This is a genomic window from Campylobacter sp. RM16704 (genome assembly GCF_000816245.1).
Lineage (GTDB): Bacteria > Campylobacterota > Campylobacteria > Campylobacterales > Campylobacteraceae > Campylobacter_D.
The window spans coordinates 341,171-398,841 of the sequence record NZ_CP007769.1; the positions used below are offsets into that span (position 1 = coordinate 341,171).

The following is a 57,671-nucleotide window of genomic DNA, read 5'->3' on the forward strand; positions in this document are numbered from 1 at the left end:
TCAAAATGAAAGAGCTTATTTGGAAGTACAAGCACCTGCTAAAAGAGAAGGTAAAAGCATTGCAGATGAAGCTTTACAAAGACTTCCTTATCAGCCAAGACTTCCTACTAAATTTAGCAAAATAAATATAGAAGAGTTAAGTAAATTATAAAATAATATGTATTTTGTTACAAAAATACATATTATCAAAATCAACTTTTTATGAAAATAAAAATTAAATAAAATATTAAGTGAAAATATGCGAAATTTATTTTGTTTAGTATGCAAAAGTTTAGAAAAATAAACTTTTGTGAATTATTCTTTACTTTATTTCAAAGGAGAGAGCATGGAGGCTAACCAAAGAAGGGATTTTTTAAAAAAATCTTTAAAAATTGGTGCTTTAGGTGTGGTAGCTGGTGCGAGTGTTAGTGCTTTAGCTAAAGAAGACTACCAAGGACAAAATAGTGTGGTTTTGGGTAAAAGTACAAAAAAAGAGATACTTTATAAAAAAACTATGCACTGGGAAAAATATTACAAAATAGCTTATTAATAAAGAAAGGAAAGTCATGGCATTAGCAAGAAGAAATTTTCTTAAGCTTGCTGGTATTGCTAGTCTTGGAAGTGTGGCATTTGGTAGTGAAAATAAAACTATTAGAAATGCTAACACTGAAGAAATAGCAAATCCTTATCCAGATTCTAAGATTGTAAGAACAATTTGTAGTATCTGTAGTGCAGGCTGTGGAATTAAAGCAGAAGTTCAAGATGGAGTTTGGGTGCGTCAAGAAAACGCTATAGAACATCCTATTTCTCAAGGCTCACATTGCTGTAAAGGGATAGATCAAATTGATCTTACTAAATCAAAACAACGCATTAAATATCCTATGAAAAAAGAAAACGGCAAATGGGTGCGTTTAACTTGGGAACAAGCAATCAACGAAATTGGCGATAAAATGCTTGAAATTCGTAAGGAAAATGGACCAGATAGCGTAATGTTTTTAGGTTCAGCCAAATTCAATAACCAACAGGCGTATTATTTTAGAAAATTTGCAGCGTTTTGGGGTACAAATAATATAGATCACGTTGCTAGAATTTGACACAGCGCAACAGTCGCCGGTGTGGCGAATACATGGGGTTATGGCGCTATGACAAATCATTTTGGTGATGTAACTAAACATTCAAAAATGATGATTATTTTTGGTGCAAATACCGCAGTGGCAAATCCTATTGGATTTAAACATTTATTGCAAGCAAAAGATCGTAATAATGCTAAATTAGTAGTTGTAGATCCTATATTTACAAAAACTGCAGTACATGCTGATGAATATGTAAGAATTCGTCCAGGAACTGATATAGCTTTAGTTTATGGTATGCTTCATTTAATTTTTAAAAATGGATGGGAAGATAAAAAACTTATTAAAGCTAGAACTTATGGAGTTGAAGATATTAAAGCTGAAGCTGCAAAATGGACTCCAGAGATTGTAGAAGATGTTACAGGTGTTCCAGCTACTCAACTTGAAAAAATCACAAGAATGTTGGCTACTATCAAACCTGCTACACTATTTTGGTCTTTAGGTATTACTCAACATTCAGTAGGTAGTTCTAATACAAGAATTTTAGCAATCTTACAGCTTGTTCTTGGAAATATAGGCAAACCAGGAGCGGGAACAAATATCATTAGAGGTCATGATAATGTTCAAGGTGCTACTGATATGGGATGTTTAGCAGATACTTTACCAGCTTATTATGGGCTTGATGATAATGCATGGAATCATTTTGCTAATTTTTGGAATGTAGATAGAGAATATCTAAATTCAAGATTTTATTCTAAAGAATGGATGCATGAAAAAGGCTTTTCATTAGCAAAATGGTGGCAAGGTGTTTTACATGAGGAAAAAACTTATTCAAACTCACCTATCCGCGTACTTTGGGTACAAGGAACAGGTATCACTTCTATGGCACATACAGTAAAAATTCAAGAAGCACTTAAAAAACTTGATATGATCGTAATTGCCGAACCTTTTGTAAATGAAGTAGCTGTTTTAGCAGATCGTCCAGATGGAATTTATATTATTCCTGCTTCAACTCAGTTTGAAACTGAAGGTTATGTAACTGCGACTAATCGTGCTATGCAGTGGCGTTCTCAAGTAGTAAAACCAATTTATGAAAGCAAAGAAGATCATGAAATTATGTTTGCATTTGCTAAAAAATTTGGCTTTTACAAGGAATACACTCGTGGTATGAAAATGGAATTAAAAGATCATAAACTTGTACAAACAAGAGATGATAATGACGATAATTTCTTATGGCCTGATGATGCTACAAGAGAAATGAGTAATGGTCTTTTAAGTATAGGATTAAGAGGAATTTCTGCAGAGCGTTTAAGAAAACATCAGCAAAATTGGGAACATTTTGATCCTGATACTCAAAGAGGTATGGGTGGAGAAGTTAAAGGTGAATATTATGGTTTACCTTGGCCTTGCTGGGATAAACAACATCCTGGAACTTCTATTCTATGGAATGCCGATGTGCCTTATGAAGAAGGTGGTATGGGTTTTAGAAACCGCTTTGGTTTAGAACATGAAGGTCATTCCCAATTAGCTGATGATGCATTCACTCCAAAAGGATGTAAGATTAAAGGTGGATATCCACAAATTACTAAAGACAATATTGAAAAAGTATTTAACATTAGGTTAAGTGATAATGAAAAAAAATTAATGGGTTCTAGTTGGAGTACAGATATTTCAGGTATTATTTTGGAAAAATGTAGGGAAAAAAGTGCTTGTTGTTTAGGAAATGCTAGAGCTAGAATGAAAGTTTGGGAATTTGCTGATCCTATTCCATTGCATAGAGAACCTATTCACTCACCACGCTGGGATTTGGTTAAAAAATATCCTACTTGGGATGATCAAGAGAAAAACTTTAGAGTCGAGAGTAAATTTATTAGTGAGCAACAAAAAACAGATTGGAGTAAAGAGTTTCCAACGATTATTTCAAGTATGCGTTTAGTAAATTTAAGTGGTGCAGGTATGCTTGAAAGAACTAGCAAATATCTTGCAGCTATTACACCTGAAATGTTTGCTAATGTACACCCTGAACTTGCTTTAAAATATGGCATTAATGATGGTGATATGATGTGGATTCACTCTCCACAAGGGACTAAGATTAAAGTAAAATGTGTACATAATCATTCTGTAACACCTGATAGAATTTGCTTGCCTTATAACTTTGCGGGTATTATGCAAGGTGTGGATTTAAGTTATAACTATCCAGAAGGAACTAAACCTTATACTATAGGTGAAAGTTCTAACACGGTTACTAACTATGGTTTTGATATAAATACGCAAATTTCTGAGTTTAATGCAGGACTTTGCAGACTTGAAAAGGCTTAAGGGGTAAGTTATGGCTAGAATGAAATTTTATGTAGATAATAATCGTTGTATTTCTTGCTTTGCTTGTCAAGTAGCTTGTTCAAGTGCTCATGAAGTACCAGTTGGTATTAATAGAAGAAAAGTAATTACTTTAAATGATGGTATAGAAGGTAAAGAATTCTCAACAACTATAGCATGTCAGCACTGCACTGATGCACCATGTGAGCAAGTTTGCCCTGTTAAGTGTTTTTATATTAGAGCAGATGGTATTGTTTTACACGATAAAAAAACTTGTATAGGTTGTGGATATTGTCTTTATGCATGTCCATTTGGTGCTCCACAATTTCCAAGAGATGGAGCCTTTGGTATTAAAGGAGAAATGGATAAATGTACTATGTGTGCAGGTGGTCCAGAGCCTACAAATTCTCATGAAGAAAGAGAACTTTATGGACAAAATCGTATTGCAGAAGGTAAAGTACCTATGTGTGCTGCGGTTTGCTCTACAAATGCACTTTTGGTTGGTGATGCAGCCGAAGTTAGTGCGATGTATAGAAAAAGAGTTTTACTTAAAGGTCAAAATTTAGGACTTGATGTAAAATAAAACTCAAAGGGTGCTTGTAGCACCCTTTTATTATATAATTATTCAAGGTTAATTTATGGAAGAGCTAGTTTTACAAATTCAAAAAAATCTTGATGAAAATAATAAACTTCCTTGTAAAAAAGCATTGGAAATTTTAAAACAATATCCTAAAGATAAATTTCTAAAGGCTATAAAAGAACTTGAAATAAAAATTTCAGATTGTGAATTAGGTCAGTTTGGTAAGTTAAGTAAAAATATAGCAAAAAGTGAAATTTTAGAAAATTTAGAAACAAAATTAGATCAAAAACGCCGAATAAATTGTAAAGATGCTTTAAAATGTTCCAAAGATTTTAATATGGCTGATATTAGGGCTACACTTAAAACTTATAAAATTGATGTAAAGTACTGTGAACTTGGATGTTTTGAAGAAAAAAAAGGAAAAAAATTTAACATAAAAAGTAAGATTTGGATTGAAAATCCTGACGGAGAATTACTTTTTGGTAAAGGAAAAACAGATATTTTAGAATTAGTTGGAGAATGTGGAAGTATTTCTCAAGCAGCTAAACAACTAGGAATTAATTATAAAAAAGCATGGCTTTATGTACAAGATTTAGAAACTAACATGAAAGAAGAATTACTTATTGCTAAAAAAGGTAGAGGAAGTGATTCTGGTAGTAAGCTTACTCCAAGAGCTTATGAATTAATTAAAAATTTTAAAATTTTACAAGAAGATGTAGAAGAATACACTAATAAACGTTTTAAAGAATTATTTTTTAAGAAAAACCAAAAAAAAGATAAAACTTAATTTTCTTACAAGTTATAACAATATATTATTAATTTAAAAAAGGTAAAAAATGAAAATTGATTGTAGAGATTTAGCTTGTCCACGTCCTGTGATAGAAACAAAAAAGGCTTTGGAAAATTTAAAAGGAAATGAAAAATTAGAAATTCTTTTAAATTCTCAAGCTTCTAAAGAAAATGTAATAAGATTTTTAAAATCTTTAAATTTAGAATTTTATGTTAATGATTTAGATGATGAAAGTGTTGTTAGTATTGTAAAATATGGCAATATGGATCAAATTCAAGAGCAAAATTTACAAGACTATAATGTTTTATTTTTAAAAAGTGATAAGGTTGGTGAGGGTGAACTTGGAAAAAATTTAATGTTAGGTTTTTTAAAAACCTTAAAAGATTTACCCAGTAAACCTAAAAAAATTCTTTGCGTTAATGATAGTGTTTTGATTAATACTGATTGTTCTCATATGGCTTTTGAAGCTATGAAAGAGCTTGAAAATTTAGGGATTGAGATATATAGTTGCGGAGCTTGTTTAGAATTTTTTGGCAAAAGTGCAGATTTAAAAATAGGTAAAATAGGTAATGCTTATGAAATTTTAAATGAACTTTTTGGAAAGGCTAAGATTATCTCTTTATGATATATAAAGATCAAAAACTAACTCAATATGTTAAAGCTGCGGGTTGAGCTGCCAAATTAGACTCGGTGGGTCTTGACAAAATACTTGGTATTCTAAAACCGCATAAAAATATTTTAAGTAGTATTGGCAATAATGAAGATGCTAGTGTTTATAAGCTAAATGAAAATTTGGCTTTGGTGCAAACGCTTGATTTTATTACCCCAGTGGTCGATAGTGCATATCATTTTGGTGCTATAGCTGCTGCTAATGCTTTAAGTGATGTATTTGCAATGGGTGCTGAAGTGATTAATGCTTTAAATATCGTAGGTTTTGATACTTGTCATTTTGGAAATGAAATTTTACTTGAAGTTTTAGAGGGTGCTAGAGCTAAGGTTGAAGAAGCAGGAGCTGTTCTAGTGGGTGGACATACTATAGAAAATGATGAATTTATTTTTGGACTCAGTGTTACAGGTATGGTTCACCCTAATAAATTTATAACCAATAATAATGCAAAAGATGGTGATGTGATTTTACTTACTAAACCTATAGGTAGTGGTATTATTAGTACTGCTATAAAAGCAAAATTAATGGATAAAGAAAAAATTATTAAAGCATGTGAACAAATGAGCTTTTTAAATGTATATGCAAGTCGTGTATTAAGAGAATTTAAAAGCCTTAATGCATTGAGCGATGTTACAGGTTTTGGTCTTTTGGGGCATTTAAAAGAAATGCTAAATAAAAATATTATGATTGAAGTATATAAAAATGAAATTCCTTTAATGGATGGAGTCTTGTCAATGGCTAATATGGGAATTATTCCTGTAGGGGCTTATAAAAATAAAGATAGTTTAAAATCTTGGGTTGAAAATTTAAATGAAAATGATAAAGATATAGTTTTTTTTGATCCTCAAACTTCAGGAGGACTTTTAGCTGCTATGAGTGAAAAGGAAGCTAATGAAGCTATAAAAATTCTAAAAGATAAAAACATAGAAGCAAAAATTATTGCACGATGTGTAAAAAATACTCATAATTATTTATTATTACGCTAATATTTTATTCTATAATAAATAATTTTTCTTTTTATTTGTTACTTTTTTACATATATACATAAATTATAAATAAATATTATGTTCATTTTCGTAATGTTTTTTGTATCATAAAATATATTAACCATAAAATGGAGGAAAAAATGATACAAAAAGCTTTACAGTTAGCAGAAGAGCTACAAAAAAAAATAGAAAGTAATATTTCTCAAAGTGAAAAAGAATTTCACGCCAAAATGCAAAAACTTTTAAATAATCCTAAAAATAAAGTAATGTTGATTGAGTTATTAGACCGATCCTTTAGATGTAAGGATAAAAGTGCAAGTTTTGAACTCATAGAGCATACTTTAAATAAATATGGTATAGCAGATTTTTTTAGTGCTTTTGAAAAATTTTTACTTTTTTCATTTTTAAATTTTGGAAAATTTGCACCAACTCTTAGTGTGCCATTTTTCATTAAGCATTTAAGAGAAGATACAAAAGCTATGGTTTTAGATGCAAATCCTAGCGTTTTAGAGCCTCATATGCGTAAAAGAAAAGATGAAGATAAAATCACTTTAAATGTAAATTTAATTGGCGAAGAGGTTTTGGGTGAAGCTGAGAGTGCTTACAGGATGAAAAAATACGAAGAAGCATTAAAAACAAGCTATATTACTTATATTTCTATTAAGATTACTACCATTTTTTCCCAAATCAATATCATTGATTTTGAATACTCTAAAGATGAGGTGGTAAAAAGATTGGATAAATTATATGCTCTTGCACTAGAAGAAGAAAAAAAGCAAGGTGTGTCTAAATTTATCAATCTTGACATGGAAGAATTTAGAGATTTAGAATTAACCGTTGAAGCTTTTATGGAAAGTGTTGCAAAATACGATATTAAAGCAGGTATTGTTTTGCAAGCTTATTTACCTGATTCTTATGAGTATTTGAAAAAACTTTTTGCCTTTTCTAAAGAAAGAGTTTTAAAAGGTATGAAGCCTATAAAAATTCGCTTTGTTAAAGGTGCAAATATGGAAAGTGAAGAAACTATAGCTTCGCAAAGAGGTTGGGCTCTACCTACTTTTTATAAAAAAATTGACACTGATAGTAATTATAAAAAAATGCTTGATTTTGTCTTAGAAGGAGACAATTATAAGTATATTAATATAGGTATTGCAAGTCACAATTTATTTGAAATAGCTTATGCTTATACTAGAATTTCACAAGCGGGAGCTTTATCGTCTTTTACTTTTGAAATGCTTGAAGGTATGAGTTTGCAATGCTCTTATGAGCTTTCTAAAATGCATGATCTTATACTTTATGCACCAGTTTGTGATGAAGCACATTTTAACAACGCTATTGCATATTTGGTAAGAAGACTTGATGAAAATACTAGTGAAGATAATTTTATGAGATATTTTTTCAATCTTAAAATTAATGATAAAAACTGGCAGACACAAAAAGAATTATTTATAAAATCTTTAGAAGGTGTTGCTAGTTTGGATAATTCTACTCACAGAACTCAAGATAGAAATAATGAAGCAAAAGCTATAAGTTCTTATGAGAGCAAAGAATTTAAAAACGAACCTGATACTGATTTTATCTTAAAGGCAAATAGAGAGTGGGCTAAAGATATAAGAACTAAATATGAAAATTTAGAAAATTATGATGTATATCCAGTTGCAAAAGAGCAAATTAAAAATGAAAATTTACAAGTAGTGGAAGTAAAAGATAAAATCAATAATCGCACCATAGGAAAAGCATACTTAGCTGGCGAAACAGAGATTAAGTATGCTTTAGATGTGGCTAAAAATTCAAATTTTAGTGAGTTAAGTCATGATGAAATTTATAAAATTTTAGCAAAAACTGCCCAACTTGTTAGAGAACGCAGAGGTGATTTAATAGGTATAGCGGCATTAGAAGTAGGAAAAACTTTCTTAGAAATTGACCCTGAAGTTAGTGAAGCGATAGACTTTTTAGAATTTTATCCACATTCTTTAGAAAAATTAAAAGAACAAAATCCAAATACTACTTTTAAAGCAAAAGGTATAGGTGTGGTGATTGCTCCGTGGAATTTTCCAGTAGGTATTTCAGTAGGAACTATAGCAGCTCCACTTGCTGCAGGAAATAGAGTGATTTATAAACCATCATCTTTGTCTATGCTAACAGGTTATATGCTTTGTAAGTGCTTTTGGGATGCAGGAATTCCTAAAGATGCTTTGATTTTCTTACCTGCTAAAGGTAGTGATATATCAAAATATTTGCTTATTGATCAAAGCGTGAAATTTTCAGTATTAACCGGTGGAGAAGAAACAGCTTATGCAATGCTTAAAGCTAATCCAACCTTGCTTTTAAGTGCTGAAACAGGCGGTAAAAATGCAACTATTGTTTCTAAATTTGCAGATCGTGATAGTGCGATTAAAAATATCATTCATTCAGCATTTTCAAATTCAGGTCAGAAATGCTCAGCTACTTCCTTGCTTGTCTTAGAAGAAGAAGTTTATGAAGACGAAGAATTTAAAAAGACTTTAGTAGATGCTGCAAGTTCTATGGCTGTTGGAAATCCTTTTGTATTTAAAAATAAACTTGGTGCTTTAGCAGATAAACCAGATGCAAAATTACAAAAAGCTTTAGATGAGCTAGCTCCTTATGAAAGTTGGGCTTTAAAACCTAAATTTATAGATGACAATCCTTATCTTTTAACTCCAGGGATTAAATATGGTACAAAAAAAGGTGATTTTACACATATGAATGAGCTTTTTGCTCCAATTTTAACTGTAATGAAAGCAAAAGATTTAAAAGAAGCTATTGATATAGTAAATTCCACAGGTTATGGTCTGACAGCTGGATTTGAAAGTTTAGATGAGAGAGAATGGGAATATTTTCACACTCACATAGAAGCAGGAAATATCTACATAAATAAACCAACAACTGGTGCTATAGTTCTTAGACAACCTTTTGGTGGTATTAAAAAATCTGCAATCGGTTTTGGTAGAAAGGTGGGAATTTATAATTATATCACCCAATTTATGGATATAGAACAAAGTCAAGCTGATCAAAATCTTTTAGATAATGAATTAGTGTCAAATTTGAATGCTTTAAGCCTTGATTTAAATGAAAAAGATAAAGCAGATTTTGAAGTTATTAAAGCTATGGCTAGAAGTTATGCTTATCATGCAAAGCATGAATTTGCGAGTGCGAAAGATTATGTCAATATTAGAGGTGAGGATAATCTTTTCTCTTATACAAAGGTTAAAAATATTGCTTATAGAGTGCATAAAGATGATAGCTTAAAAGATATTTTAGGGGTTATTTTGGCAGCTAGCGTACTAAATATTGATCTTATTTTAAGTTATGATGAGCATGAAAAAATGGATTTAGTGCAAAAGATTAATCAAAAAATTAGCTCAAAAACTTTATTCCTTAAAGAAAATGAAGAAAATTTCCTTAGAAAAATAGCTGATTATGAAAGAATTCGTTATTTTGCTCCATTAAATGTAAACGATGAAGTTTTCAAAAAAGCAGCAAGTTGTGCAAAAATCATTGCTAATACTAAACCTTTAATGAATGGTCGCTTTGAATTACTTTTATATCATAATGAAAAAGCTTTGAGTATATCTTTCCATCGTTATGGAAATTTAGGTATTCGTGCTTTAAAATGAAAGGAGAATAAATGGAAGTAGTTCAAATTAATACACAAATTGCGATAATGTTTGTCGCATATTCAGCTTTAATGCTTTTTATAGGTTTTTATTTTTATAAGCAAAACAAAGACTCAGAAGATTATTTTTTAGGTGGTCGTTCTATGGGTCCAGTAGTTTCTGCACTCAGTGCAGGAGCTTCTGATATGAGTGGTTGGCTTTTAATGGGCTTACCGGGAGCTTTGTATGTAAGTGGTTTGGCTGAAAGTTATATTGCAATAGGTCTTAGCATAGGTGCGTTTTTAAACTGGACTTTTGTAGCAAAAAGACTTAGAATTTACACTAGTGTGATTGCAGATTCTATTACAATTCCAGATTATTTTGAAACAAGATTTGATGATGATAAGCATATTTTAAGAGTAGTTTGTGCTATTGTTATCTTGATATTTTTTACTTTTTATGTTTCTTCTGGACTTGTAGGTGGGGCAAAGCTTTTTGAAGCAACTTTTGGAATTCAATATGACTATGCACTTACTACAGGAACTGTGATTATAGTTGCATATACATTTTTAGGTGGATATAAGGCTGTTTGTTGGACGGACTTGATTCAAGGTTTATTGATGATGAGTGCTTTGATTATCGTGCCTATAGTAATGATTTATCATTTGGGTGGTTTCGATGAGGCTATGAATATAGTTAAAGAAATTAAACCAAATACTTTTTCTATGGGAGAAGGATTAAGTTTTTTGGGCATAGTTTCAGCACTTTCATGGGGACTTGGGTATTTTGGACAGCCACATATTTTGGTGCGTTTTATGTCTATAAGATCAACTAAAGACATTCCAACTGCTACTTTTGTAGGAATTTCTTGGATGATTATATCTTTAATTGGTGCTTGTTTTATAGGTATTTTAGGTATAGCTTATGTAAGTAAATTTGAACTTAGTTTACAAGATCCTGAAAAGATTTTTATCGTAATGTCTCAACTTCTTTTTAATCCTTGGATAGCAGGTATTTTATTAAGTGCGATTTTGGCTGCTATTATGAGTACAGCAAGTTCGCAACTACTTGTTTCAAGTTCAACTATAGCAGAAGATTTTTATAAAAGAATTTTCAATAAAGAAGCATCTAATAAGATGGTTATGACTCTGGGTAGATTTGGAGTTTTAGCTGTGGCTGTAATAGCTTTCATCATTTCAACTGATAAAAACTCAAGTGTTTTAAGCATAGTAGCTTATGCTTGGGCAGGATTTGGTGCAAGTTTTGGTTCAGTGATGCTTTTTTCGTTGTTTTGGTCAAAAATGACTAGATATGCTGCTATTGCAGGTATGATTACAGGTGCAGTTGTGGTAGTAGCATATAAAAATTTCTTAGCTGAGTGGCTTAATTTCCCAATTTATGAAATTATCCCTGGATTTTTAGCTGCTTCTATTGTAATTATTTTAGTAAGTTTAGTAACAAAAGTGCGTCCAGGAACTAAAGCAGCTTATGAAACTATGTTAAAACATTTGTAGTTGGATAAACTAATCTTTTTTAGATTAGTTTATCTATAATATTACTTGCCGTATTTTCTACAAAAAATTTAAGCTCTACATCTTGAATCCATGGTGTAAAAATTTTTAAAAGTTTTTCAAAAAGAGTATCGAATGAGTTTTCAATATCAAAATTATCATTAAATAGCTTTTGTAAAAAAATCAACAATTTTTCGTTTTGTAAATGTTGTTCAATTTCTTGTGGAAATATTATTTTCTCATAAAAATTGTTTAAAAACATTTTTATGGAGAAACATTCTATTATGTTATATATATTATAATCATATGATTGCATATTTATATTTATTAAATTGATCATTTTTCGATCTTGCATTAATTTATATAAACCTTGGTTTATTATATTTTTTAAATTATTTTCTTGTATATTGAAATTTGTTGCAATTTCTCTTTCCAGTAGAATGGTTAACATTGTTATTATTTCAAAATATGCAAAATCATTTTTAAAATATTCTTTTGTTTGATTGTTTATGTATTTTTTTTGTATATATGTAAAGCTATTAATATAATACTTAGATATTAAATCACTAATATTATTTGATTCATCATATGTAAAATATTTTAATCCTTTAACTAAAAGGCTATTATGTATTTTAAAAATATTTTCTAAATTATTTTGCGATATATTTTTAAATATACATAGATTTTGATTCGATTTTGTTGATATATCAATAAAATCTTTTTGATTTAAGTATAGTTTTATGTTTTTAAAAATATTTTCTAGTTCATTAAAACTAGCTTGTGTGAATGTCATAATATATTTTTCATTAATATATAATTTATTACCTGTCAGTCCTTTTTTTATTTTAAAAGATTGTAGATTTTGAAGCTCTATAGAGTATATATCTTCAAAATCTTCTTTACAAATAAAATATACTTGTGTAATAATTGCTCCATTTTTAGAACTTCCAAATAGTGTTTCATCGATTAAAATTTCTACTTCATTAGGATCTATTCCTGGGGCATAAGAATTTATTGCATTAAAAAGTTTAGGCTTTGGTATATTTGGCTTTATGTAAATTTTATCAGAGTTATTTGTAGATATAAATGTGCTTAAATTTTTCATTTTAATTAAAAAACCATGATAATAATTGTATAGGCCATCCCAAACCAACACCTATTACATAACCTATTCCATAACTACTCGTATCTGTATTTGTTGTAAGTTGGTAGTACATACCTCTAATAATTGCTATTATAAAATATATAATAATTATTTTTACTTTTAATGACATTATTTTCCTTAATTACTTAATACATTTTTCAATTAGACTTTGATCATTCATTAAATACATTATTTTTTCCTGAATATGATTAAATTCTTGAGGATGTTTTTGTAGTTCTATAGAATTCATGCCTATTATTTTTAATTCATCTTCTGTAAATTTTTTTACAATTTCTTTAGATAAACAAGAACATATTTTTCTATCCATACTTACATATTCGCATGCATTGGTTATTTGTTTTGTTATTTTTTCTTCTGTAGAAGATGAACAAGCACAAAAAACTAATACGCTAGATAGTAAAGATATTTTTTTTAACATAATCTTTCCTTTATTTGTAAAATAAAAACTTGTTATAACAAGTTGAAAACATATTTTATTAAAAATAAAATTAAAAAAAACTTACTATAACAAGTTGTAATGAAAAATATAGATAAAGATTATATTGAGAATGCTTATAAAACAATAGGTTTAAATGTTAAAAAAATTAGAGAAACAAAACACATTACTCAATTAGAATTATCATTAGCTATGGGTCATAAGTCAGTGAGTCTTGTATCTTGTGCTGAAATTTATCATAAAAAACAACATTTTAATATAGAACATCTGTTGAAAATTTCACAAATTTTAGAAGTAGATTTGATGGAATTTTTTAAAGGGATATAAAAATAAACCACATTAATTTAGACATTTCATTGATTTAATTTTTGTTTTAATTAAAAAATGTTAAGGTATAATAATTCTTTTGGAAGGTTAGCTTATCTGGTGATGGCCACTGACTTCAAATCAGATGAAAGGGTAGTTGACTATTCTTTGGGGAGTTCGATTCTCTCACCTTCTCGCCAAATTTAAGTCAAAATGGAGTTTTTATGAGTAAAGCAGATATTGTCGTTGGAATCCAATGGGGTGATGAAGGTAAGGGCAAAATAGTAGATAAATTATGCGAAAATTATGATTATGTATGCAGAAGTGCAGGCGGACATAATGCGGGTCATACTATATGGGTCGATGGTATAAGATATGCTTTACATTTAGTTCCTTCTGGTGTTTTAAATAAACAATGTATTAATGTTATTGGAAATGGAGTTGTGGTTAATCCTGATGTATTAATTAGCGAAATGGCTCAATTTGAAAATTTAGAAGGAAGATTGTTTATAAGTGATAGAGCACATTTAAATTTAAATCATCATGCTTTAATTGATCAAGCAAGAGAAAGACTTAAGGGTGATAAGGCTATAGGTACAACTGGTAAAGGTATAGGGCCAAGTTATGAAGATAAAATTAGCCGTAATGGGCATAGAGTAGGTGAGCTTTTAGAGCCTGAAAAATTATGTGAGAATTTAATGAAAGATTTCGAACTTAAAAAGACTTATTTTGCTACACTTGGTGTTGATATGCCAAGTTATGAAGTGGTTTTAAAAGATTTAAAACGCTTTAAAGAAGTTTTAGCACCATATATTACAGATACTACAAGAATGCTTTGGAAGGCTTTAGATGAAGATAAAAAGGTGCTTTTAGAAGGTGCACAAGGTTCTATGCTTGATATTGATCATGGAACTTATCCTTATGTAACTAGTTCAACAACTATTTCAGCTGGAGCTTTAAGTGGTTTGGGATTAAATCCAAAGGAAATTGGAAAAGTTATAGGTATAGTAAAAGCTTATACAACAAGAGTAGGAAACGGAGCGTTTCCAAGTGAAGATTTAGGTGAAGATGGTGAAAAAATAGGACTTATTGGAAAAGAAATTGGTGTAAGTACTGGTAGAAAAAGAAGGTGTGGCTGGTTTGATGCGGTTGCTGTAAGATATACGGCAAGATTAAATGGTTTGGATACTTTGTCTTTAATGAAACTTGATGTTTTAGATGGATTTGAAAGCGTTAAGATTTGTAAAGCTTATGAGTATAAAGGACAAGAAATAGATTATGTGCCTTGTGACTTAGAAAACGCTAAACCTATTTATGAAGTAATGGAAGGCTGGGATAAAGTTGCAGGAATTAGAGATTATGATTTACTGCCTGAAAATGCAAAAAAATATATTAAACGCTTAGAAGAGTTAAGTGGAATAAAAGTAGGTTATATTTCTACAAGTCCTGAAAGAGAAGATACAATTATTTTATGAAAAGCAAATATTCTTCTGTGATTAAGCTTAGAAAACAACAGCTTGATAAGGCAGAAGCAAATTTAACAAAAACAAGACAAAAGCTTTTGCAGTGTGAAGAGGAACTCAAAGAAGCTTCTAAAACCTGTGAAAGTTTATCTTTAGCCAATAAAGGTTCAGTGATACTTTTAAAATCTTCTTTAAAAATGCAAGAAATAGCAAGAGAAGGTAAGCAAAGAATCAAACAAAAGTTAGATTTAACTCAAAAAGAACTCATGCATTATCAGCATTTGTATAAAAAAGCCCACTTAGAATTTGAAAAAATAAAAGTATTAGAAAATGAAGAATTAAAAAAAATTCAAAAGGCTTTACAAAAAGAAGAAGAAAAATTTATAGATGAGCTTGCCATAACAAGACATTTTAATAAGGATAAATAATGAAAAAAATAATATATCTATTAGTTTTTTTAAGTATTTTAAATGCACAGCAAAATTGCGAGAAATATTTTGAGGCAAGAAAAGAGCAAATGCAAGATCAAATAAGAGAATATGATGAAGCTAAACAAAATTTAGAAGCATATAAAGCGTCTTTTGAAGCTTTACAAAAAGAAAAAATGCAAGCTTTAGTTCAAAAAGAAGCTGATATTAATGCAAGTTTAGAGCAAATTAAAACTTTAAAAGAACAAAATGAGCGAATTTTAGAAGCAACTAAGCAAAATTTACAAACAATTAATGAGAAAACAATGGGACGCATTACAGAAATTTATGCCAAAATGAAGGATGTTGCAGTTGCTGGTATACTTAGTGAAATGGATAGCGAAGAAGCATCCAAAATTTTACTTTCACTTGATCCTAGAAAGATTTCTTCTATTATGGCTAAAATGGATCCTAAAAAAGCTTCAGATTTGACATTACTTTTAAAAAATTTAGATCAAAATGCAAGTTCGCAATAACTTTTAAGCAGTTTTTACCTTTTTTTTAGTATTATTTCAATAAAAATAAAAAGGTGAAAAAATGCGTATTAAACCAGCTCATATACCTTACATAGCAAATAAAATAATACTAGATTTAATGCATTCTTCTTTTGTTAAAATCAAAGATGACAACCAAAAACTTATAAAAATCACAAAAGAAATTTTAGAAATTGATGTGTTAAACGAACGTAAGCTTGATGAAAAAGCAAAAGAGCTTTTAGAAAGCCAAGAAGATGAAATTGAATTTATGCAAATAGACAGAAAAAATATGTTTTGGATGATCAAGAAAAAATTAGCAAGTGAATTTAAATTTATACTTGATAGTGAAGATAGATATAACAATATTTCACATAAAATTTTAAAAAATTTGATAGATGAAGATTTAATCAATTTCAATGTTTCTGAAAATCGTGTAAAAAATTTAATATTTTCAAGTATTATGGCTTACTTAAAAGAATATGAAAAATTAGAAGATGTAGTATATGAAAAAATTTCAAACTATAAAAGAAAACTTATTCCAGGCTCTGAAGAATATGAGTTGGTATTTGAAAAATTATATCAAGAAGAACTTAGAAAAAAAGGACTTTTATGAAAGCTTATATTTATATAGAAAACGATGTTTTTTTAAGTGCTAAGGCTTTTGGAGAAAGTGGAACTTTTTTTGGAGAACTTGTTTTTAATACTTCTTTAACAGGTTATCAAGAAATCATTTCAGATCCTTCTTACGCAGGACAATTTGTAGTATTTTCAATGCCTGAAATTGGTGTAGTTGGTGTAAATGATGAAGATAATGAAAGCAAAGAAGTATTTGCAAGTGGAATAATTGTGAGAGAATTAAATAAAGAGTATTCTAATTTTAGAGCAAATAATTCTTTAGATGCTTATATGAAAAAACATAAAAAAATAGGACTTTGCGAAATTGATACTAGATTTTTGGTAAAAATGATTAGAGATCAAGGTAATTTAAGAGCAGTTATATCTACTGAAATTAAAGACAAAGAAGAGCTTAAGAAAATACTTCTTTCTAGTGCTAAAATTGATGAGGTAAATTATGTAGCACAAGTTAGTACTAAAAACTCTTATATGCATAGTAAGGGTGCTTGGAATCATAGTAAAAAAGTTTATGAGAGCGTAAAAACAAGTGGCAAAAAAGTAGCTGTGATTGATTATGGTGTTAAAGAAAATATTTTAAATGAACTTGTAAATGTTGGGCTTGAAGTAGAAGTTTTTCCTTATAATACTAAGGCAAAAGATTTGATTGATTTATATCAAAAAGGTGTAATTCATGGTATATTTTTATCAAATGGACCAGGTGAGCCAAAAATTTTAAAAGATGAAATTACAGAGATTAAAAAACTAGCAGAGGCTAAAATTCCTATGCTAGGTATTTGTTTAGGACATCAACTTTTAAGCAATGCTTTTGGTTATGAAACTTATAAAATGAAATTTGGTCAACATGGTGCAAATCATCCAGTAATCAATCTTACAAATAATATAGTAGAAATTACAGCACAAAATCACAACTACAATGTCCCTGAAGAAATAGCAGAGGTTGCAACAATTACTCATAGAAATTTATTTGGTGATAATGTAGAGGGTGTAAGATATAAAAATTATCCTATTATATCAGTACAACACCATCCAGAAAGCTCATCAGGACCACATGAGAGTAAGTATATTTTTAAAGAATTTTTAGAGCTTTTGTGAATTTAGATTTTATTGCTTTAGCAAGTATAGCTTTTCTTTCAAGTTTTGGTCATTGTTATGGAATGTGTGGAGGTTTTGTTTTAGCCTACACTCAACTTGCAAAACAAATTAAACTTCCTTTTTTTATTTTGATTTTATCTTACCATTTTTCACGAATTTTTGCTTATATATGCCTAGGTGTTTTTTTTGGAATTTTTGGAAATTTGTTTAATTTTAATGAATTTGCAAAAGGGTTATTGTTTTTTAGCATTGGAATTTTTATGATGTTTTTGGCTATTGGTTTAATTTTTAAAGGAAAATTACTAGCTTTTTTTGAAAATTCTATATTTTTTGATTGTATTATAAGAAATAATATTCTTAAATTGATAAAACAAAAATCTCTAAAAAGCACTATTTTACTTGGTTTTTTAAATGGTTTTATTCCATGCGGTTTAGTTTATTTTTATATTGCATTTAGTATGAGTGTGCAAGATGTATATTTATCTATTTTGATTATGTTGATATTTGGACTTTCTACTCTACCTGCTCTTGTATTTTTTGCATATTTTTCTAAAACACTAAATGATAAATTTCAAAAAATATCAAGTTTCATTTCTTATGTTTTAATTTTTGCTTATGGTTTATATTTTTCCTATATTGGTTTTACTTTTACAAGATAGTTTATTAATAAATGATAAATACTTAAAATAGTTTAAGCAAAAAAAGATATTAATTGTCGTATAATACACAGATTGCTTATGCATAAAAAAAAATAAGGAGAGGAAATGCACCCAGGAAATGCATTGAACTATGACTATACGGTTGCTAAATATTTTATGTTTGCTACCTTATTGTTTGGTGTTATTGGTATGGCTATTGGAACATTTATTGCCTTTCAAATGGCATATCCAGATTTAAATTACTTAGCTGGTGAATATGGTACTTTTTCAAGACTTAGACCACTACATACTTCTGGTGTGATTTTTGGTTTTATGCTTTCAGGAATATGGGCTACTTGGTATTATATTGGTCAGCGCGTATTGAAAGTTAGCATGGCAGAATCAAGCTTTTTGATGTTTATTGGTAAATTACACTTTTGGCTTTATATGATTACTATGATTATAGCTGTGATTACTTTGTTTGCAGGTATTAGTACATCAAAAGAATATGCTGAACTTGAATGGCCACTTGATATATTAGTAGTTTTAATATGGGTTTTATGGGGTGTAAGTATTTTTGGACTTATTGGAATTCGCCGTGAAAAAACATTATATGTTTCGCTTTGGTATTATATAGCTACATTTTTAGGTATAGCAATGCTTTATTTATTTAATAATATGTCTGTACCTACTTATTTTGTAAGTGGAATGGGTGATTGGTGGCACAGTGTTTCTATGTATGCAGGAACAAATGATGCATTGGTTCAATGGTGGTATGGACATAATGCTGTCGCATTTGTATTTACTGTTGGTATTATTGCTCAAATTTATTATTTCCTACCAAAAGAAAGCGGACAGCCAATTTTTTCTTATAAATTATCATTATTTGCATTTTGGGGTTTAATGTTTGTTTATTTATGGGCCGGAGGTCATCACTTAATTTATTCAACTGTGCCTGATTGGATGCAAACTATGGGTTCTGTTTTCTCAGTGGTTCTTATTTTGCCTTCTTGGGGTTCGGCAATTAATATTTTGCTTACTATGAAAGGTGAGTGGGGTCAATTAAGAGAAAGTCCATTGATTAAATTTATGATTTTAGCTTCAACTTTTTATATGTTTTCAACTTTAGAAGGCCCAATTCTTTCAATTAAATCAGTAAATGCTTTAGCACATTTTACAGATTGGATTCCAGGACATGTTCATGATGGAACGCTTGGTTGGGTTGGCTTTATGACTATGGCAGCACTTTATCACATGGTGCCTAGAATGTTTAAAAGAGAACTATATAGTAAATCACTAATGGAAGCTCAATTTTGGATTCAAACTACAGGTATAGTATTGTATTTTAGTTCAATGTGGATAGCTGGTATTACTCAAGGTATGATGTGGAGAACAACTGATGAGTATGGTAACTTACTTTATACTTTCATTGATACTGTTGAAGCTATTATTCCTTATTATTGGATTAGAGCAATAGGTGGATTATTGTATCTAGTAGGCTTTTTTATGTTTATTTACAACATTTATAAATCAATCGTAGTAGGTAAAGTGCTTGATAAAGAGCCAAAAAGTGCTTCACCTATGGCAGCATAAGGAGGAAAAATATGTTTAGTTGGTTAGAAAAAAATCCATTCTTTTTTGCTGTAGCGGTATTTATTGTGATTGCTTATGCGGGAATTGTAGAAGTTTTACCTGATTTTGCACAAAATGCAAGACCAATTGAAGGAAAAAAACCTTATACTGTATTACAACTTGCAGGGCGTAATGCCTATATAAAAGAAAGCTGCAATGCATGTCATTCTCAACTTATTCGTCCTTTTAAATCAGAAACTGATCGTTATGGTATGTATTCGGTTAGTGGAGAATATGCTTATGATAGGCCATTCTTATGGGGTTCAAAAAGAACAGGACCTGATTTGTTGCGTATAGGCAATTTTAGAACTACTGATTGGCATGAAAACCATATGTGGGATCCAGTATCTGTAGTACCTGGTTCTATTATGCCAGCTTATAAGCATATGTTTAATAATAATGCAAATATAGAAACAGCTTATGCAGAAGCACTAACTGTAAAAAAAGTTTTCAATGTGCCTTATGATAGTGAAGATGGTACCAAACTTGGTACTTGGGAAGAAGCTCAAGCAGAAGTTAAAGCAGAAGCTCAAATTATCGTAGATCAGATGAAAAACCAAGATGTTAAAGATGCGTTTGCTAGAGGTGAAATTAGAGAAATCGTAGCATTGATTGCGTATCTTAATAGTTTAAAATAGGATGAAAAATGAATTTAGAACTAATAAGAGAGTTACAAGCTTATGGTTTTTTTGCTCTTGTAGTATTTTTAGTGGTAGTTTTGTATTCTTATTGGTTTCATTTATATAGATCTGAAAAAACAGGTAGAAGAAACTATGAAAAATATGCTGATTTAGCATTACATGATGAAATTAATGATCGTGTTTTAGAGCAAAATAAAAGGAGTGCTTAATGCAATGGTTGAATTTACAAGATAATGTTAATTTATTGTCTTTTATTGGAGCAATTCTTATCATCTTAATTACTCTTGTCGTGGTAGGAAAATTGTTTAAAAGTATGAAAGAAGAAAAAAGTCAAGGTGAGTTAAGCGAACATAACTGGGATGGTATAGGTGAATTTAAAAATCCTATACCACTTGGCTGGGCTGTAGTATTTTTCTTGTCAATCGTTTGGTGTATATGGTATTTTCTTTGGGGATATCCTTTAAATAGTTATTCTCAAATTGGTGAATATAATAAGGAAGTACAAGCACACAATGAAAAATTTGCACAAAAATTTGCGAATTTAAGTGCAAAAGATAAACAAGAAATGGGAAAGAATATCTTTTTGGTTCAATGTTCTTCTTGTCATGGAATTACAGGTGATGGTATTAATGGAAAAGCACAAAATCTTAATATATGGGGTTCGGAAGAAGGACTTATAGAAGTGATTACCAAAGGTTCTAAAGGTATGAATTATCCTATGGGTGAAATGTTAAGTGCAGCGGATAATGGTATAGATGAAGCTGATATCCCTGCAATTGCAGCTTATGTTGCTTCTGAAATTGCAGCAATTAAAAAAACCGAAAATCCTCAACTTGTTGCAAAGGGAAAAGAACTTTTTGTGACTTGTACAGTGTGCCATGGTGAAGATGGAAAAGGTACTATTGATGGTCAATTAGTGGCTCCAGACTTAACAAAATATGGTAGTGCTGAATTTGTCGTAGATGTTTTAAATCGAGGTAAAGCAGGAAGTATAGGCGTAATGCCTCATTTTAATAACGGATTATTAAATGAGCTTCAAAAAGAAGCAGTTAGCGAATATGCTATTTCTCTTTCAAGGAGCGAATAATGGAAAATTCAAATAGGTGTGTATTTTCACTTTCAGGTGTTAGTGGTATGCTGATAGCGACTGTTTTATTATTATCAATTTTAGCTGGACTTACTATTTGGGGTCTTAAAGCACAACAAGATGTTATGCAAAAACCATATAAATTGGAAAAAGCAGAGCAAATTAAAATGTTTGACTCTAAAAGAGAAGAACATATCATAATAAAGGAATGATTATGGCAAAAGTTCTTGAATACTTAATTATAGCTGGCCTTGTTGTAGCTGCTGGAATTACTGCTTGGTCGGTTTTAACCGCAAACCATCTTTTTATAGGATGATCAATATATTTAAAGGCGGTTTTTTAACCGCCATTTTTATTTGTTTTACTAATTTCTCATATGCTGAAATTTTATTAAATGATAATATATTAAATACCGCGATAGAGCAAAATATCTCTATGAGTTCTAAGCAAATATATGAATTAACTGGTGTTAATATAGCTTTGGCTTTAAGTGATAAAAAAGATTTTGATAGCTTGAAAAATTATGAGGCTAATTTAAGTAAGCCTTATATTTTGCTTATATTTTCTAAGGTTTCACATAAGGTTGATATACTTGCAAGTGATGATGCTTTAAAATTTTTTGATAAAGAAGCGGTGTTAAGTCCTTATCCTGAACAAGGAACAATTTTGCCTATACTTGCAAACCCTAAACAAAAAGATATTTATAATGCAGCAATTTTAAATGGTTATGCAGATATCGCTGATCAAGTTGCAAATCATTTTAAGATTAAGCCTTTTTATGGAAATTCAAATCGTGATACTTTAAATATTATGCGGATTTTAATTTATGGCTTTTTATGTGTTGCTATTTTAATGTTAGTTCAAAGAAAAGTTAAAAGGAGAAGATAAATGCAAAATCAAAAAACCTTTTGGCCATATGGAATTTTGATTTCTTTATTTCTTATTGTACTTGCTTGTATTATCACCATCTTTGTTGCAAGTAAAGCTCCGGTGTATGAAGATAATTTTTATTTTGATTCTTATCAAAATGTAGAATTAAATTATAATGAAATTCAAAAAAATCAAAAGACTTTTGATGAAAATTTTAAACTAAGTATAAAAGACAAAGAAAGTTTTATGCATAAGAAAAATCAAGTTTATTATATTAATGAAGGACAAAATGAACTTAGAGTTAGTGTTGATAATTTAAGAAATTTTGATTTAAACAAACTTCAAATTCAAGCTTTACTTTCACGCCCACATACAAGTGAGAATGATAAAAAATTACAAGCAATTATAGATGGAAGTGATTTAGTATTTAATTTTAATATCAAAGAAAAAGGTGTATGGCAATTACTTGTAAAAATCACTCAAGATAAAAATAGCATAGGTTTTTTTAAATTCTTTTTACAGACTAAATAATGAAACTTTTTGTTTTTAGCTCATTAAGAGCTTTAAGAAAATATTATGAGAAAAAATTACAAGTAGATACTTTGGTAGATTCAGCTATGAGTATAGCTGAATTCATACAAAAGATAGTATTTTCTAAATATTTTCAAGCAACACATTATGAATGTTTGCTTTTGATGAAAAAAGCTTGTGAGCAAACTAAAAATTTAGAACTAAGCTTAAAAATACCAAGTAATTTTTTTGCGTTTTTAAAAAATAATGCTTATTTGTTTAGTTTTTTTAAAGAGTTAAGTTTAGAAAAAAAAGATATTAATTCATTAAAATTTTACGATGCATATGCACAATATGATGAACATTTACAAATTTTAGAAGAACTTTTTAAAAACTATCTTACCCTATTAAAAGAGCAAAATTTATATGATGATATTTCTTTGCCGTTAGATTATGAAATCAATACTGATTTTTTAAAAAATTATGATGAGATTATTTTTGATTTTCAAGGTTTTTTAAATGCTTTTGAAGTGGAGCTTTTGTTAAAAGTTAAGGAAGTGCTTCCTTTTAAAGTGCAGTTTAATTGCACTAAATTTAACAAAGATTTTTTGAATACTCTTAGTTTTTTGCAAGGATTTTCTCTTAAAGAAAATCATACCTATTTGTTTGATTTAAATCAAAAAGTAATTTTAAAAGAAGAGAGTTTTTTTAAAGAATGCAAAATTAGCTATAAAAGTTTTCATCTAAGATCTTTACAAGCTGCTTTTGTTTTTGAAAAAATCAATTCTTTTTTAAAAGCAGGTGTTTGTGCAAAAGATATTGTAGTGATTACTCCTGATGAGAATTTCGTAGATATTTTAAGACTTTATGATAAAAACAATGTTTTAAACTATGCAAGTGGAGAAAGTATCAAAAACACACTTTTTTATCACAGATTAAAGTCTTTGTATGAAAGTGCTAAAGATGATGAGTTTGAATATGAAGAAAATGAAGAGTTTTATGAAAGGTATAATTTAAACAAGCATTTATGTAATTTACATTTTTTTCCTTCTAATATTGATTTTATGGAATTTAAAAAGCTTTTTGATAAAAATATTACTTTTGATTTTTTTGAAAATTTTATTTTAGCTTTGATGGAAGATAGTAGTGAAGAGCTTAAAAATTATATTTATCAAGAGCTTCTTTTTATTAAAGAACTTATAAAAACTCATGAATTAAGTTTTGTACAAATTTTAGAATTATTTTTTATGCAAATTGATAGCATAAGATTAAGCAATGTTGGCGGTGGAGAAGTTACCGTAATGGGGCTTTTAGAAAGCAGGGGGCTTAGTTTTGATGGGGTAATTATAGTGGATTTTAATGATGAATTTATCCCAAAAAGGGTTTCTAGTGAGTTATTTTTAAATAATGAAATTCGTAAAAAATCAGGACTTATTACTCATGCACAAAGAGAAAATTTGCAAAGACATTATTATTATATGTTAATAGCTAAGGCAAAATTAGTTGGAATTTCTTATGTTGAAAATGAAGAAAGAATTAAGTCAAGATTTTTAAGTGAGCTTGATTTTCCACTTAGTGAAGATAAAATTTATAGTAATAAAGCTTATGTAAAATACTTTCAAACTTACACATGTACTTTTAATCTTGAGCCTATTACAAGTATTAAAGCAAAGCATGATTATTTTCAAGATGATCTTTCTTTTTCAAGACTTCATCAATTGATTAATTATGGTTTGGATTATTATTATAAATATGTTTTAGGATTAAAAGAACCAAAAGTTTTAGATGATAATCTTAGGGCAAATGAACTAGGAAGTTTTATTCATAAAGCTTTAGAAGAATACTATAATCAAAATAAAAAATTAAGATATTTTGACTATGAAAAATTTATAGATATAGTTAAGAATTTAAAAGACTATAAAATTGATGCTTTGAATTTAGCTTCAATACAAGTAATGTTTAAAGAATTTCAAATCCTTGAAAATGAACATTTTAATCAAGGTTATATGGTAGAAAAATGTGAATTTTTGCAAAAAAAAGAATTTACTACAGAAAATGGAGTAAAAATAATCGCTTTTGGGCGTTTAGATAGAATAGATAATAATAACTATGAAAGATTGATTATAGATTATAAAACGGGCAAGGTAGATGAAAAATCTTATCAACTAGCTTTTTATAGATTTTTGTTAGAAGAAAATCATACATTAGCAAATATAAAAACTTGTTTTTATGATTTAAAAAATATGAAAATTATATATGAAGATGCTAAAAGTAAAAGTGTACAAGAGTTAAAAAAATTGCTAAATGAACTTTCCAAAGAGCCCTTAGAAAAAGAATTTTCTAATCAAAAAAACGACAATACTTATAGTCCTTATACCATGCTTTATAAAAAGGAGTTTAAGCTTTGAGTTATCATTTTGAGCCTTTTTTAGCTTTGGAAGCTAGTGCAGGAAGTGGGAAAACCTTTGCATTAAGTGTTCGTTTTGTAGCTTTGGTTTTAATGGGAGCTAAGATTAATGAAATTTTAGCTCTTACTTTTACCAACAAAGCTACAAGCGAGATGAAAGAAAGAATTTTCAAAACTTTTTTAGAATTTGATTTACTTGAAAATGGAGAAAATAAAGCAGAGTGTAATGAGCTTATAAAAATGCTAGGTAAAAGCAAAAATGAGCTTGTAGCTTTAAGAGAAAAATACAAAGATGAGTTTTTAAGATCAAAACTTAATATTTATACTTTTGATAGCTTTTTTTCGCAAATCATTCGTTCTTTTGCTTTAAATTTAGGTTTTATGAGTGATTTTGAGATTATAGAAAGTCATGATAGTTATAAAAATTTTATTGCTAAATTAAATGAAGAAGAATTAAGAGCTTTAGCTTATTATATCGTTCAAACTCAAAGCAAAAGTGATTTTTTGAAAAATCTTGAAAGTTTATATGAAAGATCTTGTGAGATTAATCCTAGTTTAAACGCTCACTTTCCAAGCAAAATTATTTTAGAAAAAAGCCTTGATAAATTTATAGCTTATGCAAGAAATTTAAGCACAGATAAAAACTATCAAAAAAATTTTGAATTTGAAAACATAGAAGATTTTTTTACTAAGCCTATCATTAGTAATTTAGATAAAAATTATTTTAAAAAAGTCATTGATAATGAATTTATGCAAAAAAGAGCAGAGTTTTTACAAAGTGCAAAAGAGTATTTTACTCAAATGGAAAATTATCGTATTAGTATGCTTGCAAAACTTTTGGAGCATTTTAAAGAAGCAAGAAATGAAAATTCCACCAAACAAAATGCACTAACTTTTTCAGATATAGCTTTAAAAACTTATGAGTTAATCAGCGATGAAACCAATAAAGATTTGATTTATTTTAGACTTGATGGCTATATATCGCATTTGTTAATCGATGAATTCCAAGATACTAATGTATTACAATATCAAATTTTAAAGCCTATTATAGCTGAACTTGTATCAGGTGAAGGTGTAAAAAAAGATAGAAGTTTTTTTTATGTAGGCGATAAAAAACAAAGTATATATGGTTTTAGAGGGGGTAAAAAAGAGCTTTTTGATAAACTTTTAAAAGACTTTCCACAGATTAAGTTAGAGCATTTAGATACTAATTATCGTAGTAGAAAAATCATTGTTGATTATGTAAATGAAGTTTTTAAAGATAAATTTTTTGATAGCTTTTTAAATCCTAGTTTTACTTTGCAAAAAAGCATTAAAGAAGGTGGATATGTGGAAGTTTTGCAAAATCATGTCCCACCAAAAAGTCCTTTATATGAAGCAAGTGGCAAAGAAGTTTTAAAAATCATTCAAAGACTTTTAGAAAAAGGTGTAAAGCTTAATGAAATTTGTATTTTAGTGTGGATTAATAAAGATGCAACTTTAATGAAAGAATTTCTTGAAGAAAATAATATAAAAGCTTATACACAGAGCAATGTAGCTTTGTTAGATTGTATTAGTGTGAGAGTGCTTTTTGAGTATGCAAAAGCTTGTGTACTTAAAGATGAGTTTAGCTTGTATTTTGTAAATAGTATTTTAGAAAAAGAATTCGAGTTTATCACACTTGATTTAAACCGCAGTGTAGGCGAGATTTTAAAATACCTAGTGTATGTTTTAAAACTTGATTTAAGTGATATTAATCTCATTGCGTATTTAGAATACGCTAGTGCTTTTGATAATTTTTTTGATTTTTTATTTACTCCGTGTGAATTAAAATCTTTACAAGCTCAAGATGATGGTGTGATTATTATGACCGTGCATAAGTCTAAAGGACTTGAATTTGAAAATTTAATTGTGCTTGATAGATTTAGTAAAAAAGCTCCAGATAATGATACTTTGCTTTTTGATTATGATTTAGAGCAAGGTTGGGAGGTAAAATACAGACATAGTGCTAGAATCCATCTTAAAGATCAAAGTTACAATGCCTTTTTAGCAAAAAGAGAAAAACTCCAAGCAGAAGATGAGATAAATTGTCTATATGTAGCACTTACTAGAGCAAAAAATTCTCTTTTTATTATAAAAAATGATGAGAATTTTACAGGCTTTAAAGGATATTTTAAAGACTATGAAGAAAAGCAAATAGGCATTTTAGAGCAAAAACTTTCAAATCCAAACGAGTTTATAGAAAATTTAGAGCAAATAGAAAACTTTGAAGAATTTCAAAAGGTAAATTTACAAGAAGTTAAAATTAAAAGCCATCTTTCAAGTGTGCAAATACATTTTGGCTTGGCTTTGCATGAATTTTTGCAATATTTTGATTTTAACACTAAAAGCAATTTCGAATTTTGTAAGCAAATGGTGTATAAAAAATATCGTTTTTATTTAGATGATGAAGGTTTTAATGAGCTTTTTAAAAGACTTACTATGCTTTTAAAAGATGAGAGTTTTAACACTCTTTTAGCAGGTAAAAAGCTACTAAAAGAGCAAATCATCACTTATAAAGGCGAGCAAAAACAGCTTGATATGCTTGCATTTGATGATAATGAAGCTATCATTATAGACTATAAAACGGGTTTAAATTTAAATGAGCATAAAAAACAAGTTTTACTTTATAAAGAAGCCATAGAAAAAATCTTAGCTAAAACTTCCACTAAGGCTTTTTTAGTGTATGTTTTAAAGGATAAAGTGGAGATAGTGGAGGTTTAATAATCTATTTTATCAAATTTAGGTTTTATTATAACTTTCCCTTTTTTATCTATAAAACCATATTTCTCATTTATTTCAATTCTTGCTAAACCTTTGTTAAAACTCCAAGCACCATCAAATTTAGGTTTTATTATAATTTTCCCTTTTTTATCTATAAAACCATATTTCCCATTTATTACAATTCTTGCTAAACCCTCTTTAAATTCCCAAATACTATCAAAATCAATTTTAGGCTCCGCTACAATTTCTCCACTTTTATTTATAATTTTATACTTTTCATTTAATTTGATAATTGCCAAACCATCACTAAAATACGAAGTATTATCAAGTTCTGGTTTTATTATAACTTTTCCATTTTGATTAATAAATCCATACTTTCCATTTAATTCGATAATTGCTAAACCTTCACTAAAATTCCAAGCACCATCAAATTTAGGTTTTATTACAATTTTCCCACTTTTGTCTATAAAACCCCATTTTTGATTTAGTTTAACACCAGCTAAACCTTCACTAAATTCTTTAACATCATCAATTTTGGGTTCAACTATAACTTTTCCACTTTGATTAATAAATCCATATTTTCCATTTAATTCTACAATTGCTAAACCTTCACTAAAACCATAAATATGATCAAATTTTGGTTCTACTATAACTTTTCCATTTTTATTTACGAGACCATATTTTTTATCTAGTTCAATTGCTAAACCTTTGTTAAAACTCCAAGCATTATCAAATTTAGGTTTTATAACAAATTCTCCATTTTTATCTATAAATCCATATTTTTCATTTAATTCAATAGCTGCCAAACCATTGCTAAAATCCCAAGCATCATCAAATTTAGGTTTTATAACAAATTCTCCATTTTTATCTATAAATCCATATTTTCCATTTAGTCTAACACTAGCCAAACCTTCACTAAATCTCTGAGCATAATCAAATTTTTCAATCGCAACTTCACCGTTTTTATCTAAAAAACTCCATTTTCCATTGATTTTAACTCTTATTAAATTACCATTCATAAATATATTAGCAAAGCAAGCTTTACTATCTCCCTTGTCGCATTTTTCTTTGTAGATAGTTTGGAGTATTTTACAACTTGCTTCATCGCTGTGGCATTTACTTTCAAGTTCGCTTATGTAAATTCGGCTATATTTTCCACCATAAAAATACTGATACACACTAGCTAAAGCTATCAAAAACAAAATCATCACACTAGCTATGATTTTACTTTTGTGTTTTGTGATGAATTCTTTTCTTCGTTTGAGTTTCTTTTCTCTTTCTTCTTGGGCTATTTTTATCTCTTCTTCGATTTTCTTTTTTCTTTCTTCTTCTAATCTTTTTAATTCTTCTTGTCTTTTTCTTTCTTTTTCTAGTTTTTCTTGTGCTTGTGGATCGTATAGTTCATTACTTCCACATTCTTTACAAAATTTAGCTACATCTAAATTTTTCATATTACAGCGTTTGCAAATAAGCATCATATACCCCTTGCTTGTTTTATGATTTCATAGGCTTGGTTGATTTTTTTCATCATCTCTTGAGTTATCTTTAAAAGTTCAGGTGGGAGTTCTTTAGAATGAAGGTTATCATAGTGGTATTCTTTAGCTAGTTTTCTATAACTTTTCTTTATACTTTCAAAATCATCATTTGGATGAGAATTTAAAATTTCATAGGCTTGTTCTAGGGTGATTTTTACTTCATCTTGGTGTTTTTCTTGTTTTTGCTGAGTGTTTTCATGTGTGAAATTATAAATTTGCTCATATCTTATTTTTATTTCTCTAAAGCTTATGAGGTTTAACCCAAGTCCTATGATGATATTTTCCATTAAGGTGTTTTCATTTGCACTCATTTGTTTATCATAATATATTAGATCAAGCAATAAACATATAAGAAAATCCGCTTCTTCCTTGCTTATACGTATATTAGAGCAAAGCTCACTAATGCTTCTGCCTTGATTTTTCTCATACTCAAAAATACTTGCATAAGTATTTCTAAAGCCACTATACTCTTTAGTATAAAACATTTCTATCTTATCAAGTAAAGAAGATATAAATTTAGATAAATTTTGAGTAATGATTTTATTATCTACTTTGGCAACTTTTGCTAAAAAAGCAACTATAATAGCAGGATTTTTACTATAAATATAATCAAATTTTTGTCTTACAACATGGTATAATTCTTTTCCGCAAAATATACAAAATTTAGCGTCTTTATCAGGATTAAATTCTGAGCAGTGTTTGCAAATTCTATATTCTTGAGCTTCAAATTTTAAAGAAAACAAAATAAAACCTTATTTTAAATATAATAAAAAGTTATTTTACAAAGAACTTACTTAAAATGTGCTATTTTGCTTTTATCTATAAGAATTAATCAAAATATTTAAACTTTAAATATTCTTAAATTAAGTATTAATTAAGCTAAAATAATTATAATCTCATTTTTAAAAAAATTTTTGGCAAAGGTAAGATGATGACAAAGATAACAAAGCCAAACGAAGTAAAACGCGAATGGATCGTTTTAGACGCTGAAGGAAAGCGTTTTGGTCGTCTTTTGACAGAAGTAGCGACTATTTTAAGAGGTAAAAATAAACCTTGCTATACTCCAAATGTTGATTGTGGGGATTATGTAATCATTATCAATGCTTCTAAAGCAGTTTTCACAGGTGCAAATAAGGCAGAAGATAAACTATACCACAGACATTCAGGATATTTTGGAAGCGTAAAAAGTGAAAAATTTGGTGATTTATTAGAAAAAAATCCAGTTAAATTATATAAATTAGCAGTTCGTGGTATGCTACCTAAAACAAATTTGGGTAGAGCTATGCTTAAAAAATTAAAAATTTATGCAGGTAGCGAACATCCTCATACTGCTCAAATTGCTAATAAAGGAAAATAATCATGGCAACAACATACGCAACAGGTAAAAGAAAAACCGCTGTAGCTAAAGTTTGGGTAAAAGCTGGTAGTGGTAAAATCATCGTTAATGGTATGGATTTAAACACTTGGCTTGGCGGACATGAAGCTATAAAATTAAAAGTAGTTCAGCCTTTATTAGTAACTAAGCAAGAAACTTCTATGGATATTAAAGCAACAACTCTAGGCGGTGGTTATAGTGCTCAAGCTGAAGCTTTAAGACATGGTATTTCAAGAGCTTTGGCTGCTATGGATGCAGATTTTAGAGCATTATTAAAACCAAAAGGACTTCTTACTAGAGATAGTAGAACTGTTGAGCGTAAAAAATACGGCCGCAGAAAAGCAAGAAGAAGCCCACAATTCTCTAAACGCTAATTTTTTGGATCCATTTTTTGGATCCATTTTCTCTCCCATTTTTTCATATATTTTTGTTTTATTTAAAATCAAAGGATTTTTTGTTTAGAATAAGCTTTTATAATTTCAATGTCCGATCAGGGAAACCTCCTTTTTGTAGTAAATTTAAGCCCCTTATTAAAAAGGGGCTTATTTTATTTTAATTTCTTTTTTATATAATAGTTTAAAACTATATTATTGCTTCAAAGGAAAAATTATGAAAAAAATAATAACTTTGGTAAGTTTAGCAAGTGCATTATTCGCTTTTGATACTAGCAAGATAGAAATCACTCCAACATTTAACTATACAACTCCAGAAGGAAATTTAGATCTTAAAAATTATGGTGGAGTGGGCTTAAGATTTGGTTATCACTATGATGATTTATGGATAGATCAAGCTGAGTTGGGTATAGAATACTATGACAACGCAAAATATAACAATCCAAATGATAACGCTCACACAGATACTAGTGTATCAAGATTTTATGTAAATGCGATTAAAGGGATTGATTTAGCAAATCATGTATATTTATACGGTTTATTAGGAACAGGTTATGAGTATTTAAGTCATGGTGCTTATGAAAACAAAAGCGGTGTGTTTGCTCAATATGGTGCAGGATTTAAATTTGCACTCGGAGAAGACTTAGCTTTAAGACTAGAAGCAAGAGATCAAATTAAATTTAATAATGGTGAGCATAATTTAATTTCTAGTGTTGGTTTAAGTTTTTATTTTGGCAATAAAACCCCAAAAACACCTCAAAGTACAACTAGACAAATCGAAGAAAAGCCACAAACGAGACAAATCGAAGAAAAGCCACAGGTAAAACAAATCAAAAAATCATGTTCAGAGCCAAGAAAGGGTGCTTTAGTCGATCATATAGGATGTGAAAAAACAATAGCACTTGAAGGATATTTTGGTTTTGATCAAATTTCTATTAATCCAAAATTTGCTCAAAAAATTCAAGAAGTGGGTAAAGTTTTAGAAGAAAATCCTCAATATTATACTATTTTAGAAGGACATACAGATAGTACAGGCCCTAAAGCATATAATCAAAAATTATCTTTAGAGCGTGCTAAAGCAGTAGCAAAAGAACTTGAAAAGACAGGTGTTGCTAAAGAAAAAATAGCAACCAAAGGTTATGGTTTTGAAAAGCCAAAAGCTAGCAATGATACCAAGGAAGGTCGTGCACAAAATAGACGCGTAGAAGCAAAATTTTTCATAAAAGAATAAGCTTTGTCAAAAAAAACGATTTTATTTGATTTAGATGGCACTTTGATAGACTCTACAAGTGCCATTTTAGATGGATTTGATGCTGCTTTTAAAGCGTTTAATGAGCCTTTACAAGATCATGAATCTATCAAAGCTCTTATAGGATTTCCTTTAGATATTGCTTTTGAAAAGCTTGGTGTGGCAAAAGAAAAAATAAATGAGTATATTAACGCATATAGAAGTGTATATCAAAAAATTTATATAGAACAAACTTCTTTACTCCCATTGGCAAAAGAAAGTGTATATGAGGCTAGTTTATTTGCTGATTTAGCTGTTGTAACGACTAAAAGTTCTAAATTTTCTAAACCTTTGCTTAGTTGTTTGGGTATAGGAGAGTATTTTAAAGTTATTATAGGTAGAGATGATGTTATAAACCCAAAACCACATGCTGAACCTATTTTATTAGCTTTGGAAAAATTATCCAAGAGCAAAAAAGATGCATTCATGATTGGAGATACTCATTTGGATATTCAAGCAGCTTGTAATGCAAAAATTACTCCTATAGCTGTAAGTAGTGGTTATGAGAGCAAAGAAAGTTTAGCTAAATTTAAAATTCCTATTTTTGACAATACCTATAAAGCTATACAACACATAAAAAGTATAGCATAAATTCACATTTATTCCATCAGTTTTAACATAATAAAAAATTTTTATCATTGTTTAAGACAATTAAAGATAAAGTAGTTTTGAATTAAATAATTATTTTGATTTTAAGGATAATATTAGATGAGTAAAATAATGAAAACAATGGATGGTAATGAAGCAGCAGCTTATGCTGCATATGCATTCACAGAGGTTGCTGGAATTTATCCTATTACTCCAAGTTCTCCTATGGCAGATTATACTGATATATGGGCTTCTCAAGGAAAAAAGAATCTTTTTGGCGTGCCTGTTAAAGTTGTAGAAATGCAAAGTGAGGCAGGAGCTGCTGGAACCGTTCATGGTTCTTTACAGGCAGGTGCTTTAACTACTACATATACTGCTTCTCAAGGACTTTTATTAAAAATACCAAATATGTATAAAATCGCAGGCCAGCTTTTGCCTGGAGTAATTCATGTAGCAGCAAGAGCTTTAGCCTCTCAAGCTCTTTCTATTTTTGGGGACCATCAGGATGTTTATGCGGCAAGACAAACTGGTTTTGCTATGCTTTGCTCACACTCTGTGCAAGAAAGTATGGATTTAGCTGGCGTTGCACACTTAGCAGCTATCAAAGGTAGAGTGCCGTTTATGCACTTTTTTGATGGTTTTAGAACCTCCCATGAAATACAAAAAATTGAAGTAATGGATTATGCACATTTTGATAGATTATTAGATCGTAAGGCTTTATTGGAATTTAGAAATTCCTGTCTTAATTCGGAAAATCCAAAAACAAGAGGAACAGCTCAAAATGATGATATTTATTTTCAAACAAGGGAATTGGCAAATAAATATTATGAGGCAATTCCTGATATTGTCAATGAATATATGCAAGAAATTTCAAAAATTACAGAAAGAGAATATAAGCCTTTTGTGTATTATGGAGATAAAAATGCAACACGCATTGTAGTAGCTATGGGTTCAGTAACCGAAGCTTTAAAAGAAGTTGTAGATTATCTTAATAGCAAGGGTGAAAAAGTAGGGGTTTTAAAAGTTCATTTATATAGACCGTTTAGTTTAAAATATTTATTTGATGTAATGCCTCAAAGTGTTGAAAAAATTGCTGTATTAGATAGAACTAAAGAGCCAGGAAGTTTAGGCGAGCCACTTTATCTGGATTTAAAAAGTGCTTATTATGGAAAAGAAAAAGCACCTTTAATCGTTGGTGGTAGATATGGACTTTCTTCAAAAGATGTTGATCCTGCTCAACTAATAGCAGTATTTGAAAATCTAAATCAAGCTAATCCAAAAGATGGGTTTACTATAGGAATTAATGATGATGTAACTTTTACTTCATTAGCTGTAGGAGAAAAAATTTCTTTGGGCGATGAGAGTACTATAGAGTGCCTATTCTATGGACTTGGTGCTGATGGTACTGTAGGGGCGAATAAAAACTCTATTAAAATTATAGGGGATAAAACAGATTTTTATGCGCAAGCTTATTTTGCTTATGATTCTAAAAAATCAGGTGGCTATACAAGAAGTCATTTAAGATTTTCTAAAAAGCCTATTACTTCAACTTATTTAGTTTCTACGCCACATTTTGTAGCGTGTTCTGTGGCTGCATATTTAGAAATCTATGATGTATTAGCTGGCATTAGAAGAGGTGGAACTTTCCTTTTAAATAGTATTTGGAGTGCAGAAGAAACTATCAAAAAAATTCCAAATGCAGTAAAAAGAATTTTAGCGCAAAAAGAAATTAATTTTTATATTATCAATGCTACAAAACTTGCTAGAGAAATAGGATTAGGTAGTAGAACAAATACTATTATGCAATCAGCATTTTTCAAACTTGCTAATATTATTCCTTTTGAAGATGCTCAAAAATATATGAAGGAATTGGCATATAAATCATATAGCAAAAAAGGTGATGCTATAGTTGAGATGAATTACAAAGCTATTGATGTAGGTGCAGATGAACTTGTGAAAGTTGATATTGATCCTTCTTGGGCAAATTTAGCTGATGAAACAAAAGAAGAAACTATAGCTTATAAAGGTACAGAATTTGTTGAAAAAATTGCAAAACCTATGAATGCAGCTAAAGGCGATGATTTACCAGTTTCTGCGTTTTTAGGGTATGAAGATGGTAGTTTTGAACACGGCACAACTGAGTATGAAAAAAGAGGTGTTGGTGTTATGGTGCCAAGATGGATAGAAACTAATTGTATTCAGTGTAATCAATGTGCTTCAGTATGTCCTCATGCAGTTATTAGACCATTCTTGATTGATGAAGAAGAGCTAAATGATGCCCCAGTAGGTGTAAAAGAGCATAGTTTAAATGCAAAAGGTGTAAAAGAACAAAAACTAAATTTCAAAATTCAAGTTTCACCACTTGATTGTACAGGCTGTGAGCTTTGTGTGCATGAGTGTCCTACTAAAGAAAAATCTTTAGTAATGGTTCCACTAGGTGAAGAACTTGAACATGGAGAGCAAGAAAATGCTGACTATTTGTTTAAAAAAGTAAGTTATAAAGATGATATTTTAAATAGAGAAAACACCAAAGGTATTCAGTTTTCTCAACCTTTATTTGAATTTCATGGTGCATGTCCAGGTTGTGGGGAAACTCCATATATCACTTTAATTACTAGATTATTTGGTGAGAGAATGATTATAGCTAATGCAACGGGTTGTAGTTCTATTTATGGTGGTTCAGCACCTTCAACTCCTTATAGAAAAAGTAATAAAAATGGTCATGGTCCAGCTTGGGGTAATTCTTTATTTGAAGATAATGCTGAATTTGGTTTAGGTATGAAAATAGCAACCGAAACTACAAGACATAAAATAGAACAAATTATGAATGAAAGTATGCAAGAAGTCCCTAATGCACTTTCTGCTTTATATAAAGAATGGATTGTAAATAAAGAAGATTCTAAAGCTTCATTGGAGTTAAGGGATAAATTAGTTCCATTATTAGAAGAAAACAAACAAATTAAAGCTGTAAATGATATTTTAGAACTTAAAAGCTATTTGAGTAAAAAATCACACTGGATTTTTGGTGGTGATGGTTGGGCCTATGATATAGGATATGGTGGTCTTGATCATGTTTTAGCAAGTGGTGAAAATGTAAATATCTTAGTACTTGATACTGAAGTTTATTCAAATACCGGAGGTCAAAGTTCAAAATCGTCAAGAACTGGTTCAGTAGCTCAATTTGCTGCTGCAGGTAAGCCTGTGCAGAAAAAAGATTTGGGGCAAATTGCTATGACTTATGGTTATATATTTGTTGCTCAAGTAAATTCTAATGCAAATTATTCTCACTTGTTAAAGGCATTAATTGCTGCTGAATCTTATAATGGACCATCATTGATTATTGCTTATTCTCCTTGTATAGCCCATGGTATTAAAGGAGGGCTTGGAAATTCAGGAATTCAAGCAGAGCTTGCTACAAAGTGTGGATATTGGCCAACTTATATTTATGATCCGCGTTTAGAATCAGAAGGAAAAAATCCTCTAGTAATTTCTTCTAAAGAGCCTGATTGGGACTTATATGAAAGCTTTTTAATGAATGAAGTTCGCTATACTTCACTGAAAAAATCAAATCCTGAGCAGGCTAATGATCTTTTTGAAAAAAATAAAAAAGATGCACAACGCAGATATAGGCAATTAAAACGTTTAGCAAGTGCTGATTTTAGTAATGAAAACTAAACTTGCTTAAAATTTTAATTGTGAGTTTTTGGATAATTAGTGCTTTTAGTACTAATTATCCATTTTTTATCAATGATTGTAAAATAGATAGTTTTGATTCAATTAAAGACCCTTTTTTTCAAAATATTGAAAAATTAAAATCAGATTATTCTTTACAAGCTATTGTTTCTAATAAAGTTAAAATTAACAATATATGGTATGCTTTAAATGATAGTATTGATGGATTTATGATTATTGAAATAACAAATTCTCAAGTTGTTTTGATGAAAAAAGATAAAGTATTGGTTCTGGATTTATATGATAAAAATAATATTTTTGTTTATTAGTTTTTTTATTTTTACAAATGCTTCAATAATTCAATGCAATCAACGTGTTTTTGATATAAGTATTGAAAATAAAACTTCTTTACTTGAAGTTTTGAATGAGCTTGGTAGAGAATGCGGTTTTAGTATTATTATAAAAGATTTAATAGCTAAAGAAAAATTAGATAGCAAGCAAAACTATTTACATATAAGAAAAATGACTTTAAAAGAAATTTTTAATTTGCTATTAAAAGAAAATAATCTTGCTTATGAATACGAAAGAAATATTTTAAAAGTTTATGGAAAAAAAATAAAAACTTTTAAAGTTCACTATATAAGTTCTATTAGAGAAGGGCAAAGTATTACCAAGGCTTCGGTAGATTCAAGACCTAGGCAAGGAGATTATGATAATACTAAAGAAGCAGATAATTTAGTGATAAGTACAGACAAATTTGATTTTTGGGAAAAAATAGCTGAAGAAATTCAAGCTTTATTGGATGAAAAAACAAATAAGCCTATTATTAACACTAATGCAGGAATTATAACATTAAATGCAACACCATACGAACTTGCGAGAGTTGAAAAATATCTATATGATTTAAATAAAAGACTTAAAAAACAAGTATTAATTGATGTAAGTATTGTTGCGGTGCATTTAAATAAAAGTCATTCTAGCGGAATTAACTGGCAAGAACTTGCTTTTAAACTTAACAGTGATGATGATTTTATTATAAATAAGGGTGGAATCAGGAATATTAATTTAAAAGCCAATATAGAAACAAAGGCTATTTTAAATTTATTACAAGAAAATGGAAAAACAACCGTACTTTCAAATCCAAAACTTATGGCTTTAAATAATCAACAAGCTATTATTTCCATAGGAGATACAATAAATTATCAAGTAAAAGAAAGTTCTAAAGGAACTGAAAATGGGACAACTATTAGTGAGACTTTTAATAATTATTCTATTTTTGTAGGGATATTACTTAATATTTTGCCAGAGATTTCAGATGATCATAAAATTATGCTTAGGATTAATCCAAGTTTGAGTGATTTTAAATATAGTGTAGATAATTATCGTCAAAATAAACCTAGAGATATTGCACCTGATACTATACAAAAAAAGCTTTCAACTGTAGTAGAAGTTGAAGATGGACAAACCTTAATTTTAGGTGGATTAATTAGTAAAAATACTATTAGTAATCATAATGAAATCAGTGCTTTATCTAAAATACCACTTTTTGGTTTTTTGTTTCAGGGAAAACAGAATTTAGAAGATACTAGTGAAATAGTTTTTATTATTAAACCAAGTTTAATAAAAGCTGATAAAAAAATTTTAAGTTTAAAAGAATTGGGTTTTGAACATGAAGATAATATATTTTAAATTATTACTTTGTTTATCATTTATGCAAGCAATTGATATTGAAAATAGCACCTATGATACTGCACTTTTTTATGAGAAGTTTATTTTGCAACCAAATTATGAAAATGCTCTGAATTTAGCTAAGTATTTTTATCAAAATAAAGCTTATGAAGAAGCTATTTATTGGGCTATAGAAGCAAATGATTTTGATTTAGAACAAAAAGAGGCATGGTTGATTTTTATCAATGCAAAGCTTAAGCAAGGAAAATACGAACATGCTCTAAAAGCAAAAAATGAGTATGAAAAACTCTTAGGAATTGATCTTGAGTGACAAATATATTCTTTTAGAACAAAATTTATTTACAAAAAAAGAATTAAAAAGTTTAGATGAATGTTTTTTTAAAGAATTATCACAAAATTATGGCTTAAATTTTTTGGATTTAAATAAAGATATGAAATTTGAAAAGTATCTTGATATTTTACCGATTGCTTTAATGGAGCAATATGAACTTTTTTGTTTTAATGAGGATGATGAAAATATTTATATTGTTTCTTTTAAACCTTTATTAGAAGAAGCTATAGAAAAAATACAAAATTTATATCGTTTTAAAAATATACAGATTTTTATTTGTACATATGTTCAATTTGAATATTTTTTCAAAAAAATTCAATTTTTGATAAAAATTAGAGATTATGCTGATATTTTATATAAAAATTTAAACAACCAAGAAGTACAAGAAGATGCTATATTGGAACAATTTTTATTGCTAATTTTATCACATGCTTGTTTTTTTAAAGCAAGTGATATTCATTTTGAACCATTAGAAAATGAAGTTTTAGTAAGATTTAGAATTGATGGAATTTTAAATAATATTTGTGTTTTAAATTTTAGAGTATATCAAGCTTTACTTTTACATATAAAGATTATTTCTTTATTAAATGTTGCAGAACAAAGAAATGCCCAAGATGGTAGTTTTAGTAAAATAATTCTAGAGCAAAAATATGATTTTAGAGTATCTATTATGCCTTTACTTTTTGGACAAAGCATTGTTCTTAGAATTTTAAAACAAGAAGAACGGGTTTTTGAACTTGATAAATTGTTTATTGATGAAGATATTTTATCAAATTTAAAAAGATATATTCAAGCACCATATGGTCTTATTTTGTTTTGTGGTCCTACAGGTAGTGGAAAAAGCACTTTTATGCATGCAATTTTAAACCAACTTGATACTAGTAAAAAAATAATTACTTTAGAAGATCCTATAGAATACAAACTAAAGCATGCGCAACAAATTCTTTTAAATCCTAAAGCTAATTTTGATTTTCATAAAGCATTAAGATCTGTTTTAAGACAAGATCCTGATGTAATAATGGTTGGTGAGATTAGAGATGAGGAAAGTTTAGATATAGTTTTAAAGGCATCATTAAGCGGACATTTGGTTTTAAGTACCTTACATACTAATAATGCTTTAGAGGCTATTTTTAGAATGATGCATATGAATGCTAAATCTTATTTAATATCTTGTTCTTTAAATTTAATTATAGCTCAACGTTTAGTGAGAAAATTATGCAAATGCAAAGAGAAAGTTTATGAAAAAAGCATTTTTCAAAATGAAGTGATTGAAGGTTATTTTTATAAAGCAAAAGGTTGTGCTAGGTGTTTAAATAGTGGTTATAAGGGTCGTATAATGATAGCTGAATTTTTGTTTTTAGATCAAAACATAAAAAATATGATAGAAAATAACATAGGTTATGATAATATTTTAAAATATGCTATAGAAAAAGGATTTTTAACCTTAGGATGTGATGCAGTACAAAAGGTTAAACAAGGTTTAACTAGTCTAGAAGAATTAAAAAAGATAAGCTTTTGAAAAAATTTATTATTACTTATGTTTTAAATAATGAGTCAAAACAACGTATCATTAAAGCTAAAAATTTATATGAAGCTAGAATTTGGGCTTTAGAAAAATACTCTAAATTGGTTGATATACAAGAGTATTTTGAACAAACAAAACATAAAATAAAAGATGAAGATCTTGTGTTTATTTTGAAAGATTTAAGTGTTGTTTTAAAGAGTGGAATGAGTTTACAAGAGGCAATATTAGAATTTATAAATTATGCTTATGATGAAAAAGTCGTTAATAAATTTAGTGTAGTTTATAATAAACTCATAAATGGATATTCTTATGAAGAGTCTTTTATAGGCATTTTAAATTCTAGAGAATTAGCAGTTTTAAAAATTTGTGAGGGAAAACAAGAATTAAGTAAAGCTTTTGATATTATTGTTGATTTAAAAGAAAAAAACATAAAAAACTTAAAACAATTTAAAAAAGCCATAACTTATCCAATTTTGGTATTTACTTGTGTTATTTTGGCTTTTTTTGTTCTTATAATTTTTGTTTTACCTGAATTCCAACTCTTGTTTAAACAACTTGAATTACCATTGCCAGTTGTTACAAAAATTCTTTTTACAATAGCAGATTTTTTTACCAATTTCTTGATATATATTATTTTAGGAGTATTTATCCTTATATTCTTTGTAATTTTTTTTAAAAACACATTTCTTTTTCATAAAATAATGTTTTATTTTCCTATTTTTGGCAAAATTATTCAAAATCAAGATAAATTTTGTTTTTTTATAATTTTATCTCATCTATTAAGTGCTGGAATAGATGCAAAAAAAGCTTTTGAATTGTCTATCGGAGGTATAGAAAATTTATTTTTGAAAAATAAAATGTTTGAAGCTATGAAATTATTTGAATCAGGACTAGATATAGCACAGGCGTTTTTAAAAATAGATATATTTGAACCTTTTGTTATAAGAATGTTAAAATTAGCTTTAAAAAGTTCAAAATTAGATAAAAGCACTTATGAGCTTGCATTGTTTTTTGAATATAAAAAAGAAAATTACACTCAAAAACTTCTTACTTTACTTGAGCCATTAATGACGATTATCATGGCAAGTTTGATTTTAATTCTTGCTTTGGGCGTATTTTTACCTATGTGGCAAATGAGTCAAGGTGTTAGTTTTTAGAATTTTCAATGATGCTTTCTAGTTCTTGATAATCTTTTTTAAGTTTTTCTAGTATTTCTTGAGCTTTTAAACCTATCATTAGTAATTCATAAACTTTTGGTCGATCTTTTTTCCACTTACGCAATGTTTTAACATTGATATCTAATTTTCCTGCTATATCTCTTTGAGTCATCAAAATCCATTTTTTTATTTGATTTATATCAATAATGGCTTTAAAAGAAAACAAGGTAAATTTAGAACTTTTTAATTATAAAAAGGGTAAATTTAGGACTTAATTTATTTTTTAAGGTTTTGGTGTGTTAAAATCAATTGACGAAAAAGATAATATTATCTATGGAGATTTATCTGCTCAAAAGAATTTGAATATTGAATTTTGTGGTAGAAAAAATATTGTTTTTTTCGCAGGATCTAGTTTAAATATTAATATTATTTTTCATGGAGATAATTCTTTAGTTTTTATTTGTAATAATTGTCGGTTGAATGGAAAAATTGAAATAAGAACAGGTGGAGTTTTTTACGCAGGTGAAAATTGTACTTCAGGTTGGACTCATTTTCGTGTTTATGAGGGAAGGAGCATTATATTAGGTAATGATAATATGCTTTCTTGGTCTATTTGGATGCAAACTTCTGATTATCATTTAATTTTTCATTCAAATTCTTATAAAAGAATTAACTTTGCTAAAAGTATTTATATAGGTGATCATGTTTGGTGTGCCCAAGAAGTTGCTGTGTTAAAAGGTAGTTTCGTAGCAAGTGGGAGTATTTTAGGTGCAAAAAGCGTTAATGCCGGATATAAGTTTTCTAATAGTATTTATGCTGGAAATCCTAGTAGAATAATTAAGGATAATTGTTTTTGGAGTAGAGAAGATCCAGTTGTTGGCAATTGGTGCAAAAATGAAATTGCACAATATTCTACAATGAATACTAAAGAATTTAAATTTGACTTTGAAGAACAAAAATTTTTAAATCCTGTTTTATTAGAAAAAGAACTTGAAAAATTAGAAAATGCACATGATAAATTAGAATTTATATACGATTATATTTATAATAATACTCATAAAAATCGTTTTTCTTTATTTGAGAATAGTAATCAAAGTAAATGCAAACTTTATAAAGATAAAAATAAAATTTCTTTTTCAAGATTAAAATTTCAAAATTCTAAAAGACAGGATGAATTAGCACTCAAGTATAAAGGTGCTGTATGTATAGTAAAAAATCATTTATCCTATAAATTAGGATTTGCCATAATTAAAAACTCAAAAAATTTTAGAAACTATATAAAAATACCCTTTGTGCTTTTGAAAATTGCAAAAGAACATAAAAATACAATCCAAAATAAAGTAAATTTGCAAGATTTTTGTGACTATGAAGAAGCAATAAATATAAAAAATAGCCTTTCATATCAGCTTGGAAATGCTTTGATTAGAGCTCATAAAATTCGATATAAAGGCGGATATTTAAAATTTTTTATTGAAACAATAAAAATTATAAAGAAATTTAAGCAAGATAATCATAAGTAACTTTAGCTATAGTTAATGCAACCATAGTTAAAAAAAGTTTTTTAATGAAAGTTCCTTGAGTTTTTAAAACAAATTTAGAGCCTATGAAAGCACCTAAAATTTGACCTATACCCATTAAAAAACCAACCTTCCATAATACTTCATAAGAATATAAAAAAACCCCCAAGGCTACTATGTTACTGGTAAAATTTAAGATTTTGGTATTAATGCTTGCATTTTTCATGCTAAAACCAAGAAATATTACACAAGCAAAGATCCAAAATGACCCAGTTCCTGGTCCTAAAAAGCCATCATAAAAGCCAAGCAACAAACCAAAAGTGATTTGAAAACTTGTAGCACTCATTTTAGCTTTATTATGGATATGACCCAAATCAGGTTTAAAAATAGTATATAAAAAGATTAAAACAAGACAAATTAATACAATGATTTTAACAGCATTTTGATCTATGAGTAAAACAGCATAAGTTCCAATAGCTGCACCAATGGCGGTAAATAAAATTCCCAAAGCAATTTTTTCTATATGCATAGATTTTCTATAGGCTAAAACAGCTGTTAATGAACCAAAAGTACTTTGAAGTTTATTTGTAGCTAGTGCTAAATGAGGAGGAATCCCGCAGGCAAATAAAGCAGGTATAGTAATAAGCCCACCTCCACCTACTATAGCATCAACACATCCTGCAAAAGCTGCAACAAAAAATAAAATCACATAATAAGTTAATTCAAGCTCCATAAGCTTTCCTTGTTTTGTCCGATTCTATATAAAGCAAAATCATATTTTATAGGATCGTGTGGATCAAATTTTTTAAGATTTTGCGTAAGTTCTAATACACTTTTAAAATCATAAATCTTACGCTCTAAAAGCTTAATCTTTAATGAAACTTTATGAGTATGTGTATCTAAAGGTATAAGCAAATCTTTTTTATCTATGTTTTTAAATAATCCAAGATCAAGTTCATCTTTTCTAACCATCCATCTTAAATACATATTATATCTTTTTAAAGGTCCTTTGGGGAATGTAAAATTTTTAGAAAAGAAAAACTCATAACCATAACTTCTATATGAATTGATTCTATAGATTTGTTCTATAAAATATTTTATAGCGTGTGTGATATTTTGTTCTTTTTTATAGGCTGTAGTGAAAATATTTTCAATGCTATTTTGATTTTTTAAACGCTTTAGAGTAATAAAAATTTGAGCTATATCTTGTGAATTTTGAAAACGATATTTTAAATTTTTACATTCTTTTATAATATATTCATCACTTTTTTCTAATAAAGTAAAATCAAGCTTTTTTAAAAAATTGACAATATTTTTAGCATTTCCATAAGCAAATAAAGCACAAAGCAAAGCTATAGTTTCATCTTTATATATGCTTGCAATTTGCAATGGATCAGGATGAGAAAAAAGCTCTTTTTGGGTATTTTTATCTAAAATAGCTTTTTCCAAAAGAGCTTTTAATTGCATTAGGATTTTAGGCCAAGTAAAGTATCTAGCATTTGATCAACTGTGGTTACTATTTTAGCTGCAGCACCATAACTTGCTTGATATTGTATAAGCGAAGCTAATTCTTCATTGGTATTTACCCCGCTTTTTGATTGGTATTCTGCATAAACTGTATTATAAACAGTTGTGTTTGTTGCATGAGAAAAACCGTTACTTTCTGCATTTGAAGCAATTTTTCCTGTAAATTTTCTATAATATCCATCTAAAGTTAAAGTATCTACCGTGCCGTTTTTATTATAAAAATTTACTTTAGTAGTTTGAAGTTGTAACATAGCATTAGCAACATCGTTATTTCCGTTGATTCCATTTGAGCTTGCTTTTAAGGTATTAGGATCATTTCTTATGCTTGAATTTACATTTATACTGCTTGCATCTTGTCCATTGAAGAATGAAGATACATTTAATGCTCCAGGAAAATTAGTGCCTTTATCTTTAAAAGCTATTTTATAACCCTCTTTTAAACCATTGATTTGAAAATTTCCACTATCGCTTTGCACATCATAATGATAAAAAGCTTTGAAAAAATCGTTTAAATCATCACCACCTTGACTATTTTTATTATCATCAATATCAGCGTTAATTTGGTTAACTATATCTTGTATGGTGGTATTTACATCTATTTTTATTGTTCTTGTGGCTACAGGTTCGCCTTTATCATTGTAAACAGTAAGATCAAAATTTCCTGCTTGGATGTTTTTGTCATAACTCATTAAAGAGGTGTTTGGTTTTAAGCCTTTTAAATCATCAGAGTTAACCCTACTAGTTGCTGCTTGTGCATAAACATTGTTAGTTTGGGTAATCAAAGTCTTAGTAAAAGTATTTAGCATATCCTTGTATTCTTGCAAAATGCCATCACTATAAGTACTGTGGTTACCATCATAATTTCTACCTCTAAGATCAAGTTGTGCTCCAAGTTGTCCGCCTGTGATTTTACCTGTTAAGTCATAGCGATTTTCATCATTAACTTCATAAGAAATTTGGTAAAATCCTTGAGGATTTTTGTTGTCAAGTTTTAAAGGATGAAAACTTGATCCATTTACTATACTAAATCCTTGAATACTTAAATCATAATATCTTCCAGAATCTGTCATAGTTGATTCTAAGGTGCTATCTTGTGTACTTTTACCTTTCCAAGCTACTGCATCTACTAGCTTTGAGAGTCTAAGTTCAAGCTCATCCCTTCTATCTCTTAATTGATTTGCATTATCGGTTGGTAAAACTTCTTCGTTTTCAAGCTGTTTATTGATATTTGCAATTTCTTGACCAATGTTGTTAATTTCATCTACGCTTTGTCTAATTTGTTCATTTACCGTTTGTTGCATTTGATCAAGAGCTTGTAGTGTTTTTTGTATATTTTGTGTGAGAGTGTTAGCACTTTCTACAAGATCTATTTTGCTTGCACCATCACTTGGATTTGAAGCAAAATTATTCCATGCATCGTAATAATTTTTGTAATCTTGTAAAATACCTGTTCCTTGCATATCAGGAAATCTTTGACTTGCTTCTTGTAAAATTTTCCCCAAATAGTCTGTATATTGTTGTTGTGTTGTAGCGTTTTTTAATTTATAATAAGAATGCTCATCATGTAATCTTTTAATGGTGTTAATTTGAGTGCCAGTTCCTAAATGTAAACCACCTCTATCAATAGACATTCCAGTGCCTTGTACAGCTCTTTGTCTCGTATAAAATACCGCGTTTGCATTGGAAATATTGTTACCAGTTGTGTTGATTTGAATTTCAGCAGCTTTTATGCCACCAACTCCTGTATATAAACTATCAAAAATTCCCATGATTTAGCCTTTAAACATTAATTTTAAATAATGAATCTGGAATTGTTTTTTTATCTCCATAAGCATTATTTGTTCCATTTTGTTCAAACATGGTATTTAAAAGATTGTCATAAAAATCTTTAATTACAAGAACTAATTTAGCATATTCTTTATTTTTTTGGTGTAGAGTGTTTAAATTTTGCTTTAGAAGTGCTAATTTTTCTTTATCTTCATCATCTAAAAGCTCATCTAAGCCTTTGTTATTTCCTTGATTACTAAGATCTATTAAAGCTTTGTCAAGATTTTTTTTAGCAATTTGAAAATCACTTACTAATTTAGTTTTATCTTCTATACTTTTATTTACATATTGATGATTAGCAACTTGAATTTGTGCTATATCTTCTATAGTAAGATTGATGAGTTTTTCTAATATGGAATTTGTTTCATCTAGATATTGTTTAACCATTTTTTATCCTTTCTTGGGCAATTAACCCAAAAAAAGATAAATATTATAATAAAGAATCTGCTATTGCTTTTGAAGTGGCTTGTAAATCTATTTTATACTCACCATTTTTAATCTGAGAAGCAATTAAAGATACCTTATTTTCCTCTATTTCTTGAGTTTCTTTTGCCTTATTGTTTTCTTTATTTTCTGTTTTGTTTAAATCATTAGTAGCAACTTGAGCTACATAACTTTGATGTATAGGGTTTATCATTTTAAGCCTCCAGTTCTATTGAAAAACTCTAAAAACTATATCGGCACTTAAAAAAATAACTTAACCCCTTTCTTTTAAATAATCAAATAATAATTTTGAAAAACCTAACCCTCCACTTAATGCCTTACTCATAGTATCATTATACATAGATGAATAAATTTCATCACTTGCATCTTTTCCAAACAAAGAATTTTCTTGTTTTAAAGAAATATCTAAAACACTTTTGATTAAAAAAGCCTCAAAAGCATCAGTTTGTTCTTTTAATGCTTTATCTTCATTACTTAATGCCTGTATATGAGTTAAGTCGTTTTTAAAAGCACTATCTGCATAGTTTTTTGCTGCTTTATAGCTATTGTTGTGCTTGGTAATACTTTCATAAAGTTTGCTACTATAATTTTTACTTGCTAAATAATTATCCACTCTCATTATATCACCTCTAATTCAGCACTAATTGCACCAGCTCTTTTTAAATTTTGCATAATTGCAATAATATCATTTGGAGTAGCTCCAAGTTTATTTAACATTCTAGCTATATTTGCTACTGTTGTTTTAGTATTTGTGATTTTTAAAGTATTTGAAATAGGATCTAAAATTCCCCCATCTTTCATATCAATTTCGTTTTGTGCTAATGCTGCATTGTTATTTGGATCAATTTTTATAGTTATATCTTTATGGGTGATTAATATAGGTTCTACTTCTATATTTACTCCAGCTACTATAGTGCCAGTTCTCTCATCAATTATAACTTTGCTTTCAGGAGTATAAGCAATGTCTTGCTCTAATACTCTAGCCATAAATTCAACATGAGAAAATTCTTCTGGCTTTGTTAATTTGATGGTTCTAGAATCTAAAGCTTTTGCTATATCTGCATCAAAAATACTATTTAAAACTCTTTCTATATTATTTGCAATTTTAAAATCGGCATCTTTTAAACTTAAGGTTAAATCTTGATTTTGACTGAAATTTTGAGGAATTTCTCTTTCAACTACTGCACCATTGATTACGTTTGCAGAAGTCGAATGTGTCCCTGCTGCACCTGGTCTTGGGCTAAGTCCTCCTATAGCTAAAGAACCTTGAGCTACTGCATAAATTTCTCCATCAACACCTTTTAAAGCTGTCATAAGTAAGGTTCCACCTTGTAAAGACTTTGCATCACCCAAAGAAGCTACGCTTACATCAAGTTTATCTCCACTTCTTGCAAAAGCAGGAAGTTTTGCTGTAACCATTACTGCTGCTGTATTTTTTGATTTTATATCGCCTGGGCTAATTTTTACATTCATACCTTGAAGCATATTTGAGATAGATTGTAAAGTAAATTCACTACTCGTACCATCTCCACTTCCATTTAAACCAACAACCAAACCATATCCTATGAGTTGATTATCTCTAACACCTACTACATTGGTAAGTTCTTTGATGGTAGCTGCAAAAATGCTTAAGCTTAATGTTAAGCAGATTAATAATATTTTCATCGATTCTTCCTTTAATCCATGCTATTTTCATAAATTAAAGCAAAAAAAGTTCCAAATTTATACAAAGGAGTAAAAGCTTAGAGTGGTGGAGCCAAATTTTCTTTCTTTAGTTTTTTCATACTTTTGTAATCTAGCTGGGGTTTTAAAAGAACTATGATGTTCTATAATAATGATTTTCACACTAGAACTTTTTATATTTTCTATCATTTTCAAAGTTTTTTCGTATATATCAAAAAAACCTTCTCTAATATCAAAAGGAGGATCAAGATATAAAATAATATTTTCCTTGGAATCTTGAATGATTTGAGGTGTTTTTTTAAAGGTATCATCATTTAGGCAAATAGTATTTTGATCAATATCAGAAGCATTTTTAGAAGCTATTTCATAAGCTTTTTTATCTTTTTCTATAGCATAACTTTTTAAGCAGCCATTGCTTCTTGCTTCTAATGCCATCAAAGCACTTCCACCAAAGGCTTCTATAAAAATTTTATCTTGCAAAGAAAAACGTAAAACATTAAAAACACACGATTTTACTATACTTTTTGTACTTCTTGTAGTTTCTAAACTAGGAAGTAAAATTTTTTTCCCTTTGTAGATTCCACTTTCTATAGTGGTGTAGATTTTTTGAGTTTGCTTTTTTGAGTTTGCTTTTTTGCTTTCTTTTTCTTTATAATTTTTCAAAAATTCTTTAACACTTTGATATTCTTGTGTTTTATGCATTATTATTTTCTTCTTCTTTGATAAGATTTTTAAGTTCTAGCTTATAAAAATCAAACATTGCATCAATTTTTTTATGGCTTTCTTGGCGTAGTTGCTCTAAAATGGCTTCACATTTTTGATTCATAATTTTTTTTTCTCGCATAGCAATTTTGTAAGAAATATTTTGTAAACTAGCGTTAAAATCATTTAATTCATTCAGCAATTCTTCTGTACTGAAAGGTAATGTTAAGAAATTTGATTTTTTATTAATGATAAATTGTGGTTTTTGTGTGTTAATTTTTTCATCACTAATTATAAAATCACAATCCTTTTTTAAAACCAAAAAATCTTTTAAGATTGTTTCTAAGGTTTTTTCTAAAATTAAATCTTTACATTCAAGTGCAATTTTCATCATGTTAAGCTCACTTTTAATTTATGTTTTTTTAAAGTGTATGGTACAATACCTAGTGCTAAATTTGCAAGTTCTGCAAAAGTTAGTATATAAAAATCTTCAAAATTTCTATTTGAAACAGCCTGTAATCCTTTAGCACACTTATCAAACATATAAAAAGAATAAAAATCTTCTACAACTAAAAAATCACATCCACTATCATAAGCATCTAAAATAATTGCAGCTGCACATTTATAAGCTAGTTCTGTATTTAAATTTAAAAAGTTATATCCACAACTTTTATGTTTTCTTTCAAAATCTATAATTTTTGCCTGAAGAATATTTGTTAATTGCAAAGAATGCTTTGCATCAGAAAAACCTTGATAAATTCCTATATTAAAATCTTTAAAAAAATATTTAATATTTTCTATTTTTAAATACTTTAAAAAAATTTCTGGTGCATATTGGATTTTTTTGATTTTACTCATAATTTCATAAATACTATATTCACATACTAAAATATTATCTTCATCCATCATTCTTGAATATTCTTCTAAGATATCGTTAGGATTGTAATCTATAATAAAATAATTTTTTCCTAAAGGTTTTTCGCATATTGTGGTTTGGATATGAATTTTTTCTAAAGCATGTTTAATAATATCAAAATAACAAAATAAATCATTATTGCTATTGGTATAAAGTTTATACATTTTAAATCCTTAGAAAATTCTTCTAGCTAAACCTGATTTTACAAGCATAACTTTTAATTCTTTAATGTAGGATTCATAATCAAGTGCATTAGAAGTAATGAAATTTTTAAATTTAGTATGATAATAAATCCCTTTATCTTCATCGGCGATTAATTTTAAAAATTGTGGAGTTTTTTCTGGATATTTTAATAACATTTTATAAGCAAATATAAAAAAGCTATCGCCAAGATATTCAGGCAAGAATTCTCTAACTTCACTCATATAGTATAAAAAATCATACTGCTTATAAAGTTCTATATCGTGAATATCAATAAGTCCCTTAAAAAAATCTAATTTATCTAAAAAATCACTTTTATCCATAATAAGATCTTTTGTAGCTCTTTTAGTATCAAGTGGTTCTATAGTAAGTTCATTTCCAAACTGCTCTACAATATTATTCAAAATTCTTCTTTGCCGAATGGCTAATTGGTTGATTTTAATACAAGCTTCCGGGTTTTCTTCAAAATCAAAATATATATCATCTTTTTTTATTTGAGCTAAAATATCATAAATGCGTTTAAAATCATTGCTTTCATAAACATAAGGTTTATAATAAGCTAAATAATCACTATTTTTATCAAAACGAAAAATTTTTAAAGTTATTTTCATCTTTATATCCTTAGGTATTATTTTGATTATATACATTTTAAACTTATAAAAATTTAATTCTTATATAAAATTAAAAGCTTTTTGTATAAAATATTCACAATGGATAAAGAAAAAATTATTATAAATGCTTTTGCTAATTCTATTATTGGTGATGATGGTGCTGTTATTAATGGATATTGTTATTCTAAGGATTTATTTTGCGAAGATGTACATTTTAAATCTTCATGGATGAGTTTGGAGCAAATTGGAGCAAAGGCTATGCTTGTGAATATTTCTGATGCTATAGCTATGAATGCTATTCCAAAATATGCACTTTTAGGACTTTCTTTACCAAAATATTTGAGTATAAAAGAAATTGAAAATTTACAAAAAGGATTATTAAATACTGCAAAAAAATTTGGCATCCAAATTATAGGTGGAGATACGATTGCAGATAAAAAAATAAATATTAGTATAACTATTATTTCTAAGATTAATCATAAAGCTATTTTTAGAAAAGGTTTAAAAAAGGGAGATTTATTTGCTTTTAGCGGAAAATTAGGTGGTAGCTTAAAGGGTTTAAATATTTTACTACGGGGTGGAAAATTGCACTCTAACCATCGTTTTATAAAGCCTAGTTTAAGACAAAATTTTTTTTATGATATAGCAAAAAAAGTTAGAGTGAGTATGGATATATCAGATGGCTTAAACAAAGATTTATCAAGGATATTATCTTTAAATCATTTGAATGTGAAATTTCTTAAAAAATTAGATAAATTTAGCCTAAATAGTGGGGAAGAGTATGAAATTTTATTTGCTTTTGATAAAAAACATAAAGCATATATACAAAACATAGCCAAAAAGCACAGAGTTAAACTAAATATTTTTGCAAAAACAATAACAGGAAGGTATAAATTTTATGGAAGAGAACATCATTTTTAAACCCTTATATACTTTAAAGCATAGCCCAATAAATGTATATTTTTCTAAAAATAGTAATGATTTTGTGGTTAGAGAAAAACCTTTGTACGAATTTAGTGGCAAGGGTGAGCATCTTATTTTACATATACAAAAAAAAGATCTTAGTACTAGTGAAGCTTTGAGAATTTTAAGTGAGCATAGTGGTATTAAAATGAGAGATTTTGGCTATAGTGGTTTAAAAGATAAGCAAGGTTTAACATTTCAGTATATTTCCATGCCTAAAAAATTTGAAGAAAGTTTAAAAATTTTCAAACATGATAAGATGAAAATTATAGAAACTTTTTATCATAATAATAAACTTAGAATAGGACATTTAAAAGGAAATTTGTTTTTTATAAGATTAAAAAAAGTTTCTAAGGTAGATGCTTTAAAAATAGAACAAGCTTTTAAAAATATTAAAGAGCAAGGATATGCTAATTATTTTGGATATCAACGTTTTGGCAAATTTCAAGATAATTTTTTACAAGGATTAGAAATTTTAAAAGGTAAAAAAATCAAAAACAAAAAAATGCAAGAATTTTTAATTTCTGCATTTCAAAGTGAGCTTTTTAATAGATATTTAAGCAAAAGAGTCGAGTTGTCTCATTTTATTAATGATTTTAATGAGAAAGAATTAAAGCAAATTTATGGTTTAGAAAAAGATGAGATTAAAAGCTTAAAAAACCAAAAGCAATTTTTTAAGCTTTTAAAAGGTGAAGTCTTAGGGCATTATCCTTTTGGAAAATGTTTTATATGTGAAGATTTACCAAGTGAAGTGGAAAGATTTAATCAAAAAGATATTAGTGCTATGGGTCTTTTGATAGGTTCTAAAGCTTTTGAAGTAAATGAAGGTTTAGCTAAAAAAATGGAAGATGAGATTTTTTCTATTGCATATGAATTTAAAGATAAAATGCAAGGTTCAAGACGTTTTATGTGGTCTTATTTGCAAGATTGCAAAAGTCATTATGATGAAGAAAAAGCCCATTTTACTTTGGAATTTTTCTTGCAAAAAGGTTCGTATGCGACAGTTGTATTAGAGGAAATTTTACACAAAGACATTCTTGAGCAAAATTTATAATCCATTTTAATCTATAAAATTGATATTTAATATCAGAAAAAATTTATCTTTTATAAAATATAATAACAATTATCATTTTTATAAAAGGAAAATTTAATGTCAGTTTTAGTTATCGGAGCGGATGAAATAACCCCAATAAAAGCAGTTTTAACAAATTTGGGTGCAAAAAGTATTGAGCATTGGGATGCTAGAAATGAAAATAGGGTAAATAGAAAACCTATTCCACAAAATACAGAATGTATAGTTATGCTTACTAGTTTTTTAAATCATAACACTATGAAAAAAATCAAAACAGAGGCTAAAAAGCGTAATATACCTTTAGTGTGTGCTAAGCGTAGCGTAAGTTGCGTTTATTGTGAATATTGCAAGGTTTTTGGTTTAGATCAAACATATGAGTGCACTAAAAAGGCTTAGTGTGTTTGGTTTTAGCACAAAAGAAGATATTGTTCCTACAATCTTTAAAGATCTAGAACAAGCAAATATTAATTATATTTTTTTGAATTTATATAATGCCTTGGTTGAAAATGAATTAAAAATACCTTATAAATATGCTATTATGGCAAACAGTATAAAAAACATATTTGAACTTAGAATTCAAGATGTGCTTAAAAATAATCCATTAAAGCCAACAAAAACAAAACAATTTTGTTCTTATTCACATAAAATAATTAAAGCATATACAGAAAGAAGATTATGTGAAATAAAATTTGAGGAAAAAATTCCAAAATATGCTTTAGCTAAATTAATCCAAAATATATTTTTGTCCTCAAAATTTATTATAGATCCACAAGTAGCATTTGAGGCTTTTGTATATGATAAAATTTGTAAGAGTAATACTAAAGCTAAAGTAGATATTCAAAAAAATATCATTATTATTAATGAAAAAATAGCGGTTATGCCGTATTTTTTCGAAAACAATAAAAAGGATATACAAACAGCTTTAAATATTATTAAGGAAAATTCTTTTGAAATATTTTACATTGTGTATCCAAGAAATAAAAATTTTAATAGATATAAAAAAATAAGACATTTCCTATGTGAAAATAACAAAACTTTGTTAAAATTAGTTCCTTATACTATCAATAATCAAATTTTAAGGAGATGTAAATGACAACAGCTATAATTTTTGGTAGTTCTATGGGTAATACTGAAAGTGCGGCAAATATGATTGCACAAAAATTAGGAATTTCAGATGTATTAAATATTGCAGATATTGATGCAGAAAAAATTAATTCTTATGATAGATTGATTTGCGGGACTTCTACTTGGGGAAGTGGTGATTTTCAAGATGATTGGGATGGATTTGATTTTTCATCATTAAATCTCAATGGTAAAACTGTAGCAGTTTTTGGTATGGGCGATAGCGAAAGTTACTCAGATACATATTGTAGTGCCATGGGAAAACTTGCTCAAGCTTTAAAATCAGCAGGGGCAAATTTAGTAGGAGCTGTTTCTACTGGTGGATATACTTTTGAAGCAAGTGATGCAGTTGAAGATGATAAATTTGTAGGACTTGCGTTAGATAATGATAATTACGAGAATCTGACTGAAAGTAGAATTGATGCTTGGCTAGAACAAATAAAACCATATTTTTCTTAAAATAGATGCCTTAAAAGGCATCTTTAAAATTTTCTCTTTTTTGTTTCACTTAGTATATCTTGTGCTAAAGAATCCACTTCATTTGCTATTTTATTTGTTTGAATTGCTGTATTTGAATTTTGTTGAGTGAGCTTTTCTATAGTTGCTACAGATTCATTGATTTGACTAATATCATTAGCCTCTTCTTTAATGGCTTCACCCATTTCATTAATAGATTGAGCCAAAATATTAGTATTAGCTTCAATTTCACCTAAAGACTTTTGAGTACGTTCTGCTAGATTTCTAACTTCTTCAGCAACAACAGCAAAACCACGTCCATGCTCACCTGCACGTGCTGCTTCAATAGCCGCATTTAATGCAAGTAGATTAATTTGATCAGCTATATCTGAAATAACAGTAGTAACGCTTTTTATATCATTACTTTGTTTAACTACATCTTGTGCTTTAATTGAAATTTCATTCATAGCTGAATTCATCTGTTCTAAAGCTTTAGCACTTTCTTGCAAAGATGATGTTTGATATGTTGTATCGTTGGCAAGTTCTTGCATACTTTGCTTTAAGTCTTCAGCTTTTTGACTAAGTAGTTCTCCTTGGTTTAAAGATAATAAAAGCATATTTTTAATTTCAGCACCAAGACTATTGATTGCTTTTTCTATATCACCTTTTGGTGAATTGATTGATGCAGTAAAATTAAGGTGCTTATAGCTATCAAATACAGCTTGAATTTCATTTAAATCACGACCTATTTTTACTTGTAAAGTGGTAAGCATTTTGTTTAAAACTTCTATAAGTTCTTGAATTTGTGGATTATTTGCATGAGAAGCAATGTGTAAATTAAGTTCACCCGTTTCTATTTTTTTTGCGACATTTACAGATTCTTCTATAGCTTTAGCATCTTTACTTAGTGCTTCTTTAATTATCTCAATATTCTCATTAATTTCATCTGCCATTTTACCAAATTCATCTTGGGTTTTTAATTTAATAGGGTGAGAATGAATATCTTTGTGGTTTAAGTAATTAAAGAAATTGTGCAAACCAGATGAAATGATTGTTATTGGTTTTAAGTTATATGAAATAATCATTTTAACAAATATCAAAGTGATAAAAATTGCAATAAGAGATATAAATGCTTGCTCTGTTAAAGTTTGCTTTGCTGCATCGTTATAAAAGTCATAATCAGCTATACTACAAATAGTATATTTTTGATTTATACTACCACTACAAATAACAGCTCTGATATCATTTTCTGTTTGAATTTTAAATATGTTTTTAGAAAGACTTTTGTTTTGTCCTTCTGGGGTAGCTAGATAATTTTTGATAATTTCTTTACTTATTGGTGTAGATGTTAGTATTTTTTCAAGATCTGTATGAAACAAATAAGTTCCATCGCTAGCTAAAACTGCAGCATGGCTATAAGGTGTTTTACCTATAGCTAAAACTTCTTCTGAAAATTTCTTTAAATCATAATCAGCTGCAACTACTCCAATTACCTTTCCATTTTCTATGATAGGATTAGCATAAGAAATAGTAGGTTTTTTCATGCTAGATGAAATATAAGGTTCTGTGACAACTAATTCTTTTTTTTCTTTAGCTTCCTTATACCAACCTCTCGTTCTTGGATCATATCCACTTTCTGGTGTTTGATTATTACCATTTGATCTAAACATAGAGCCATCGTCAAAGCCTACATAAGTTAAATCAAATCCTAAAGAATCACCAAATGATTTTAACAAACTTGTATAACTTTCTGCACTTAATTTTTCTTTATTATCTTTAATATATTTTGTTAAAGAGTTAATTACATTACGTCTATCACTTGCATATAGATCAAATCTTTTACTAATGTCAAAAGCGACTTTTTGCTGAAATTGAACAAGAAGTGTATGAGTATTAGATTTGGATTTAATATAATTAAAAATACCTAAGGTACATAGCAATATAACAATAAATATACAGACAATAAGAGCTATTTTATTGGAAAAGTTTCCTAATAAATATTTTTTGATCGAAAAAGTCATACTATACCCTCCTCTTTTTTTACTTTTTTGCTTGTGTTAGTATTATATTGTGTAATTATTAAAATATTATAAATATAATATTATTTAATAAAAAATTCTAATTTTTTAGATAGCAAAATTTTATTATCGGTATATTTTAGCCATTGGATATTTGATGCGAAAATTGAAGCTTTTGCAAGTTTAGCAAAGGGAAATTTTTGATAATATAATTCTCCTTGTTTTTTGGTCGCTTTTGTAAATTTTGCTTTTATTTGCACACCTTTAATAAGATTAATAATATTTGTATCTAGTGTTATATTGATAGCAATTTTAGGATTTTTATAAGCTAATTGAATGTGTTTTGTATGTTCTTCACTAGCAAAAATTAAAGCTAGTTTTTTCTCATCAAAAACATAATAACAACTAGCACAATATACTCCACCATCATTATCTAATACGCTTAATGTTAATAGTTTTTGAGAGTGAATAAATTCTTTAATTCTTTCATCCATAAGTTTTAGCTTTTAAATATAGAATTTTCTGATAAGTTAGATGAGTTAAAAAAATAACATAAAAAACTTGTAAAAATATTCCTATAAAAGGAATACTAGAAATTAGAAAAAATATCAATGTATATAATTTAAAATATAAAGGTGATGAATTTTTATAAAAATTGCGAAATGTTTCTCGATCTAAAACATTACTCATTACATCTAATATAAGCAATTTATGAAATAAATAGTAAAATACGCCATAATATATAATAATGCTAACAAAAGGTATGATAAGTAAAAAAGTTGCCACACAGAATAAAATGCAAAAAATAATAATAATTTTAATAATTTTTAATAATATTTCGAAAAAAATTATTTCTTTTTCTATAGAATGGTTGTAATATTTTTCATTAATTTTTTTGACAATATAGGGAGTTAAGAAGGAAATGATTAGCATTGTTAAAAAGATAGAAGCAAATATTACTATAAAAAACCCACCA

Annotated in this window: 61 protein-coding genes, 1 tRNA gene and 3 pseudogenes (2 of these 65 running past the window's edge); 42 read left to right on the top strand and 23 right to left on the bottom strand. The window is 28.3% G+C overall.

Going from position 1 to position 57,671, the window contains the following annotated elements; all coding sequences use genetic code 11:
* The 9 genes from CAQ16704_RS01825 to putP all read left to right on the top strand — a co-directional run.
* Positions 1 to 151, top strand: partial view of a TorD/DmsD family molecular chaperone gene (locus tag CAQ16704_RS01825; RefSeq protein WP_052244968.1) — the final stretch only. The gene continues 530 nt to the left of window position 1, outside the view; 151 of the gene's 681 nt are visible here — the last part of the coding sequence; its start codon lies off the left edge, out of view; its stop codon occupies positions 149 to 151.
* 174 nt (positions 152 to 325) lie between these two features.
* Positions 326 to 529 (top strand): twin-arginine translocation signal domain-containing protein, encoded by a 204-nt coding sequence (locus tag CAQ16704_RS01830; RefSeq protein ID WP_039666635.1) that lies wholly within the window; start codon positions 326 to 328, stop codon positions 527 to 529.
* Positions 530 to 545: 16 nt separating this feature from the next.
* The gene (locus tag CAQ16704_RS01840) at positions 546 to 3,368 is read left to right on the top strand and encodes a formate dehydrogenase subunit alpha (protein WP_235361614.1); all 2,823 of its coding nucleotides are present in this window, start codon (positions 546 to 548) and stop codon (positions 3,366 to 3,368) included.
* Between the two features lie 10 nt (positions 3,369 to 3,378).
* Positions 3,379 to 3,948, top strand: coding sequence for a formate dehydrogenase FDH3 subunit beta (fdh3B, locus tag CAQ16704_RS01845; protein ID WP_039666638.1), 570 nt, complete (start codon positions 3,379 to 3,381; stop codon positions 3,946 to 3,948).
* Between the two features lie 55 nt (positions 3,949 to 4,003).
* Positions 4,004 to 4,732, top strand: a complete 729-nt coding sequence (locus CAQ16704_RS01850; RefSeq protein WP_039666639.1) for a ModE repressor domain protein — start codon at positions 4,004 to 4,006, stop codon at positions 4,730 to 4,732.
* 49 nt (positions 4,733 to 4,781) lie between these two features.
* Positions 4,782 to 5,360 carry a sulfurtransferase-like selenium metabolism protein YedF gene (gene yedF / locus CAQ16704_RS01855; RefSeq protein WP_039666640.1) on the top strand — a complete coding sequence of 193 codons (579 nt, stop codon included), beginning with the start codon at positions 4,782 to 4,784 and terminating at the stop codon, positions 5,358 to 5,360.
* On the top strand, positions 5,357 to 6,388 hold the full coding sequence (gene selD, locus CAQ16704_RS01860) for a selenide, water dikinase SelD (protein ID WP_082020046.1): 1,032 nt from the start codon (positions 5,357 to 5,359) through the stop codon (positions 6,386 to 6,388). Before yedF ends, selD begins: the two co-directional genes overlap by 4 nt.
* A 140-nt stretch (positions 6,389 to 6,528) precedes the next feature.
* Positions 6,529 to 10,026 (top strand): proline dehydrogenase / 1-pyrroline-5-carboxylate dehydrogenase, encoded by a 3,498-nt coding sequence (locus tag CAQ16704_RS01865; RefSeq protein WP_039666641.1) that lies wholly within the window; start codon positions 6,529 to 6,531, stop codon positions 10,024 to 10,026.
* An 11-nt stretch (positions 10,027 to 10,037) separates the two neighbouring features.
* Positions 10,038 to 11,519: a sodium/proline symporter PutP gene (putP, locus tag CAQ16704_RS01870; protein WP_039666642.1), complete on the top strand. Its 1,482-nt coding sequence runs from the start codon at positions 10,038 to 10,040 to the stop codon at positions 11,517 to 11,519.
* Positions 11,520 to 11,538: 19 nt separating this feature from the next.
* Here putP and CAQ16704_RS01875 read toward each other — a convergent pair whose 3' ends face one another.
* The 3 genes from CAQ16704_RS01875 to CAQ16704_RS01880 are packed head-to-tail and all read right to left on the bottom strand — an operon-like array spanning position 11,539 to position 13,099.
* Positions 11,539 to 12,621, bottom strand: coding sequence for a hypothetical protein (locus CAQ16704_RS01875; protein ID WP_039666643.1), 1,083 nt, complete (start codon positions 12,619 to 12,621; stop codon positions 11,539 to 11,541).
* Position 12,622: 1 nt separating this feature from the next.
* Entirely contained in the window at positions 12,623 to 12,790 is a 168-nt protein-coding gene (locus CAQ16704_RS08250) for a hypothetical protein (protein WP_158336262.1), read from the bottom strand.
* A gap of 12 nt (positions 12,791 to 12,802) precedes the next feature.
* Positions 12,803 to 13,099 carry a hypothetical protein gene (locus tag CAQ16704_RS01880; protein WP_039666644.1) on the bottom strand — a complete coding sequence of 99 codons (297 nt, stop codon included), beginning with the start codon at positions 13,097 to 13,099 and terminating at the stop codon, positions 12,803 to 12,805.
* A 99-nt stretch (positions 13,100 to 13,198) separates the two neighbouring features.
* Here CAQ16704_RS01880 and CAQ16704_RS01885 point away from each other — a divergent pair, with 99 nt between their 5' ends.
* From CAQ16704_RS01885 to CAQ16704_RS01965, 17 genes are all read left to right on the top strand, one after another.
* Positions 13,199 to 13,444 (top strand): helix-turn-helix domain-containing protein, encoded by a 246-nt coding sequence (locus CAQ16704_RS01885; protein WP_039666645.1) that lies wholly within the window; start codon positions 13,199 to 13,201, stop codon positions 13,442 to 13,444.
* Positions 13,445 to 13,525: 81 nt separating this feature from the next.
* Positions 13,526 to 13,623, top strand: a tRNA-Sec gene (locus CAQ16704_RS01890).
* Positions 13,624 to 13,647: 24 nt separating this feature from the next.
* The gene (locus CAQ16704_RS01895) at positions 13,648 to 14,898 is read left to right on the top strand and encodes an adenylosuccinate synthase (protein ID WP_039666646.1); all 1,251 of its coding nucleotides are present in this window, start codon (positions 13,648 to 13,650) and stop codon (positions 14,896 to 14,898) included.
* Positions 14,895 to 15,314, top strand: a complete 420-nt coding sequence (locus CAQ16704_RS01900; protein WP_039666647.1) for a flagellar FliJ family protein — start codon at positions 14,895 to 14,897, stop codon at positions 15,312 to 15,314. Before CAQ16704_RS01895 ends, CAQ16704_RS01900 begins: the two co-directional genes overlap by 4 nt.
* Complete coding sequence (locus CAQ16704_RS01905) at positions 15,311 to 15,829, top strand: MotE family protein (RefSeq protein WP_039666648.1); 519 nt, start codon at positions 15,311 to 15,313, stop codon at positions 15,827 to 15,829. Before CAQ16704_RS01900 ends, CAQ16704_RS01905 begins: the two co-directional genes overlap by 4 nt.
* A 61-nt stretch (positions 15,830 to 15,890) precedes the next feature.
* Positions 15,891 to 16,442: a DUF507 family protein gene (locus tag CAQ16704_RS01910; protein ID WP_039666649.1), complete on the top strand. Its 552-nt coding sequence runs from the start codon at positions 15,891 to 15,893 to the stop codon at positions 16,440 to 16,442.
* A complete protein-coding gene (gene carA, locus CAQ16704_RS01915) occupies positions 16,439 to 17,557 on the top strand; it encodes a glutamine-hydrolyzing carbamoyl-phosphate synthase small subunit (RefSeq protein WP_039666650.1) in 1,119 nt (372 codons plus the stop codon). Before CAQ16704_RS01910 ends, carA begins: the two co-directional genes overlap by 4 nt.
* Positions 17,554 to 18,216, top strand: coding sequence for a sulfite exporter TauE/SafE family protein (locus CAQ16704_RS01920; RefSeq protein WP_039666651.1), 663 nt, complete (start codon positions 17,554 to 17,556; stop codon positions 18,214 to 18,216). Before carA ends, CAQ16704_RS01920 begins: the two co-directional genes overlap by 4 nt.
* A 105-nt stretch (positions 18,217 to 18,321) precedes the next feature.
* Positions 18,322 to 19,788 (top strand): cytochrome-c oxidase, cbb3-type subunit I, encoded by a 1,467-nt coding sequence (ccoN, locus tag CAQ16704_RS01925; RefSeq protein ID WP_039666652.1) that lies wholly within the window; start codon positions 18,322 to 18,324, stop codon positions 19,786 to 19,788.
* 11 nt (positions 19,789 to 19,799) lie between these two features.
* A complete protein-coding gene (gene ccoO / locus CAQ16704_RS01930; protein ID WP_039666653.1) occupies positions 19,800 to 20,465 on the top strand; it encodes a cytochrome-c oxidase, cbb3-type subunit II in 666 nt (221 codons plus the stop codon).
* Positions 20,466 to 20,473: 8 nt separating this feature from the next.
* Positions 20,474 to 20,677, top strand: a complete 204-nt coding sequence (locus CAQ16704_RS01935) for a cytochrome c oxidase, cbb3-type, CcoQ subunit (protein ID WP_039666654.1) — start codon at positions 20,474 to 20,476, stop codon at positions 20,675 to 20,677.
* Positions 20,677 to 21,555 carry a cytochrome-c oxidase, cbb3-type subunit III gene (ccoP, locus tag CAQ16704_RS01940; protein WP_039666655.1) on the top strand — a complete coding sequence of 293 codons (879 nt, stop codon included), beginning with the start codon at positions 20,677 to 20,679 and terminating at the stop codon, positions 21,553 to 21,555. The genes CAQ16704_RS01935 and ccoP overlap by 1 nt, the downstream gene beginning before the upstream one ends.
* On the top strand, positions 21,555 to 21,767 hold the full coding sequence (locus CAQ16704_RS01945) for a DUF4006 family protein (protein WP_039666656.1): 213 nt from the start codon (positions 21,555 to 21,557) through the stop codon (positions 21,765 to 21,767). Before ccoP ends, CAQ16704_RS01945 begins: the two co-directional genes overlap by 1 nt.
* Positions 21,768 to 21,990: 223 nt before the next feature.
* A complete protein-coding gene (locus tag CAQ16704_RS01950; protein WP_235361616.1) occupies positions 21,991 to 22,443 on the top strand; it encodes a hypothetical protein in 453 nt (150 codons plus the stop codon).
* Positions 22,444 to 22,956, top strand: coding sequence for a FixH family protein (locus CAQ16704_RS01955; RefSeq protein ID WP_039666658.1), 513 nt, complete (start codon positions 22,444 to 22,446; stop codon positions 22,954 to 22,956).
* Positions 22,956 to 25,343 (top strand): AddAB recombination complex, helicase AddB, encoded by a 2,388-nt coding sequence (locus tag CAQ16704_RS01960; protein ID WP_039666659.1) that lies wholly within the window; start codon positions 22,956 to 22,958, stop codon positions 25,341 to 25,343. The genes CAQ16704_RS01955 and CAQ16704_RS01960 overlap by 1 nt, the downstream gene beginning before the upstream one ends.
* Positions 25,340 to 28,084: an AddAB recombination complex, helicase AddA gene (locus tag CAQ16704_RS01965; RefSeq protein ID WP_039666660.1), complete on the top strand. Its 2,745-nt coding sequence runs from the start codon at positions 25,340 to 25,342 to the stop codon at positions 28,082 to 28,084. The genes CAQ16704_RS01960 and CAQ16704_RS01965 overlap by 4 nt, the downstream gene beginning before the upstream one ends.
* Here the strand turns inward: CAQ16704_RS01965 and CAQ16704_RS08585 are convergent.
* The 4 genes and pseudogenes from CAQ16704_RS08585 to CAQ16704_RS01980 form a co-directional block, all read right to left on the bottom strand.
* A complete protein-coding gene (locus tag CAQ16704_RS08585; RefSeq protein WP_442856718.1) occupies positions 28,081 to 28,479 on the bottom strand; it encodes a WG repeat-containing protein in 399 nt (132 codons plus the stop codon). The two genes, CAQ16704_RS01965 and CAQ16704_RS08585, sit on opposite strands and share 4 nt — an antisense overlap.
* Positions 28,468 to 28,752 (bottom strand): annotated as a pseudogene (locus CAQ16704_RS08590) (WG repeat-containing protein); the annotation flags it as partial. The pseudogene CAQ16704_RS08590 and the gene CAQ16704_RS08585, both read right to left, overlap by 12 nt.
* A gap of 39 nt (positions 28,753 to 28,791) precedes the next feature.
* Positions 28,792 to 29,562, bottom strand: a pseudogene (locus tag CAQ16704_RS08595) (WG repeat-containing protein); the annotation flags it as partial.
* Positions 29,559 to 30,362: a DnaJ domain-containing protein gene (locus CAQ16704_RS01980; protein WP_082020047.1), complete on the bottom strand. Its 804-nt coding sequence runs from the start codon at positions 30,360 to 30,362 to the stop codon at positions 29,559 to 29,561. The gene CAQ16704_RS01980 and the pseudogene CAQ16704_RS08595, both read right to left, overlap by 4 nt.
* Positions 30,363 to 30,550: 188 nt before the next feature.
* Between CAQ16704_RS01980 and rplM the strand changes: the two genes are divergently transcribed.
* The 10 genes from rplM to CAQ16704_RS02030 all read left to right on the top strand — a co-directional run bounded on the left by rplM (position 30,551) and on the right by CAQ16704_RS02030 (position 41,636).
* On the top strand, positions 30,551 to 30,976 hold the full coding sequence (rplM, locus tag CAQ16704_RS01985; protein ID WP_039617653.1) for a 50S ribosomal protein L13: 426 nt from the start codon (positions 30,551 to 30,553) through the stop codon (positions 30,974 to 30,976).
* A gap of 2 nt (positions 30,977 to 30,978) precedes the next feature.
* Positions 30,979 to 31,368, top strand: a complete 390-nt coding sequence (gene rpsI, locus CAQ16704_RS01990) for a 30S ribosomal protein S9 (protein WP_039617655.1) — start codon at positions 30,979 to 30,981, stop codon at positions 31,366 to 31,368.
* 235 nt (positions 31,369 to 31,603) lie between these two features.
* On the top strand, positions 31,604 to 32,617 hold the full coding sequence (locus CAQ16704_RS01995; protein ID WP_039666661.1) for an OmpA family protein: 1,014 nt from the start codon (positions 31,604 to 31,606) through the stop codon (positions 32,615 to 32,617).
* Positions 32,618 to 32,620: 3 nt separating this feature from the next.
* Positions 32,621 to 33,265: an HAD family hydrolase gene (locus tag CAQ16704_RS02000; RefSeq protein WP_039666662.1), complete on the top strand. Its 645-nt coding sequence runs from the start codon at positions 32,621 to 32,623 to the stop codon at positions 33,263 to 33,265.
* 117 nt (positions 33,266 to 33,382) lie between these two features.
* Positions 33,383 to 36,937, top strand: a complete 3,555-nt coding sequence (nifJ, locus tag CAQ16704_RS02005) for a pyruvate:ferredoxin (flavodoxin) oxidoreductase (protein WP_039666663.1) — start codon at positions 33,383 to 33,385, stop codon at positions 36,935 to 36,937.
* A 20-nt stretch (positions 36,938 to 36,957) separates the two neighbouring features.
* Positions 36,958 to 37,263 (top strand): hypothetical protein, encoded by a 306-nt coding sequence (locus tag CAQ16704_RS02010; protein WP_148308466.1) that lies wholly within the window; start codon positions 36,958 to 36,960, stop codon positions 37,261 to 37,263.
* Positions 37,235 to 38,623 carry a pilus (MSHA type) biogenesis protein MshL gene (gene mshL / locus CAQ16704_RS02015; RefSeq protein WP_039666665.1) on the top strand — a complete coding sequence of 463 codons (1,389 nt, stop codon included), beginning with the start codon at positions 37,235 to 37,237 and terminating at the stop codon, positions 38,621 to 38,623. Before CAQ16704_RS02010 ends, mshL begins: the two co-directional genes overlap by 29 nt.
* Positions 38,604 to 38,933 (top strand): transformation system, membrane protein CtsX, encoded by a 330-nt coding sequence (locus CAQ16704_RS02020; protein ID WP_039666666.1) that lies wholly within the window; start codon positions 38,604 to 38,606, stop codon positions 38,931 to 38,933. Before mshL ends, CAQ16704_RS02020 begins: the two co-directional genes overlap by 20 nt.
* Complete coding sequence (locus tag CAQ16704_RS02025) at positions 38,926 to 40,473, top strand: transformation system, type II secretion system ATPase CtsE (RefSeq protein ID WP_039666667.1); 1,548 nt, start codon at positions 38,926 to 38,928, stop codon at positions 40,471 to 40,473. The genes CAQ16704_RS02020 and CAQ16704_RS02025 overlap by 8 nt, the downstream gene beginning before the upstream one ends.
* Positions 40,470 to 41,636 carry a transformation system, type II secretion system membrane protein CtsF gene (locus tag CAQ16704_RS02030; RefSeq protein WP_039666668.1) on the top strand — a complete coding sequence of 389 codons (1,167 nt, stop codon included), beginning with the start codon at positions 40,470 to 40,472 and terminating at the stop codon, positions 41,634 to 41,636. The genes CAQ16704_RS02025 and CAQ16704_RS02030 overlap by 4 nt, the downstream gene beginning before the upstream one ends.
* Here CAQ16704_RS02030 and CAQ16704_RS02035 read toward each other — a convergent pair.
* Positions 41,626 to 41,808, bottom strand: a complete 183-nt coding sequence (locus tag CAQ16704_RS02035) for a hypothetical protein (protein WP_039666669.1) — start codon at positions 41,806 to 41,808, stop codon at positions 41,626 to 41,628. The two genes, CAQ16704_RS02030 and CAQ16704_RS02035, sit on opposite strands and share 11 nt — an antisense overlap.
* 124 nt (positions 41,809 to 41,932) lie before the next feature.
* On the opposite strand from CAQ16704_RS02035, the gene CAQ16704_RS07955 reads away from it, so the two are divergent.
* Positions 41,933 to 43,156 carry an acyltransferase gene (locus CAQ16704_RS07955; RefSeq protein ID WP_052244969.1) on the top strand — a complete coding sequence of 408 codons (1,224 nt, stop codon included), beginning with the start codon at positions 41,933 to 41,935 and terminating at the stop codon, positions 43,154 to 43,156.
* Here CAQ16704_RS07955 and CAQ16704_RS02045 read toward each other — a convergent pair.
* The 11 genes from CAQ16704_RS02045 to CAQ16704_RS02095 are packed head-to-tail and all read right to left on the bottom strand — an operon-like array spanning position 43,134 to position 51,064.
* Complete coding sequence (locus CAQ16704_RS02045; RefSeq protein WP_039666670.1) at positions 43,134 to 43,886, bottom strand: TSUP family transporter; 753 nt, start codon at positions 43,884 to 43,886, stop codon at positions 43,134 to 43,136. The two genes, CAQ16704_RS07955 and CAQ16704_RS02045, sit on opposite strands and share 23 nt — an antisense overlap.
* Positions 43,871 to 44,620, bottom strand: a complete 750-nt coding sequence (locus tag CAQ16704_RS02050; RefSeq protein ID WP_039666671.1) for a TIGR02757 family protein — start codon at positions 44,618 to 44,620, stop codon at positions 43,871 to 43,873. Before CAQ16704_RS02050 ends, CAQ16704_RS02045 begins: the two co-directional genes overlap by 16 nt.
* Positions 44,620 to 46,449: a flagellar hook-associated protein FlgK gene (gene flgK, locus CAQ16704_RS02055; RefSeq protein ID WP_039666672.1), complete on the bottom strand. Its 1,830-nt coding sequence runs from the start codon at positions 46,447 to 46,449 to the stop codon at positions 44,620 to 44,622. Before flgK ends, CAQ16704_RS02050 begins: the two co-directional genes overlap by 1 nt.
* Positions 46,450 to 46,459: 10 nt before the next feature.
* Complete coding sequence (gene flgN, locus CAQ16704_RS02060) at positions 46,460 to 46,894, bottom strand: flagellar export chaperone FlgN (RefSeq protein ID WP_039666673.1); 435 nt, start codon at positions 46,892 to 46,894, stop codon at positions 46,460 to 46,462.
* 43 nt (positions 46,895 to 46,937) lie between these two features.
* Entirely contained in the window at positions 46,938 to 47,144 is a 207-nt protein-coding gene (locus CAQ16704_RS02065) for a flagellar biosynthesis anti-sigma factor FlgM (protein WP_039666674.1), read from the bottom strand.
* A 60-nt stretch (positions 47,145 to 47,204) separates the two neighbouring features.
* A complete protein-coding gene (locus CAQ16704_RS02070; RefSeq protein ID WP_039666675.1) occupies positions 47,205 to 47,570 on the bottom strand; it encodes a rod-binding protein in 366 nt (121 codons plus the stop codon).
* On the bottom strand, positions 47,570 to 48,616 hold the full coding sequence (locus CAQ16704_RS02075) for a flagellar basal body P-ring protein FlgI (protein ID WP_039666676.1): 1,047 nt from the start codon (positions 48,614 to 48,616) through the stop codon (positions 47,570 to 47,572). Before CAQ16704_RS02075 ends, CAQ16704_RS02070 begins: the two co-directional genes overlap by 1 nt.
* A gap of 57 nt (positions 48,617 to 48,673) precedes the next feature.
* Entirely contained in the window at positions 48,674 to 49,336 is a 663-nt protein-coding gene (locus CAQ16704_RS02080) for an RsmD family RNA methyltransferase (protein WP_039666677.1), read from the bottom strand.
* Positions 49,329 to 49,727 carry a hypothetical protein gene (locus tag CAQ16704_RS02085; protein ID WP_039667693.1) on the bottom strand — a complete coding sequence of 133 codons (399 nt, stop codon included), beginning with the start codon at positions 49,725 to 49,727 and terminating at the stop codon, positions 49,329 to 49,331. Before CAQ16704_RS02085 ends, CAQ16704_RS02080 begins: the two co-directional genes overlap by 8 nt.
* Entirely contained in the window at positions 49,727 to 50,416 is a 690-nt protein-coding gene (locus CAQ16704_RS07960) for an HdrB C-terminal domain-containing protein (protein ID WP_052244970.1), read from the bottom strand. Before CAQ16704_RS07960 ends, CAQ16704_RS02085 begins: the two co-directional genes overlap by 1 nt.
* Before the next feature lie 9 nt (positions 50,417 to 50,425).
* On the bottom strand, positions 50,426 to 51,064 hold the full coding sequence (locus CAQ16704_RS02095) for a DUF5644 domain-containing protein (protein WP_052244971.1): 639 nt from the start codon (positions 51,062 to 51,064) through the stop codon (positions 50,426 to 50,428).
* A gap of 99 nt (positions 51,065 to 51,163) precedes the next feature.
* Here CAQ16704_RS02095 and CAQ16704_RS02100 point away from each other — a divergent pair, with 99 nt between their 5' ends.
* The 5 genes from CAQ16704_RS02100 (at position 51,164) to fldA (ending at position 54,680) form a co-directional block, all read left to right on the top strand.
* Positions 51,164 to 51,985: a thiamine-phosphate kinase gene (locus tag CAQ16704_RS02100; protein ID WP_039666678.1), complete on the top strand. Its 822-nt coding sequence runs from the start codon at positions 51,164 to 51,166 to the stop codon at positions 51,983 to 51,985.
* Entirely contained in the window at positions 51,954 to 53,081 is a 1,128-nt protein-coding gene (gene truD, locus CAQ16704_RS02105) for a tRNA pseudouridine(13) synthase TruD (RefSeq protein WP_039666679.1), read from the top strand. The genes CAQ16704_RS02100 and truD overlap by 32 nt, the downstream gene beginning before the upstream one ends.
* 96 nt (positions 53,082 to 53,177) lie before the next feature.
* Complete coding sequence (locus tag CAQ16704_RS02110) at positions 53,178 to 53,495, top strand: DUF2325 domain-containing protein (RefSeq protein WP_039666680.1); 318 nt, start codon at positions 53,178 to 53,180, stop codon at positions 53,493 to 53,495.
* A 1-nt stretch (position 53,496) separates the two neighbouring features.
* Positions 53,497 to 54,192: a hypothetical protein gene (locus tag CAQ16704_RS02115; protein WP_039666681.1), complete on the top strand. Its 696-nt coding sequence runs from the start codon at positions 53,497 to 53,499 to the stop codon at positions 54,190 to 54,192.
* Positions 54,189 to 54,680 (top strand): flavodoxin FldA, encoded by a 492-nt coding sequence (fldA, locus tag CAQ16704_RS02120; RefSeq protein WP_039666682.1) that lies wholly within the window; start codon positions 54,189 to 54,191, stop codon positions 54,678 to 54,680. Before CAQ16704_RS02115 ends, fldA begins: the two co-directional genes overlap by 4 nt.
* Positions 54,681 to 54,703: 23 nt before the next feature.
* On the opposite strand, the gene CAQ16704_RS08600 is transcribed toward fldA, so the two are convergent.
* The 4 genes and pseudogenes from CAQ16704_RS08600 to CAQ16704_RS02135 form a co-directional block, all read right to left on the bottom strand.
* Complete coding sequence (locus CAQ16704_RS08600) at positions 54,704 to 55,762, bottom strand: methyl-accepting chemotaxis protein (protein ID WP_442856719.1); 1,059 nt, start codon at positions 55,760 to 55,762, stop codon at positions 54,704 to 54,706.
* A gap of 252 nt (positions 55,763 to 56,014) precedes the next feature.
* Positions 56,015 to 56,698: pseudogene (locus CAQ16704_RS08605) on the bottom strand (cache domain-containing protein); the annotation flags it as partial.
* A gap of 80 nt (positions 56,699 to 56,778) precedes the next feature.
* Positions 56,779 to 57,189 (bottom strand): pyridoxine 5'-phosphate oxidase family protein, encoded by a 411-nt coding sequence (locus tag CAQ16704_RS02130; RefSeq protein ID WP_039666683.1) that lies wholly within the window; start codon positions 57,187 to 57,189, stop codon positions 56,779 to 56,781.
* A protein-coding gene (locus CAQ16704_RS02135) for an EI24 domain-containing protein (RefSeq protein WP_039666684.1) crosses the window boundary here: on the bottom strand, positions 57,182 to 57,671 show its 3' portion. Its footprint extends 221 nt past the window's final position; only the last 490 of its 711 coding nucleotides appear in the window; the start codon falls outside the window, past its right edge — the gene reads right to left on this strand; the stop codon is at positions 57,182 to 57,184. Before CAQ16704_RS02135 ends, CAQ16704_RS02130 begins: the two co-directional genes overlap by 8 nt.

Excerpts from the sequence above, each read along its gene's own strand:
- carA (WP_039666650.1), top strand. The coding sequence starts at position 16,439 with ATGAAAGCTTATATTTATATAGAAAACGATGTTTTTTTAAGTGCTAAG.
- ccoN (WP_039666652.1), top strand. The coding sequence starts at position 18,322 with ATGCACCCAGGAAATGCATTGAACTATGACTATACGGTTGCTAAATAT.
- CAQ16704_RS07960 (WP_052244970.1), bottom strand. The coding sequence starts at position 50,416 with ATGTATAAACTTTATACCAATAGCAATAATGATTTATTTTGTTATTTT.
- CAQ16704_RS02070 (WP_039666675.1), bottom strand. The coding sequence starts at position 47,570 with ATGAGAGTGGATAATTATTTAGCAAGTAAAAATTATAGTAGCAAACTT.
- flgK (WP_039666672.1), bottom strand. The coding sequence starts at position 46,449 with ATGGGAATTTTTGATAGTTTATATACAGGAGTTGGTGGCATAAAAGCT.
- CAQ16704_RS01910 (WP_039666649.1), top strand. The coding sequence starts at position 15,891 with ATGCGTATTAAACCAGCTCATATACCTTACATAGCAAATAAAATAATA.
- CAQ16704_RS08600 (WP_442856719.1), bottom strand. The coding sequence starts at position 55,762 with ATGATTATTTCATATAACTTAAAACCAATAACAATCATTTCATCTGGT.
- CAQ16704_RS01875 (WP_039666643.1), bottom strand. The coding sequence starts at position 12,621 with ATGAAAAATTTAAGCACATTTATATCTACAAATAACTCTGATAAAATT.
- CAQ16704_RS02035 (WP_039666669.1), bottom strand. The coding sequence starts at position 41,808 with ATGACTCAAAGAGATATAGCAGGAAAATTAGATATCAATGTTAAAACA.
- CAQ16704_RS01850 (WP_039666639.1), top strand. The coding sequence starts at position 4,004 with ATGGAAGAGCTAGTTTTACAAATTCAAAAAAATCTTGATGAAAATAAT.
- ccoO (WP_039666653.1), top strand. The coding sequence starts at position 19,800 with ATGTTTAGTTGGTTAGAAAAAAATCCATTCTTTTTTGCTGTAGCGGTA.
- CAQ16704_RS02110 (WP_039666680.1), top strand. The coding sequence starts at position 53,178 with ATGTCAGTTTTAGTTATCGGAGCGGATGAAATAACCCCAATAAAAGCA.
- rpsI (WP_039617655.1), top strand. The coding sequence starts at position 30,979 with ATGGCAACAACATACGCAACAGGTAAAAGAAAAACCGCTGTAGCTAAA.
- CAQ16704_RS01830 (WP_039666635.1), top strand. The coding sequence starts at position 326 with ATGGAGGCTAACCAAAGAAGGGATTTTTTAAAAAAATCTTTAAAAATT.
- CAQ16704_RS08250 (WP_158336262.1), bottom strand. The coding sequence starts at position 12,790 with ATGTCATTAAAAGTAAAAATAATTATTATATATTTTATAATAGCAATT.
- nifJ (WP_039666663.1), top strand. The coding sequence starts at position 33,383 with ATGAGTAAAATAATGAAAACAATGGATGGTAATGAAGCAGCAGCTTAT.
- rplM (WP_039617653.1), top strand. The coding sequence starts at position 30,551 with ATGACAAAGATAACAAAGCCAAACGAAGTAAAACGCGAATGGATCGTT.
- yedF (WP_039666640.1), top strand. The coding sequence starts at position 4,782 with ATGAAAATTGATTGTAGAGATTTAGCTTGTCCACGTCCTGTGATAGAA.
- CAQ16704_RS01935 (WP_039666654.1), top strand. The coding sequence starts at position 20,474 with ATGAATTTAGAACTAATAAGAGAGTTACAAGCTTATGGTTTTTTTGCT.
- fldA (WP_039666682.1), top strand. The coding sequence starts at position 54,189 with ATGACAACAGCTATAATTTTTGGTAGTTCTATGGGTAATACTGAAAGT.
- CAQ16704_RS02100 (WP_039666678.1), top strand. The coding sequence starts at position 51,164 with ATGGATAAAGAAAAAATTATTATAAATGCTTTTGCTAATTCTATTATT.
- CAQ16704_RS02085 (WP_039667693.1), bottom strand. The coding sequence starts at position 49,727 with ATGAAAATTGCACTTGAATGTAAAGATTTAATTTTAGAAAAAACCTTA.
- CAQ16704_RS01900 (WP_039666647.1), top strand. The coding sequence starts at position 14,895 with ATGAAAAGCAAATATTCTTCTGTGATTAAGCTTAGAAAACAACAGCTT.
- CAQ16704_RS02095 (WP_052244971.1), bottom strand. The coding sequence starts at position 51,064 with ATGAAAATAACTTTAAAAATTTTTCGTTTTGATAAAAATAGTGATTAT.
- CAQ16704_RS01960 (WP_039666659.1), top strand. The coding sequence starts at position 22,956 with ATGAAACTTTTTGTTTTTAGCTCATTAAGAGCTTTAAGAAAATATTAT.
- CAQ16704_RS01865 (WP_039666641.1), top strand. The coding sequence starts at position 6,529 with ATGATACAAAAAGCTTTACAGTTAGCAGAAGAGCTACAAAAAAAAATA.
- CAQ16704_RS02075 (WP_039666676.1), bottom strand. The coding sequence starts at position 48,616 with ATGAAAATATTATTAATCTGCTTAACATTAAGCTTAAGCATTTTTGCA.
- ccoP (WP_039666655.1), top strand. The coding sequence starts at position 20,677 with ATGCAATGGTTGAATTTACAAGATAATGTTAATTTATTGTCTTTTATT.
- CAQ16704_RS02065 (WP_039666674.1), bottom strand. The coding sequence starts at position 47,144 with ATGATAAACCCTATACATCAAAGTTATGTAGCTCAAGTTGCTACTAAT.
- CAQ16704_RS01955 (WP_039666658.1), top strand. The coding sequence starts at position 22,444 with ATGCAAAATCAAAAAACCTTTTGGCCATATGGAATTTTGATTTCTTTA.
- CAQ16704_RS01945 (WP_039666656.1), top strand. The coding sequence starts at position 21,555 with ATGGAAAATTCAAATAGGTGTGTATTTTCACTTTCAGGTGTTAGTGGT.
- putP (WP_039666642.1), top strand. The coding sequence starts at position 10,038 with ATGGAAGTAGTTCAAATTAATACACAAATTGCGATAATGTTTGTCGCA.
- mshL (WP_039666665.1), top strand. The coding sequence starts at position 37,235 with ATGATAAAAATAATATTTTTGTTTATTAGTTTTTTTATTTTTACAAAT.
- CAQ16704_RS02020 (WP_039666666.1), top strand. The coding sequence starts at position 38,604 with ATGAAGATAATATATTTTAAATTATTACTTTGTTTATCATTTATGCAA.
- CAQ16704_RS01950 (WP_235361616.1), top strand. The coding sequence starts at position 21,991 with ATGAGTTCTAAGCAAATATATGAATTAACTGGTGTTAATATAGCTTTG.
- CAQ16704_RS02080 (WP_039666677.1), bottom strand. The coding sequence starts at position 49,336 with ATGCATAAAACACAAGAATATCAAAGTGTTAAAGAATTTTTGAAAAAT.
- fdh3B (WP_039666638.1), top strand. The coding sequence starts at position 3,379 with ATGGCTAGAATGAAATTTTATGTAGATAATAATCGTTGTATTTCTTGC.
- flgN (WP_039666673.1), bottom strand. The coding sequence starts at position 46,894 with ATGGTTAAACAATATCTAGATGAAACAAATTCCATATTAGAAAAACTC.
- CAQ16704_RS02130 (WP_039666683.1), bottom strand. The coding sequence starts at position 57,189 with ATGGATGAAAGAATTAAAGAATTTATTCACTCTCAAAAACTATTAACA.
- CAQ16704_RS01885 (WP_039666645.1), top strand. The coding sequence starts at position 13,199 with ATGAAAAATATAGATAAAGATTATATTGAGAATGCTTATAAAACAATA.
- CAQ16704_RS01995 (WP_039666661.1), top strand. The coding sequence starts at position 31,604 with ATGAAAAAAATAATAACTTTGGTAAGTTTAGCAAGTGCATTATTCGCT.
- CAQ16704_RS02050 (WP_039666671.1), bottom strand. The coding sequence starts at position 44,620 with ATGCAATTAAAAGCTCTTTTGGAAAAAGCTATTTTAGATAAAAATACC.
- CAQ16704_RS01895 (WP_039666646.1), top strand. The coding sequence starts at position 13,648 with ATGAGTAAAGCAGATATTGTCGTTGGAATCCAATGGGGTGATGAAGGT.
- CAQ16704_RS01880 (WP_039666644.1), bottom strand. The coding sequence starts at position 13,099 with ATGTTAAAAAAAATATCTTTACTATCTAGCGTATTAGTTTTTTGTGCT.
- CAQ16704_RS02045 (WP_039666670.1), bottom strand. The coding sequence starts at position 43,886 with ATGGAGCTTGAATTAACTTATTATGTGATTTTATTTTTTGTTGCAGCT.